This is a genomic window from Variovorax sp. 3319 (assembly GCF_031456585.1).
In the GTDB taxonomy this organism is placed as follows: domain Bacteria; phylum Pseudomonadota; class Gammaproteobacteria; order Burkholderiales; family Burkholderiaceae_C; genus Variovorax; species Variovorax paradoxus_P.
Genome location: NZ_JAVDUZ010000017.1, coordinates 1 through 57,671, shown reverse-complemented (window position 1 = coordinate 57,671; position 57,671 = coordinate 1). Strand labels below are relative to the sequence as shown.

The 57,671-nt window shown below is 64.2% G+C and carries 42 protein-coding genes (1 of these 42 running past the window's edge); 20 read left to right on the top strand and 22 right to left on the bottom strand.

The window, feature by feature from the left end:
* A protein-coding gene (locus J2X67_RS26370; RefSeq protein ID WP_309957901.1) for a hypothetical protein crosses the window boundary here: on the top strand, positions 1 to 251 show its 3' portion. The gene continues 64 nt to the left of window position 1, outside the view; only the last 251 of its 315 coding nucleotides appear in the window; its start codon lies off the left edge, out of view; it ends in the stop codon at positions 249 to 251.
* A 127-nt stretch (positions 252 to 378) separates the two neighbouring features.
* Here J2X67_RS26370 and J2X67_RS26365 read toward each other — a convergent pair whose 3' ends face one another.
* From J2X67_RS26365 to J2X67_RS26355, 3 genes are all read right to left on the bottom strand, one after another.
* Positions 379 to 588, bottom strand: coding sequence for a hypothetical protein (locus J2X67_RS26365; protein ID WP_309957899.1), 210 nt, complete (start codon positions 586 to 588; stop codon positions 379 to 381).
* Between the two features lie 150 nt (positions 589 to 738).
* Positions 739 to 1,845, bottom strand: coding sequence for a relaxase/mobilization nuclease domain-containing protein (locus J2X67_RS26360; RefSeq protein WP_309957898.1), 1,107 nt, complete (start codon positions 1,843 to 1,845; stop codon positions 739 to 741).
* Positions 1,838 to 2,416: a hypothetical protein gene (locus J2X67_RS26355; RefSeq protein ID WP_309957897.1), complete on the bottom strand. Its 579-nt coding sequence runs from the start codon at positions 2,414 to 2,416 to the stop codon at positions 1,838 to 1,840. Before J2X67_RS26355 ends, J2X67_RS26360 begins: the two co-directional genes overlap by 8 nt.
* Positions 2,417 to 2,748: 332 nt before the next feature.
* On the opposite strand from J2X67_RS26355, the gene J2X67_RS26350 reads away from it, so the two are divergent.
* The 3 genes from J2X67_RS26350 to J2X67_RS26340 all read left to right on the top strand — a co-directional run bounded on the left by J2X67_RS26350 (position 2,749) and on the right by J2X67_RS26340 (position 5,572).
* On the top strand, positions 2,749 to 3,015 hold the full coding sequence (locus J2X67_RS26350; RefSeq protein ID WP_309957895.1) for a hypothetical protein: 267 nt from the start codon (positions 2,749 to 2,751) through the stop codon (positions 3,013 to 3,015).
* Positions 3,012 to 4,298, top strand: coding sequence for a phospholipase D-like domain-containing protein (locus J2X67_RS26345; protein WP_309957893.1), 1,287 nt, complete (start codon positions 3,012 to 3,014; stop codon positions 4,296 to 4,298). Before J2X67_RS26350 ends, J2X67_RS26345 begins: the two co-directional genes overlap by 4 nt.
* A gap of 644 nt (positions 4,299 to 4,942) precedes the next feature.
* Positions 4,943 to 5,572, top strand: coding sequence for a hypothetical protein (locus J2X67_RS26340; protein WP_309957891.1), 630 nt, complete (start codon positions 4,943 to 4,945; stop codon positions 5,570 to 5,572).
* Positions 5,573 to 5,736: 164 nt separating this feature from the next.
* Here the strand turns inward: J2X67_RS26340 and J2X67_RS26335 are convergent, their stop codons facing one another.
* The 3 genes from J2X67_RS26335 to J2X67_RS26325 form a co-directional block, all read right to left on the bottom strand.
* On the bottom strand, positions 5,737 to 6,600 hold the full coding sequence (locus J2X67_RS26335) for a hypothetical protein (RefSeq protein WP_309957889.1): 864 nt from the start codon (positions 6,598 to 6,600) through the stop codon (positions 5,737 to 5,739).
* Positions 6,601 to 7,112: 512 nt separating this feature from the next.
* Positions 7,113 to 9,914, bottom strand: a complete 2,802-nt coding sequence (locus J2X67_RS26330; RefSeq protein ID WP_309957888.1) for an ATP-binding protein — start codon at positions 9,912 to 9,914, stop codon at positions 7,113 to 7,115.
* Between the two features lie 908 nt (positions 9,915 to 10,822).
* The gene (locus tag J2X67_RS26325) at positions 10,823 to 11,089 is read right to left on the bottom strand and encodes a hypothetical protein (protein WP_309957886.1); all 267 of its coding nucleotides are present in this window, start codon (positions 11,087 to 11,089) and stop codon (positions 10,823 to 10,825) included.
* Between the two features lie 880 nt (positions 11,090 to 11,969).
* Between J2X67_RS26325 and J2X67_RS26320 the strand changes: the two genes are divergently transcribed.
* From J2X67_RS26320 to J2X67_RS26305, 4 genes are read left to right on the top strand one after another with little or no spacing between them, the layout of a single operon-like run.
* The gene (locus tag J2X67_RS26320; protein ID WP_309957884.1) at positions 11,970 to 20,534 is read left to right on the top strand and encodes a neuraminidase-like domain-containing protein; all 8,565 of its coding nucleotides are present in this window, start codon (positions 11,970 to 11,972) and stop codon (positions 20,532 to 20,534) included.
* A gap of 40 nt (positions 20,535 to 20,574) precedes the next feature.
* Positions 20,575 to 22,284: a hypothetical protein gene (locus tag J2X67_RS26315; protein WP_309957882.1), complete on the top strand. Its 1,710-nt coding sequence runs from the start codon at positions 20,575 to 20,577 to the stop codon at positions 22,282 to 22,284.
* Positions 22,285 to 22,294: 10 nt separating this feature from the next.
* Positions 22,295 to 22,936, top strand: a complete 642-nt coding sequence (locus tag J2X67_RS26310; protein WP_309957880.1) for a hypothetical protein — start codon at positions 22,295 to 22,297, stop codon at positions 22,934 to 22,936.
* 24 nt (positions 22,937 to 22,960) lie between these two features.
* Complete coding sequence (locus tag J2X67_RS26305) at positions 22,961 to 30,178, top strand: SpvB/TcaC N-terminal domain-containing protein (protein ID WP_309957878.1); 7,218 nt, start codon at positions 22,961 to 22,963, stop codon at positions 30,176 to 30,178.
* Positions 30,179 to 30,371: 193 nt separating this feature from the next.
* On the opposite strand, the gene J2X67_RS26300 is transcribed toward J2X67_RS26305, so the two are convergent.
* From J2X67_RS26300 to J2X67_RS26290, 3 genes are all read right to left on the bottom strand, one after another.
* Positions 30,372 to 31,391: a hypothetical protein gene (locus J2X67_RS26300; RefSeq protein WP_309957876.1), complete on the bottom strand. Its 1,020-nt coding sequence runs from the start codon at positions 31,389 to 31,391 to the stop codon at positions 30,372 to 30,374.
* Positions 31,381 to 33,048 (bottom strand): N-6 DNA methylase, encoded by a 1,668-nt coding sequence (locus J2X67_RS26295; RefSeq protein WP_309957874.1) that lies wholly within the window; start codon positions 33,046 to 33,048, stop codon positions 31,381 to 31,383. Before J2X67_RS26295 ends, J2X67_RS26300 begins: the two co-directional genes overlap by 11 nt.
* Positions 33,049 to 33,148: 100 nt before the next feature.
* Complete coding sequence (locus tag J2X67_RS26290; protein ID WP_309957909.1) at positions 33,149 to 33,721, bottom strand: XRE family transcriptional regulator; 573 nt, start codon at positions 33,719 to 33,721, stop codon at positions 33,149 to 33,151.
* Between the two features lie 188 nt (positions 33,722 to 33,909).
* Here J2X67_RS26290 and J2X67_RS26285 point away from each other — a divergent pair, with 188 nt between their 5' ends.
* Together J2X67_RS26285 and J2X67_RS26280 are read left to right on the top strand one after the other, a co-directional pair.
* The gene (locus J2X67_RS26285) at positions 33,910 to 34,152 is read left to right on the top strand and encodes a helix-turn-helix transcriptional regulator (protein WP_309957872.1); all 243 of its coding nucleotides are present in this window, start codon (positions 33,910 to 33,912) and stop codon (positions 34,150 to 34,152) included.
* 639 nt (positions 34,153 to 34,791) lie between these two features.
* Positions 34,792 to 37,434, top strand: a complete 2,643-nt coding sequence (locus tag J2X67_RS26280; RefSeq protein WP_309957870.1) for an AAA family ATPase — start codon at positions 34,792 to 34,794, stop codon at positions 37,432 to 37,434.
* Between the two features lie 356 nt (positions 37,435 to 37,790).
* Here J2X67_RS26280 and J2X67_RS26275 read toward each other — a convergent pair whose 3' ends face one another.
* The 10 genes from J2X67_RS26275 to J2X67_RS26230 all read right to left on the bottom strand — a co-directional run bounded on the left by J2X67_RS26275 (position 37,791) and on the right by J2X67_RS26230 (position 46,798).
* A complete protein-coding gene (locus J2X67_RS26275; protein WP_309957868.1) occupies positions 37,791 to 38,255 on the bottom strand; it encodes a GNAT family N-acetyltransferase in 465 nt (154 codons plus the stop codon).
* Positions 38,256 to 38,517: 262 nt separating this feature from the next.
* On the bottom strand, positions 38,518 to 39,777 hold the full coding sequence (locus tag J2X67_RS26270; protein WP_309957866.1) for an MFS transporter: 1,260 nt from the start codon (positions 39,775 to 39,777) through the stop codon (positions 38,518 to 38,520).
* 180 nt (positions 39,778 to 39,957) lie between these two features.
* Positions 39,958 to 40,320 (bottom strand): DUF4406 domain-containing protein, encoded by a 363-nt coding sequence (locus tag J2X67_RS26265; RefSeq protein ID WP_309957864.1) that lies wholly within the window; start codon positions 40,318 to 40,320, stop codon positions 39,958 to 39,960.
* A 19-nt stretch (positions 40,321 to 40,339) separates the two neighbouring features.
* Complete coding sequence (locus J2X67_RS26260) at positions 40,340 to 41,227, bottom strand: amino acid ABC transporter substrate-binding protein (protein ID WP_309957862.1); 888 nt, start codon at positions 41,225 to 41,227, stop codon at positions 40,340 to 40,342.
* Between the two features lie 35 nt (positions 41,228 to 41,262).
* Complete coding sequence (locus tag J2X67_RS26255; protein ID WP_309957860.1) at positions 41,263 to 42,480, bottom strand: pyridoxal phosphate-dependent aminotransferase; 1,218 nt, start codon at positions 42,478 to 42,480, stop codon at positions 41,263 to 41,265.
* Positions 42,481 to 42,583: 103 nt separating this feature from the next.
* The gene (locus J2X67_RS26250) at positions 42,584 to 43,552 is read right to left on the bottom strand and encodes a hypothetical protein (protein WP_309957859.1); all 969 of its coding nucleotides are present in this window, start codon (positions 43,550 to 43,552) and stop codon (positions 42,584 to 42,586) included.
* Positions 43,549 to 44,349, bottom strand: coding sequence for an aldolase/citrate lyase family protein (locus J2X67_RS26245; protein ID WP_309957857.1), 801 nt, complete (start codon positions 44,347 to 44,349; stop codon positions 43,549 to 43,551). Before J2X67_RS26245 ends, J2X67_RS26250 begins: the two co-directional genes overlap by 4 nt.
* Positions 44,339 to 44,899, bottom strand: coding sequence for an NAD(P)H-dependent oxidoreductase (locus J2X67_RS26240; protein WP_309957855.1), 561 nt, complete (start codon positions 44,897 to 44,899; stop codon positions 44,339 to 44,341). The genes J2X67_RS26245 and J2X67_RS26240 overlap by 11 nt, the downstream gene beginning before the upstream one ends.
* Positions 44,896 to 45,816 (bottom strand): hypothetical protein, encoded by a 921-nt coding sequence (locus J2X67_RS26235; RefSeq protein ID WP_309957854.1) that lies wholly within the window; start codon positions 45,814 to 45,816, stop codon positions 44,896 to 44,898. The genes J2X67_RS26240 and J2X67_RS26235 overlap by 4 nt, the downstream gene beginning before the upstream one ends.
* 28 nt (positions 45,817 to 45,844) lie before the next feature.
* A complete protein-coding gene (locus tag J2X67_RS26230) occupies positions 45,845 to 46,798 on the bottom strand; it encodes a tripartite tricarboxylate transporter substrate binding protein (RefSeq protein WP_309957852.1) in 954 nt (317 codons plus the stop codon).
* A 226-nt stretch (positions 46,799 to 47,024) separates the two neighbouring features.
* Between J2X67_RS26230 and J2X67_RS26225 the strand changes: the two genes are divergently transcribed.
* The 7 genes from J2X67_RS26225 to J2X67_RS26195 all read left to right on the top strand — a co-directional run bounded on the left by J2X67_RS26225 (position 47,025) and on the right by J2X67_RS26195 (position 51,741).
* On the top strand, positions 47,025 to 47,825 hold the full coding sequence (locus J2X67_RS26225) for a helix-turn-helix domain-containing protein (protein ID WP_309957850.1): 801 nt from the start codon (positions 47,025 to 47,027) through the stop codon (positions 47,823 to 47,825).
* A gap of 24 nt (positions 47,826 to 47,849) precedes the next feature.
* Positions 47,850 to 48,212: a tautomerase family protein gene (locus J2X67_RS26220; RefSeq protein WP_309957848.1), complete on the top strand. Its 363-nt coding sequence runs from the start codon at positions 47,850 to 47,852 to the stop codon at positions 48,210 to 48,212.
* A 39-nt stretch (positions 48,213 to 48,251) separates the two neighbouring features.
* Positions 48,252 to 48,842, top strand: a complete 591-nt coding sequence (locus J2X67_RS26215; protein ID WP_309957847.1) for a LysE family transporter — start codon at positions 48,252 to 48,254, stop codon at positions 48,840 to 48,842.
* Between the two features lie 71 nt (positions 48,843 to 48,913).
* Entirely contained in the window at positions 48,914 to 49,519 is a 606-nt protein-coding gene (locus J2X67_RS26210) for a glutathione S-transferase N-terminal domain-containing protein (RefSeq protein WP_309957845.1), read from the top strand.
* Positions 49,519 to 49,992 carry a PaaI family thioesterase gene (locus tag J2X67_RS26205; protein ID WP_309957843.1) on the top strand — a complete coding sequence of 158 codons (474 nt, stop codon included), beginning with the start codon at positions 49,519 to 49,521 and terminating at the stop codon, positions 49,990 to 49,992. Before J2X67_RS26210 ends, J2X67_RS26205 begins: the two co-directional genes overlap by 1 nt.
* A 943-nt stretch (positions 49,993 to 50,935) precedes the next feature.
* The gene (locus J2X67_RS26200) at positions 50,936 to 51,361 is read left to right on the top strand and encodes a hypothetical protein (RefSeq protein WP_309957841.1); all 426 of its coding nucleotides are present in this window, start codon (positions 50,936 to 50,938) and stop codon (positions 51,359 to 51,361) included.
* A complete protein-coding gene (locus J2X67_RS26195; protein WP_309957840.1) occupies positions 51,358 to 51,741 on the top strand; it encodes a hypothetical protein in 384 nt (127 codons plus the stop codon). Before J2X67_RS26200 ends, J2X67_RS26195 begins: the two co-directional genes overlap by 4 nt.
* 639 nt (positions 51,742 to 52,380) lie before the next feature.
* Here J2X67_RS26195 and J2X67_RS26190 read toward each other — a convergent pair.
* From J2X67_RS26190 to J2X67_RS26180, 3 genes are all read right to left on the bottom strand, one after another.
* The gene (locus J2X67_RS26190) at positions 52,381 to 52,929 is read right to left on the bottom strand and encodes a Rossmann fold nucleotide-binding protein (RefSeq protein ID WP_309957838.1); all 549 of its coding nucleotides are present in this window, start codon (positions 52,927 to 52,929) and stop codon (positions 52,381 to 52,383) included.
* Between the two features lie 58 nt (positions 52,930 to 52,987).
* Positions 52,988 to 53,659, bottom strand: coding sequence for a hypothetical protein (locus J2X67_RS26185; RefSeq protein WP_309957837.1), 672 nt, complete (start codon positions 53,657 to 53,659; stop codon positions 52,988 to 52,990).
* 125 nt (positions 53,660 to 53,784) lie between these two features.
* On the bottom strand, positions 53,785 to 54,534 hold the full coding sequence (locus J2X67_RS26180; protein WP_309957835.1) for an SIMPL domain-containing protein: 750 nt from the start codon (positions 54,532 to 54,534) through the stop codon (positions 53,785 to 53,787).
* A 230-nt stretch (positions 54,535 to 54,764) separates the two neighbouring features.
* Between J2X67_RS26180 and J2X67_RS26175 the strand changes: the two genes are divergently transcribed.
* The 3 genes from J2X67_RS26175 to J2X67_RS26165 form a co-directional block, all read left to right on the top strand.
* Positions 54,765 to 56,024, top strand: a complete 1,260-nt coding sequence (locus J2X67_RS26175; RefSeq protein WP_309957833.1) for a cation:proton antiporter — start codon at positions 54,765 to 54,767, stop codon at positions 56,022 to 56,024.
* A gap of 208 nt (positions 56,025 to 56,232) precedes the next feature.
* A complete protein-coding gene (locus tag J2X67_RS26170) occupies positions 56,233 to 57,045 on the top strand; it encodes a YdcF family protein (protein ID WP_309957831.1) in 813 nt (270 codons plus the stop codon).
* A 119-nt stretch (positions 57,046 to 57,164) separates the two neighbouring features.
* The coding region (locus J2X67_RS26165) for a tryptophan 7-halogenase (RefSeq protein ID WP_309957828.1) at positions 57,165 to 57,671 on the top strand (507 nt) is incomplete at its 3' end.

Here is a 57,671-nt window from a genome sequence, read left to right as displayed (position 1 = left end):
CATTGCAGTTCGGCAAATCCGCCGCAGTTCTTTCCTTCTTGTCCGGAGGAGAGAACGAAATGTCGAGCGACGATAGAGATTGGCACAAGGACTGGTGGCGCCGCAAAACAGGCTACGTGGAGCGCAGCGCCTTTCGGATGTCCGCAACGGAAGCGGTTTTGCGGCGGCAACGTGCGACGCAGCGACGCAGGTGGTTTGTCACGGTGCTTGTCGCCGCGTCAGCACTCATCGTGCTCATTGTTTGGCAGTAGATTGCCGTCCCGCGCCGTATAACCCCGTTTCAAGTTCGAACATCGTACGGGCTGCGGGTTCACCCCCCAAGGGTGCCAAGCGGCATGTATACGTCGCGCTGTTTTTCGAGTTTCCTTCCAGGGGAAGCTAGTCGGCCCTCATGTCTGGCAGGTGTGCGATCGAAGGGGAGACATCGACTGCACGGCGGTCATGGCGCGGCGCTTCTCGCATTCCATCGCGCATGCCGTCTCGGACCGCATAGCGCAGCGTCAGGTACAGGAAAAGGAAGAAGAATGCAGTCCCGATGACGGCCGCGACCGTTTGTGCGATGAGGAACTGACTGTCGACGAGATGCATGGGCTGTGGGCCTTGAAGAAGCTCGGGGTGCATGGATGTTTGCTCAGGGAACAGCTGGATGTTCGCGCTTCTTGTCCACCGCCGCCGTCCTGCACTTTGAGGATTGTTAGAACGCAACGGTTCTCGTAGACGTCGAGATTTCCCGTGCGATCACCGGCCTCGGGGTTCTCGCGACGCATCCACGGAACGCTCCGCCGCAGGGTTTCCGACCTGCTTCCTCCAGCGCCCGGCCACGCGTTGTGCTTCGGTTTGTACGTCGGGCATTCGGGCAATCAGATCATTTACGCGCTCGGCAAGATCTGCCTCGTCCTGTCTTCGGAGCACATCCGCTGTTGCGCGCCAATCCGCGACGACCTCCCGCCGGGTGCTCCGCATCTTTTCCTCGCCCTCATCCGAGGTGCGCCGCCCTGAGCGGAGGACCTGGTGCACGCTCTCCAGCTTGGCGCGCATGAAGGTCGAGGTCTTCGGTGCTCGGGGCCCGCTCTGTTCGCGCATGGGCAACTCTTGGAATGCCCTGAGCGCCATCAGCCGACGATGGATGGGGTCCTTGTAGGGCTTGCGGATCTGCCCGCGCAACTGACGCGGCGTCGCGTTAGCCGCCACGCCCTGCTCCCGCATGAGCGCAGCAAACTGCTCGCGCCATTGCCGCAGCGTCTCCTTGCGGATGTAGAGGCGCTTGCCGGGCTCGAACTCGTGCTCGCACTTGACCACCAGGTGCACATGCGGGTGCGGCTGGTCGGTGTGCAGCACCATGGCGTAGCGATGCTGCAGCGAGAAGTTCTCGCGCGCAAAGACACGCGCCGCGGCCAGCACCTTGTCCGGCGGCGTGCCGGCGGGCATGGAGAGCACGACGTTGTGGACCAGCTTCGCACGGGTGTCCTTCTGACCCTGGGCGGGCCTGGGCTTGTACTGGCTTCTGCAAAGTTCCAGCTGCCAGTCCACCGTGATCTCCCTGGCTGCACCCCGGCCCTGCGGCGTCAGCCCCTCATCGGTTTCGATCGGCAGCTTGCCGTGGCGGCCGATGTAGCGCAGGTGCGCCTCGACGCCGCCGATGTCCCGTCCGCCGCCGGAGACCTTCACCATCACCTCGGGCGTGCGCCCCACCGTGCGCTGGATCTGCGCGATCTGATCGGCGCCGAAGCGCAGCTGGCCGGCCGGTCCCCGCCGGCCGTAGCTCACGATGTCCAGCGTCATGTCGCGCGGCGCACCGGTGGCGCCGCGGCTGTTTCGGCCCAAGCGCACCGTCTGGTCAGGCATGGCGGCTCCCTTCGCCGGTTTCCCAGCTGAGGAGGTTGCGGCGCACCAGGGCGGCTGTGGCTGCGCGTGCCACCTCGACTTCCTGCCGGACCCGCGCGATCGTTTCGCTCAGGTCCGAGACCGGCTGAGACAAAGTGTTCGGCATGCCGAACACTCGAAGCTGCCGTTGCAACGCGCCCAGCTGGGTGGCAGTCGCTTTGATTTGGTCGACTTCGTTCGGCGGCAGCACGGCCGCGTCACGGACGTGGTTGTGGATCAGTAAGGTCAGGTAGCTGGCTGTCTTCATCCCACGGGCACGCGCGCGCCTTGCTGCCAGCGCGCGATCGCCTTGGCGAAGCCGCAGCGTGATGCGTTCCGTCACGCCAGCGCCGCTTTCCGGTTCGTTGGGGGACCGCTGTCCGGCCGGGCCCGGCGAGATCTCGCCGTGGGTCTTGAGCACTTCGTCGACCATCTTTGCGAGCAGTCCCGACGCACTGAGGTGATGCCGCGCGGCCAGCGCGGCGAAGCGCGCCTTCTTATCAGGCGACACCCGGGTCCCTATCACGCGGCTGGGTCGAGAGGTGTTGGTCATTGCAACGCCGTGGCCGTAAACAATGTCTGACGTCAGTCTATCCTGCCCTCAACACCGCACAAGGACTTTGACCCAGGAATTCCAGCGTCGAACTCCCCTCGCAGTTAAGCCGCTCCCGGAGCGTTGCGGTCGATCGGCAGTTCGGACCCTCCATCGATGTTCGGCATGCCGAACATCGATGGAGCGAACTGGCACGCTCCAGTGGCAGCGAATTCACGAGCACACCTCCAACTCAGTCTGCGCTCATAGCCGCACAAAGGGCTTCGCCCTCGCAGCTTCGACATCGTCCACAGGCATGACGCGATCCCCGGGCCGGCCTTTAGTATCCAGCCATGACGATCGTCGAACGCCTCGCAGCGCTGGCCCTCGCGCTGGCATCAGTGGCCGCACAGGCCGCCGGAGAAGGAACCTCTTTCTCCCGCTGGGAGGTGCCTGCGCGCGACTTTGAGCATGACGCCACGCGGCGTGTGGGCGCGGAAACGCTAAGGGCAGAATACGGCAACACCAGCCCGTCATTCCCCTTTGACATTCGACTTTCCACGGGATCACCCGCTATGGATATCCCGTTCGTTCGCCTCTTCTCTGCCGCAGAACAATGAATAGACGTTCCGGATCCCGCTTCAAGACTGCTGTCTGGACTTTCCTTCTAACCGTGGTTGCCACGCTGGTGGCGCTCAATTTCACGGCAGGAGAAAAGAAGCTCAACGAGCAGATCAAGCGCGAGTACAGCCTGGACGATGCGCAGTATCAGCGCGCACTCGGAGTGCTGCTCGGTCCGGCCATTCTGGAGGGCAACCGCTTTGAGGCGCTCTACAACGGTGACCGCATTTTTCCACCGATGCTCGAGGCCATCAGGGGCGCGAAGCAGAGCATCACATTCGAGACCTATATCTACTGGTCGGGCGACATCGGAAAGGCCTTCGCCGACGCACTCGCCGAGCGCGCGAAGGCCGGCGTCAGAGTGCATCTGTTGCTCGACTGGGTGGGCAGCGGCAAGATCGACGAGAAGTTCCTTCAAGAAATGGAAGCCTCGGGGGTCCAGATCCGAAAGTTTCACAAGCCGGCCTGGTACGACATTGCGCGCGTAAACAACCGGACCCATCGCAAGCTGCTTGTGATCGACGGCCACACCGGCTTCACAGGGGGAGTGGGTATTGCGCCTAAGTGGACAGGCGACGCGCAAGACGCGGAACACTGGCGCGACTCGCACTTCAAAGTCCAAGGGCCGGTGGTCGCTCAGATGCAGGCGGTCTTCATGGACAACTGGGTCAAGGCGTCGGGCGATGTGCTTCACGGAGAAGCATATTTCCCCGCACTCACGACCGCCGGCAATGGACGCGCACAGGTGTTTAGCAGTTCGCCTTCCGGTGGCAGCGAAGGCGTGCATCTGATGTACCTACTGTCGATCACAGCGGCGGCCAAGAACATTGACCTCGCGAGTGCCTATTTTGTGCCCGACGATCTCACCGTTGGAGCGCTAGTCGCTGCTATGAAGCGCGGCGTGCGCGTCCGCATTATCGTGCCGGGGCCGATCATCGATTCGCAGACCGTACGCGGCGCCTCGCGCGCGAGCTGGGAACCGCTTCTCGAAGCCGGTGCTGAAGTCCACGAGTACCAGCCAACGATGTTCCATGTCAAGGTGTTCACCGTAGACGGTTTGCTTACCTCTGTCGGCTCGACGAACTTCGACAATCGCTCATTTCGGCTCAACGACGAAGCTAACCTCAATATTTACGATGCGGAGTTCACTGCCGCGCAGACGAGGCAGTTTGAAGCCGACCTGCAGCAGTCGAAACGCGTCACCCTCGAAAGTTGGCGCGTCCGGCCACTTTCTGAAAAGATCATGGAGTTTTTTGCTTCCCTGCTAGCGGCTCAGCTGTAGCGAACGTCGGTCTCGAGGCTCGTTTCAAGAGTCCAACGTCGAGGCTTGAGCCAGTCGGCCGTGCAGCCATCCCGCACGTCTTTCTCCGCATGGGAGCCATACGAGTTCGGGTGGCCTCCCCCAGAACAACCTGCCCGCCGTGATGAAGAGGGTGTCGGCACGTAGCAGGCACGCGTGACCGACGTCGAACGTCGGCTATCAAGCAAGACCTAGGACGGATTCCGGCCCGTGGCTACCGGTCTGTTGATTGCCACCGAAATTGGCCCGGCTATGGAGTGAACCCCATTGACTGGACCACCGGGGTCGTCAGAACTCAGCTGGCTGCTGAGCGAGTTGGGATTCGAATTCGCTCGGTGGGAGGTAACCGAGTGCCGAGTGAAGCCGCTTGGCGTTGTAGACCTCTTCGATGAACCGGGGCAGCCGCATTGCAACGTCTGCGAAGGTCTCGTAGCCGGCGCGCTGCGGCCTTGCCCTCGGAGTGGCCAACGTACATGCAATTCACATCGCCAAGGGGCCCCCAACGAACGTTTGGTTTGCCGGTTGCGGCATCGCTCCTACGTATGTAGGTGAGAAACGGAGAGCGCCATATCGGACACTCGGCCGGTTTGTCGAAGGAGTGATATGTCCGTGAAAATAATGTCTTCATGCATGCGAGTAAGTTGCCGACGCCAGAGGCTTGGGCCGAGGCGATTAAGGCAGTAGGTTTTGAGCTCGATATCGATCCTGAATTCAGTTGGAACGAGTTCGAAGGCTTTCTGCCTGCCAAGTACAAGGGCCGAGATGCGGGCTTCGAACTCTACAAAGAAGATTTCGATCTCTCAGAGCTAACGGACAGTGAGCGCGCCGATCCGGGAGATCGCCCGTTGTTGGTAACCCTGATCACTCATTCCGACATGCGCGAATACATGTCGTCCATGATTGCGGCGGCCGTGCTCTGCGTGATTGCTGATGGAAAGCTCGCTGAGGGCGGGGAGCCGCCTTTCATAGCGGCTGAGGCGAATATCGAGTGGGCGCGAAGCTCCATCCCCGCAGTCGAAAAGTTGATGGCCCATGACGGTTTCGGCGAGGAAGGTCAACTTCCGGCCCGGCATCAGAGGTCAAGTGCGAAAGGCGCTGTTGAGGCGATAGCAGTTGGTCAGGCCCATGCCGGGCAGGCGCGGCTTGCAATCGAGGGCGCGGCCCTTGTCGGGGGGCAGACAACCTTTGCTTCAGCAGGACGCGGCGGAAGCCCTGGCAGTCGGAGTCTCGGCACGGTACGTGCGGAGTCATCTTGAGCGGCCGGCCCCTATCCAGGCCGCTAGTCGAAAATCGCTTGTGGGCGCATGCGTTCGCTGCGTCGTGGAATGCGGCAGGCTCGTGCGTGGCTCGCCCAGTGCATCGGTTGGGTGATTGCAAGCCGATGTAGTGCGCCAAATTCGCGCCTGAACTGACTAGACGATCAGTCCCACCACACGTCCCGCATCGGCAGTTTCGCTGCGCAGTGACGCGCAAGCATTCCTTGTGGATATGGAGGCACGTGATCAACCTTGACGGTTTCCAAGACGCTCAGCTGTCGCATTAGCTCTGCGAAAGACGGAGCGTGAAATTCGCCCGCCCATTCGTTCAAGGACGCCTGCATTTCCCCGTCGATCGTCCTGAGCCGTGGGTGAAGCAGAATCAAATCGGTGCTGTGGTCCGTGTACTTGCCCACGATGATGGCTTGGTCATACAGGCCAGTCCGCGGGCCGTTGTCCTGACCGACGCCAAAGGCAAAGAATGGACTGTCGTCGATATAGGGTGCAATTTCTCGCATTTGGGCCCAGTACGCGGGCTCAAGGTCTCTGAAAAACCCCACCTCATCCAGCTCGAGCATCCCAACGGATCCACCCCAATGATGTGGATTGAACCTTTGCGGTGCGACTGGCTGCGTTTTGTACGCGATCCAGAAGTCTTTGTACGACTTCGGCAATTCGACATTCAACCGACTTTCGAGTCGCGCGAGATCGCTTCTAACTTGGATCTCAGGCATGCCTGCGGGGCCGTTGGCGCTCTGCCACCCGAGGACGGTCTCATGATCGCTTTCCACGGCCCCCTCCTCCCTGGCTCTATCGAAAGCAGATCTGCGCCAGCAATCCATAAAAGCCACCCAGTCGGCGGGAGTGCCGGCATAAGCAGAGTGCTTTTTGCGCAGATCGATCGCAGTCATATGGGTTTCAACTTTCGATTTGGCGCCAACTTCATCGCCGCATCCTGATAGAAGCACGATTCCGGAGACGAAGAAAATGCTTTGGACGAAGCTGAAGCGGGCAAAAAATGGCCCCATAGGCAGTTAGCCTTCCAAGGTAGACGAGCGATGCTACTCAGGATGGGTTTCCCGTGAGCCACTGCAGTTGCAGGAGCAGCACACGCCTCGACGGCGCCTGTCGACAAACGGGCGCGAGTGTGCAGGTCGACGGGTACGGCGCCGGAATCGAAATCCCGGCACATGGGCCGTTTGGAGCGGCCGTCGTGTGCAGCCGCATTAGCGCCGCTTTGACGTGCAACTCGCGGGAATGCGTCGGACGCGGATGAAGCGCACAGGAGCACCGAACCCAGACTCGGCCAATGCGACAAGATGGAACGGCGTCACAACGTTGACTTGACGGAGCTCGTCTCCAACCTCAAAAGTGGCTGAGGCGAGGTCTCCCTACGGATTAACTCTACTGAAGCCGGCATTGTTGGCCGCGCCGCCGTTGTAGATGCAGGTGCCGAAGACAAAAGCCAAAGCATATGCACTCCTGTCCGCACGCCCCGGTAAATCTGGCTCGACTTTCCGTCGGCGCCAACAATCCGCGTTCAATGGCCGGCCATCTGGCCGTCTGAGATGGAGCCGAGAAGCTGCTGCAACGTGGCCAGCAGTTTCGAAAGATCGGCTGGCTTCGAAAAATGTCCGTCGAAGCCGGCTTCCCTGGCCTTGGTCCTGTCCCCCTGCTGTCCATAGCCGCTGAGCGCTAGCAGTGCCATTCCGCTCAGGCGATCGTCGGCGCGCACCCGGCTTGCAAGCTCGTAGCCGCTCATTCCGGGGAGGCCAAGATCAAAAATCCCACCATCCACGCTTTCGCGGTCCAGCAACTCCAGCGCGTCCTCCGCGTTGCCGGCCGTCAGCACCTGATGACCCTCAAGGAGGAACCATTCCGCCAGCGATCCGAGGGCATCCGCGTTGTCGTCCACGAGCAGCAGGCGCAGCGTCCTGGCGAACGGCGCATGCTCTGGGGCGGCCACGTCCGGACGGCTCGATGCCGTGGACAGGGGCAATCTCACAGTGAACGTGCTACCTCGGCCCGTGCCGGCGCTTTCCACCTCGATGCTCCCACCGTGCAGCTGCGTCAGGCTTCGCGCGATGGCCAGCCCCAGACCCAGCCCGCCGCCGGCGCGCTGAAGCTGTTGCTCGGCCTGGACAAAACGCTCGAAGACGTGGGGAAGCAGGTCGGGCGCGATGCCGGCGCCTTCGTCTGCCACGACCAGCTCGGCGTCGGTGGCTCCCGTTCGAAGCGTCACCGCGATGCGCTGGGCGGCCGTTGTGAACTTCGCGGCGTTGTTCAGCAGATTGCCGACGATTTGCGCAAGCCGAAGGGGATCCCCGACAACGGGGACGGGCTCCGCAGGCAATGAAATCGAGGGCATCTCTGCCTTGGTCTGCAGGGCGGGCAGCGTGAGTTCAATGGCCTTGGCCACGATGTCGCGCATGTCGAGTGGCTCGGGTCGCAAGACGATCTTTCCTGAGACGATGCGTGAAATGTCCAGCAAGTCGTCCACGAGCCGCGACAAGTGCGTTACCTGCCGCTCGATGATCTGCCGTTCCCGCGGGAAAGCTTGGTCGTCCTTGCGTTTGATCAAGCTCAGCGCCAAGGAGATCGGAGCCAGCGGGTTGCGAAGCTCGTGTCCCAGCATCGCGAGGAATTCGTCCTTGGCCCTGCTGGCCACCTCGGCACGGTTCTGCGCGCTGCGCGCGTCCGCGAGCAAGCGCACGTTGTCGAGCGCCAGCGCGGCACGCTGCGCCAGTTCCCCGATGAGCGCTCCGTCCGCGAGCGTCAACCGGCGTCTGGACGTGTCCTGCAGGACAGCCATGGCGCCGATGGTGCGGCCACGTGCGACCAAAGGAACGACGCATGCGGCTGTGATGCCGAAAGCCTGCGCAAACTCCCGAAACTGCGGATCCAGGTCCTCAACGGCGTTCGGCTCGTCGAAGTTCCGGACGTACGTCCGGCCGGTGGCGATCGCCCACGGAAACGAGCTCTGCGTCGTGGCTGACGCGGTGCGGTTGCTCACCAGGCTGGCAATCTCCGCACTGCGCGCCGGATCGGAGTGGTGCGTGAGCTTGCGCTCGAGCACGCCGTCCTCATTGAGCAGGTCAATGCGGCAAAGGTCGCCTACGCCCGGCACGATGATGTCTGCAATGGCTTCGAGCGTCGAGTCTTCTTCCAGCGAACGAGAGAGGGCCGCGCTTGCGCTGGCGAGACGTTCGAGCCGCTCCTGAGCCGCCTGCGCACTTGTCAGCGCCTTGCGTTCCGCGTCCAGGAGGGCTTCTCGATCGAGTTCGTGCTGCGCTCGATGCTCGGCAGCGGAAACAAGCGCGGTCGCCACCGCATCCACCTCCGCGATGCCGGAAACTTGGGCCATCACGGATTGCCCGAGCCCCAAGGCATCCGCGCTCTGCTGGAGTCGTGCGATGGGACGCGTGATCGACCGCGACATCCACCAGGACCCCAGTCCGCCCACCAACAGCGAGACGAGCAGGCCGAGACCGTAGACGATGACCGTACGCTGCAGCGCGTCGTCCGCCACTGCCCGTGGGGCACCAAGCACTGCCGTCCATGAGGAGAACTCGAGTTTCGCGACGGCTGTCTGCATCCAGATCCCGTCCACGTTGCGGCTGTCGCCCACATACTCTTTGCGATCCTGCATCAGGGCAAGCATCTGCAGCAGCGACTCGCTGGGGGGCACCCCGCGAAATCGCGCATCCTCGCGGGAACGCGCGACGCGGGAATTGCCTGCATCGAATATCGACACGGTCCAGCCCTCCGGGATGCTTTGCCGGACCAGTACGTCGCCGATGGCGTCGGGCCGAACGACGGCTGTGAGAACGTAACGCACCGCGCCGTCGCGAATGACCGGCACTCGCACAGGGAAAGCAAGATTTCCGTCCGGGCCCTTCACCATCAAGCCAACGGCGGGCATTCGCGTTCGAACGGCCGCCGCCAGGCTTTCCGGCTCCATCGCTTGCGCCGCCGATCCCGTGACATTGCCTTCAGTGCTGAACAAGACCTTGCCATCCGGCGCCAGCAGGAGGACGCCGCGCCAGTCGGCGTGCGAGGAACGGAGGGCCTTGGCAAGCAGCATGGCGTCGACCAATCCGGCTTCTTCCGTCGCGCCTAAAGGCTCCGTGAGCGCCAGCGCTTCGAGCGCTGCGACCGTCAATCGGAGTTCGCCGTCCACCGCGGTGGCGAGCGCCCTGGCGACGCCCAGCGTAGTGGTCTGCATCTGGTCCCGCTGCGCTTTGAGCAAACCGTCCAGCGCGAAACCGCAAACGGCCGCTAAAGGAAGCAGCGCCGCGGAAGCGACGAGCAGCAGGCGGGCCGAGAGGTTAGGAGCGCGCATAAGTGCAGGGCAGATTGGGAAGGTCGGTATTGTTGCTTACGCCAATGTGCAGACGGTCGCCGGTCCTGCTAGTGCAGGGGCCGTAGTTGCACATCTCAACAGCCCAGGCAACATTTGGCTTTCGACCCGACCGTCAAGGCATATACGCAGGACTACGCAGGGCCAGCGCCTTGGGGCTGCAGTGGAATGAGCTCAACTCCCCCGGCCTTCTCCTTGTTGCTTCGACCACCTCTACTTACCCCCTTGAACAGAGAGGTGAACAGTCGGAGTAAGGGAGCGAATTCAGCCGTGCAATAGACCGACGGGAGGGACCCGGTGCCTTTGTCTCCGAACTGATAGCCTAGACCGCACGCCCTCTTCGTTTTGCGACCGTGGCGGCCAAGCATCCACATGCCCAGCTGGGCCAGCCGCATCACCCTTGAAATCACAGATTTGAGTGTTGAGCCCCTCAAGGACGTCAGCGGGGCTGATGCGCGCGCCGAAGGCGCCCCGAGTGCGATCCCGCCGGTTGACGCGAAGTGCTGTTTGCTGGCGCCGGCCAGCGCGGCAGTTCCGTGCTGCATTTCCGGGAAACCTGGGAGTACATCGATCGGGCGGCGAGCTCGGACACATAAGCCTCGGTATGGAGCGCTTAGTTCCGGAGGGTAATGCCATGACGACTAGTGGTCGCCACCCCCGCCTACCGGATCCGCATCCTCATCTTCCTGGCTCATTGCTGCTCGCCAGAAGTCCGATCCGGCTTCGAACGCGGCGTGCGGGTTCGGAAAGGAGTATCTGGAAGAGGCGTGCTCTTCGACCTGGTCCCCGCCGCCGGCAGCACGGAGGAGAACCCAGTGATAGGCGCCATCCCATTCAGGATCTTCGATCACTGTCAAAGCAAGGTGCGATAGCTGCATTCCTGTGGCCTTTTAGAACTGGGCCTGCCCGTCTCCGCTGCGGTCATGAACCCAACGCATCGCCTGCTGCTCCGCGTGCCGGGTGGCCTCCGCCTCGGTGCCGTACACCACCTCTTCTGTGTCGTCCGGCACCTGGGTTTCCAGCTCATGCGAAGGTGTGCGGACAAGAACGACGACGGGACGATAGCCGCCGGCCACTGGCTCCGCATGGAGTTCGAAGCGAAAGCCGCGGTATTCAAGGGAGTGGCCGTCGGAAATGGGCGTGCTGCCGTCTGTCATGGTTGTGGACCCGGGAATTCCTTAGATCCTGCGCCACCTTCAAAGTGACGCAGTGCAGGTGCGCAGGGGCACCGCCTGAAGGACGGCACGCCGTGGGAGCACGCGTTTGACCACATCCGGTTTCGGCGCTTTCTCCAGCGAACTGGCGCGAGCAATGGCTCAAGTGCGCAAGCCCCTCACTTCCGCCGCCGCCCAGAAGCGGCGGGGCTCCATCCGTTGCACCCAGACCGGGGGACTTTCTCACCTTCAAACCTTCGGCTGTCCACGGCCGGATTCCTGCCTACTGCACAAGCGCCGCCTGCGTCAGATGGCGCGAATGATCTCTTTCTCACAGCAGCCGCGCCGCCACGTGGTTTCGAACGCCCATCCCAGTTGCCTGCAAGTCAGTTAAGCGGTGATTTCGCTGAAGTCGGGCGAGAGGTTGTTCCTTGACTCCGGTTTGCTCCTCACCCTGAATTCAGCGCATCTTTTGTTTAAATAAAAATGATTAACAGCTCTGGTCGCAAGGTATATCGAACGGAATAATAAGGACAGTTTCCGTTGTAAACGAATACTTAATTCTGGATAGCGGTCACTAATTAAATAGTCGGTCAGTCGCTGGCAAACGAATAAAAAAAGCTCTGCCAATATCCGCCAGCAACAAACTTAACGCTATGTGTAAGGGATTTATTAGACAAACATCCAATGCTCTAAGCTTTTGCCAGCGAAACAGTCCTTCGTCAAAAAATCCTCCCTTAAAAATCCCAACAAAGGATCGTAATATTTCGCAACAAGGTATTACTATCCGCGACGATTGGTCCTCCCAAAGGAAGCGGCAATGACCTCGTCAGAGTTTCCAAGCGTCAGCAAATTTCTGAAAAAACATCCTGAAATAGATGTTTTGCAGTTGGATTTGCACGCCGACCGCCCCCGCCTGGAGGCGCTTCTGGCGGATTCGCTGGCCTTCTGCAGTTGGGCGGAGCTGGCGCGTTACCAGCGATTGCTTCGCTTGGTGACCGGCCCATCGCCGCGGGAGGGGGAGGACGCCGGCGACAGCGAACTCGCCGCCGTCTCGGCGCTGAGCAGCGCGCATTTCAGCTCCGCGCACGACATCGCGGCCGTCGCCCAGGACCGCTTCGTCGAGCGCGTAGGCGACTCGCTTCCCGGCGGCAAGGCGCAGGCGCTGGCAATCCACCGGCGCGCGCGGAACATCCACAACATGCTCACGCAGTTGGCGCTGGCCGTCCGCTCGCTGGTGGGCTCGCCGCATGCGCGCGCGCAACCGAGCCACAACGCGGCTGCGCTCATTGCCTACGTCGAGGCAATCCCGAGCTACCGACAGATGTTCGGCACGCTCGACTACTGCAGCTGCGCGCAGTGCCAGAGCATCTTCGGTGCGGCGGCCTACCTGGTGGACCTGCTGCGCATCGTCGACACCTGCATCGAGCCGGCCAACGTGATCGCGGCCGAATGGAAGCTGCAGGCGCGCCGCCCCGACCTCTACACCACGCCGCTGGATTGCGCCGCGACGCAGACGCCCGTGCCGTTCCTCAGCCTGGTCAACAACATCCTTGGCGGCCAGATCGCGCTGCGCACGGGCCAGGACGCCTTCAAGGTCGTGGCGGCCGCACCCTACCCGTTCAACCTGCCCTTCAGCCTGCCGCAGACGCAGGTGCGCGAGTACCTGTCGCGGCTGTCGAGCACGCTCGACGCGGTGTACGCCGTCTTCGTGGCACCGGCGCCCGCAACGAGCCCGGTCACGCGGGAGGCGGCGGCGCGCGAAGCGCTGCGGATGTCGATCGAACAGTTCGAGATCGTCACCATCCCGCGGGCGACCGAAGCCGAGCTCGCGCCCTGCTTCGGCTACGGCGCCACGATCCCGCTCGCCGAGATCGCGCAGGTCGGAGTGTTCCTTCAGCGCACCGGGCTGGCACGGGACCAGCTGCTCGCGTTGTTGAACCAGGGCCTGAGCAGTGACGAGTTCGCGGCCGGCGGTGCCGACGGCTTCTTCATTAACGACACGGGCGAGGCGCTGCCCGCGATGAAGCTGCAATACCGCACGGTCGGCGCCGACCTGGTGGAGCACATCGCCGACCTGTCGCTGCTGCGGCTGGATCGGCTCAACCGATTCATCCGCCTGCATGCGCACGTGAGCGCGGGCAGCACCGCGGCCGGCGCCAACGCGCAGGCCGCGCTGGATTTCGCGAGCCTGCAATGGGCGCTGGCGGCATCGAACAGCACACCGATCGATGCCGCCACGATCATGAGCCTCTCGGGGCTGCTGCAACTGAGCATCGCCGCAGCGGTGGCCGCGCCCGACCTCACGAGCCTGTGGTTCGACCTGAAGACCGACGGCCGCGGCAACGGCGCGCAGCCGGCCGACCCCTTCGACCGAATCTTCAACGCGCCCTCGCTGCTGGACGGCCGCGATCCCTACACCTCGGCCGTGGCAATCCCCTTCGATCCGGCACGGCCCCTGGACTGGGACATCGACGGCTTGGCTGCCGCCGATGCCGAGATCCGCGCGCGGCTGAGCGCGGCGCTGCAGCTGTCGAACGACGACCTGCACACGCTCGCGCACTACCTGCTCGGCCTGCAGGGCCTCGCGGGCACGCAGCTGAAGACCGACCTGCCCACGCTGTCTTGGCTCTACCGGCTCGCGCGCATGGCGCGGCTGCTGAAGCTCAGCGTCCAGGGGCTGCTGCGGCTGGTGGGGCTGGTGTTCTATCCCGACGCGTCGTGGCGGCAACCGCCGAAGGCGGCCTGGAGCGCCACGCAGTCCGCCATCGCGCAGCTGTTCGTCACCGCGAATTGGCTCAAGGACAGCGCGTTCGACATCTACCAGCTGCAGTACGTGATCACCGGCGAGCTGAGCCCGCAGGTCTCGCCCGGCTACCGCGTCGCCGACCTCCCGATCCTGCTCGACCGCCTGGGCGCGGCCGGCGTCGACGAGCGCGTGGTGGCCGACGACCTGGTGTATGGCGACATCGGCCCCGACATTGCCGAGCTTCTTCGCACCGCGCTCGTTGCGGCCGGCTTCATCGATGCCGCAGGGCTGGTGCTCGCGGTGCCCGCGGGTTTCGCCGAGCTGTCCCCGATGCTGCCGCTCGCGCAGCAAAGCTTCTGGCGCCACGGCGGCGTGCTGACCCAGGCCGAATCGCAGACCGCGTTCGAGGGCCTGATCGCGCAGCAGTTGATCGTCGCGCCGGCGGGCGCCACCACTGGCGCCCTGAGCACGAGCTACACCAGCGCCGCCAAGCTGGACTTCCTGTTCGACGGCGATCCGCAGGCCGCGGCCAAGCGCGACCAGGTGCGCGACGTCCTGTCCGCGCGCAAGTCGGACATCGACCAGCTGGTCGGCGTGATCGGCGCCGCCTCCACCTCGCAGCAGGTGATCGCCGTCGCCGGGCTGGGCGAGCTGTTCAACACGGGCACCGAGCGCATCGCGCTGCTGACGCCGGTGGCCGCCGGCATCGCGTCGCTGCCGGACTGGTGCGCTGCGCTGCTCGCGCCGCGCGCGGCCGGCGCGCTGCCGGTGGGCGTCGAAGCCTTCGTGGCCGCGCTCGCGCGCAACCTGCGCCTGATCGACCTGCTGCCACTGGACCTGACGCAGACCGATGCGCTCGTGCGCTCGCCCGCCAGCTTCGACATCGGTAACCTGCAGCGGCTCGGCGTGGCCGACGTGTACTCGCTTGCCCGCTTCGTTGCGCTCGAAGGGAGCCTGGAGGACCGCAACAACGAGCTGGTGCGCTGCTACTTCGCGATCCTGCCCGACAGTGGTTGCACAGGCACGCCGGTCGAGATCCTGGCGCGCCTTGCCGGCTGGCCGGCCGCGCAGATCGACCAGCTGATCGCGCTGTTCTGGCCCGGCAACACGCGCTCGCCGGCCCCTTGGCAGACCGTCGCAGGCCTCGACCTGCTACAGCGCGTGTTCTCGCTGTGCGCCACCCTCGGCCTGGACGCACAGGCGCTGCTGCAGCTCGCTCAGCTGTCCAGCCTCAACCTGCTCGATGCCGGCGGGCTGGTGCCGGCCCACTGGGCCCAATGGAACGAGCGCGCACAGGCCACGCTGGGCGCCGTCGCCAGCCGCTATGGCGACAGCTACGAGCTGGTCCACGAAAAGATCGAGAGCGCGCTTGTCACGGCCCAGCGCGATGCGCTGCTGGGCTACACCGTCTGGCTGCTGGACGTGGCGGGCCTGCCGGTGCACGACGCCAATGGCCTGTTCGACTACTTCCTGATTGACGTCGAGATGGACGGCACCGACCGTACCTCGTGGGGCGCGCAGGCGATCCAGTCGGTGCAGCTGTACCTGCAGCGCGCGCGGCTGCAGCAGGAGCCGGGCATCACGCAGATTCCGGTGCCGGAGATCTGGTGGCGTTGGCTGTCGGAATACCGCGTCTGGGAAGCCAACCGGCGCATCTTCGTCTACCCCGAAAACTACGCGGATCCCGAGCTGCTGGGCAACAGCTCGCCGATCTTCCGCAGCTTCGCCGAGGACCTGCGCCAGAACGAGATCGACGACAGCACCGTCGCCGCGGCCTACACCCGCTACTTCGACCGGTTCACCGTCGCGGCCAGCCTGGCGCAGGTGTCGGCGCTGCGCGAGCGCAGTGCCGACCTGCACGACGATCGCCCGCGCGATACGCTGTTCATTATCGGCCGCACGCTGACCGAGCCGTACAGTTACCAGTTGCGCACCTTCGTCGACGGCCGGCGCTGGACGCCGTGGCAGCCGATCGACCTGAGCATCGCCGCGAGCTCGGTGGCCGCCGCCTACGCCTTCGGCCGGCTGCTGGTGTTCTGGAGCGAGAGCGAGCGCACCAGCAGCTCGGCCGTTTCCAGCGGCAACGCCAACGCGCAGACCACGCTGAGCGCCTCGCTCAAGTACTCGTTCCAGAACGCCGCGGGCGAATGGGTGCAGCCGCAGGTGCTCTACCAGAACTACGTCGTCGATGCCCAGCCGAACGGCTACGCGCCGATGCAGGACGAGGCGATCTCGGCGCTCTTCTCACAGGAGCGCCCCGGCTGGCAGACGCCGCAGGTGCTGCGCATCGGACGCGGCATCCCTGGCCAGGGGCGCGTCAGCATCGCCAAGGGCGCGCTCACCGTCGTCGGCGACAGCACCAACTTCGCGCACGAGATCAGCGTCGGTGACCGCCTCTGGGTCGCCGGGCAGGAGCGCGTGGTGACATCGCTGCAGACCGCGGCGCTGACCGTCAACGACGCCTGGTCGATGTCGGCGAATTCGGCCGAGTTCAAGATCATTCCGCTCGCGCAGGCGCAGGGATCGTTCCCCACGTTCACGGGCCAGGGCACGGTCAGCATCACGGCGACCTTGCCCCTGGCTTCGGGCAAGGGCACCGACTTCGCGGCACAGATCGAGGTCGGCGACCGCATCAGCGTGATGGGCGAGACGCGCACGGTGCTGCTGATCGACGTGAGCGCCACCGCACAGCAGTTGGTGGTCGATTTCCCATGGACCTTCTCCGGCTTCGGAGCCACCTACACGATCACGCCGATGACGGCCGGCATCGACCGCCTGCTGGTGCTCTACGGCAGCGCGCTGCCCACCGCGCAGCGGGTGCCGGACCCACCGACCCCGACGCCAATCGCGAATTCGGGCCGCGATCCCTTCACCGGCGCGCTCAACGAATTCAACCGCGACCTTTACCAGACGCTGGTGCTGGCCGACCGCATCGATGCCTTCGTCGCACCGGGCACCACCAGCCCCGTCGCCGGCACCGTGACCGCCGGCGTCGCGATCCAGCTGACCGAGGACCTGATCCCCAACGTCGGCCGCGCGCTGCTGCTGGACTACAGCTACGGCGCCGACTACACCCAGCTGCAGAACCTGCAGCCCTACGCGCCGCACCTGGACCGCAACAACAACGTCCTGTCGATCGTCCCGAGCTCGGACATCCTTTCGGATGCCACCTGGGGCAACATCGAGCCCCAGACGCTGCGCTATGCCCCCGGGCTCGAGAAGGCGCTGGCGACCGCGGCCAGCAGCCTGCCGCTGCTCTACAACCTGCCCGACCGCGTCAGTACCTTCCACAACGTCATCAACCAGACCGGCTGGCTGGTCTACGGCAACGGCACCGACGCCTACCTGGTCCAGAGCCAGGAGCCTGGGCTGATCGACACCACCACGCTGACCTTCGTGCGGCCGTACCTGACCTCGGGCGTCTACCGCAACGAACTGGCGATCAGCACCGGGCCGTACACCAACCAGCCGATGGCCTTCGACGACCTGAAGTTCCGCTTCACACGGATTTCGACCTCGGTGGCCAGCCGGCTCAACACCACGCTGATCGCGCGCGGCCTGCCGGGCCTGCTGCGGCTGGAGACGCAGTACCTGCCCGAGGCGCCGTTCAGCCGCTTCTACAGCGACGCCACCCACCAGCCCGCACCGGCCATCGACGCCACTCATCTGCCGCCCGAGCTGATGGACTTCGACGGCGCCTACGGGCAGTACTTCTGGGAGGTGTTCTTCTACGCGCCCTTCCTGATCGCCTCGCGCCTGAACGGCCACCAGCGCTTCGAACAGGCCAAGCAGTGGTACGAGTACCTGTTCAATCCGACGCAGCCGACCGAGGCCGGCATCCCCGATCCCGGCGACCGTTTCTGGCGCTTCCGCCCGTTCCGCCCGCTGGTGGTGCAGTCGCTGGTCGACAGCCTGAGCAACGTGGCGCAGATCGACGTCTACAACGACGACCCCTTCGACCCCGACGCGATCGCAAGGCTGCGCCCGGGCGCCTACCCCAAGGCGATCTTCTCGCGCTACGTGGGCAATCTGCTCGACTGGGGCGACCGGCTGTTCACCGCGGACACTCGCGAGGCCATCGGCGCGGCCACCAACATCTACCTGATGGCCACCGATCTGCTGGGGCCGCGGCCGCTCGCGGTGGGCGACTGCGAGCGGCCGGCGCCGCGCAGCTACGAGCAGATCCGCGCGGCCTACGACACCAGTGGCCTGGCCGCCGGCGCGAGCCCCGACACGCTGGTGCTCGACAGCGCGGCCTCGGCCAAGGACCGCTTCTACAACGGCTTGTTCGTGACCATCACCACCGGCACGGGCAACGGCCAGCGCCGCACCATCGTCGACTACGTCGGCGCCACGCGCACCGCCACCGTCGACCTGGATTGGGACCCGGTGCCCGACACGAGCTCGGGCTACCGCATCAGCTCGGTGCCGCAGTTCCTGATCGACATGGAAAACACGGCCATGAACGCCGCCGCCCTGCCCGGCCTGCGCGAGCTGCCCTACAACATGGTCGACAGCTACTTCTGCGTGCCCGACAACGCCGAGCTGATCGGCCTGTGGGACCGCGTGGAAGACCGGCTCTACAAGATCCGCCACAGCATGAACATCAACGGCGTGGTGCGCATCCTGCCGTTGTTCGCGCCGCCCATCGACCCCAACGCGCTGGCGCGCGCGGCGGCCGGCGACGGCCTGGATGCCAACCGCGAATCCGCGATGGCCGAGCCGCCGGCCTCGCCCTATCGCTTCGAGTTCCTGATCGCGCAGGCGCAGAGCGTGACCGGCACGGTGATGCAATTCGGCCAGTCGCTCCTGCTGGCGCTGGAGAAGCGGGACGCCGAAGCGCTGGCGCAATTGCAGAACACCCAGACCGACACGCTGCTGCAGCTCACCCGCGGCGCCAAGGTCAACGCGCTGACCGAGGCGCAGCAGCAGCTGGAGGCGTTGCGCGTGGGCGAGCAGTCGGCGCTGTGGCGCCAGCAGTTCTACCAGTCGCTGCTGGACGCGGGCCTGACCAGCGGCGAGCGCCAGAACCTGGACGCGCTGGCCGCCGGGCTGGCCATCAACATTCTGGCGACGGCCACCAAGACCGCCGCCTCGATCGCCTATGCCCTGCCCAATGTCGGCTCGCCGTTCGCAATGACCTATGGCGGCGTGCAGGTCGGCAATGCGCTGAACGCCGCCTCGAACGTGCTGGAGATCGGTTCGCTGATCTCCAGCTACATCGCGCAGCGCAGCCTGACCGTGGCCGGCTACGAGCGGCGTGACCAGGACTGGACGCTGCAGCAGACCATCGCCGGCTTCGACGCCGACCAGACCGCGCGCTTGATCGACGCCGCCGTGCTGCGCGTGGAGATGGCGCGGCAGGAGCTGGCCATGCTCGACACCCAGATTGCGCAGAACCAGACGCTGGCCAAGATGCTGCGGCAGAAATTCACCAACCTGCAGCTGTACGAATGGATGTCGCGGCAGCTCTCGGGCCTGTACCTGCAGCTGTTCCAGATCGCCGACGGCCTTGCACAGGCGGCGCAGCGCGCCTACGAATACCGGCTGGGAACGGGCCGCAGCTTCATTCGCGGCAGCACCTGGGACAACCTCTACAAGGGCCTGCTGGCGGGCGAAGGCCTGCAACTGCAGCTGGCGCAACTGGAGCGCGCATACCTGGACGACAACCGCCGGCGCTACGAGATCGTCAAGACCGTCTCGCTGTCGCAGCTGGACCCGGTGCAGCTGCTCGCGCTGCGCGAGACGGGCGAATGCGTGTTCGCGCTGAGCGAGCTGCTGTTCGACCAGGACCATCCTGGCCACTACGCGCGCACCATCGCCAACGTCACCGTGTCGATTCCCGCGGTGCTGGGGCCCTACCAGAACCTGAAGGCCACGCTCACGCAGCTGAGCAACCAGGTGGTGATCGAGCCCAACATCGACGCGATCACTTTCCTGGCCACGGGCACCGGCGCCGGCACCTTTCCGCCGCGCGCGCTGCGCTCGGACTGGCGCGCGCTGCAGCAGGTCGTGCTTTCGCGTGGGCTGGACGACGCAGGCCTGTTCTCGCTCGATCCGGAGGACCCGCGCTTCCTGCCCTTCGAAGGAACGGGCGCGGTGTCGTCGTGGCGCCTGTGGCTGCCGCCGCAGACCAACCGCTTCGACTTCGCGAGCATCGGCGACGTGGTGCTGCAGGTGCGCTACACCGCGCTGGACGGCGGCGAAAAGCTGAGAAAGCAGGTGGTGTCGATCCCTGCGATGAGCGTCTACGACGGCGCCAGCCTGCTGCTGCTGCGCCAGATGTACCCGCAGCCCTGGTACGTGTTCATGGCGGACCATGCGAGCGCCGAACGCCAGACCATGAGGTTTCCGCTGGCCCCCGGCACCGTGCCGGCGCATGTCGGCGATGCACAAGCCACCGGCTTCTACCTGCAGCTGCAGCTGGCCGAGGGCGTCTCGGTACCCATGGGCAGCAGCTTCCTCAAGCTGCGGCTCACGCCCACCGACACCGTCTCCGTCACCCTCGGCGAGAACGCCGCAGCGCTGGTGACGCTGCCGTCACCGGTGGCGATGGACCTGCTGTTCGCGCAGCCCCTGGAACTCGAATTCGATCTGGCGACGACCCCGGCCGGCCTTCTGGCCAACGGCTTCCTCGACCCGGAAAAACTGGAGGGGATCGGACTGATCCTCGACTTCAGCGCAAGCATCGGCTGGTGAACCCAGCCGTCATCGTCAACCCACGTAAAGGAGCTTCGTCATGCCGGACTATCTGCCAGGATGCGTCGAGAAGGTCAAAGCCAAGGGCGGCAAGTTATGCAGCTGGGAAAAAGTCTGCAAGGTCATCCAGGAAGCCACCGACGTCTACTGCAAGAACCGCCTGGACCACGACGGCACGCCCTTCGACGAGCCCGTGCCGGGCGTCGAGGACGGCAAGCAGTGCTTCTGCTGCTGCTCCTGCTTCGCCCAGTACACGCCGATCGAGGTCAGCCAGGGCGAATACGTCGCGGTGCGCGACATCGAGCAGCGCGACTGGGTGCTGTCGGGCTTCCAGAACAACGGGCAGATGGAATGGCAACCGCGCGAGATCGTGCTGAGCAACGGCATCGGCCCGAAGCTGGAGTTCGACTACATGTACTACGTGCAGTACATGTCGGGCGAGTTCAACCAGCAGATGATCGTGACGCTCGACCACCTGTTCCTGCTCGAGAACGGCAAGGTCAAGCCGGTGCAGTACCTGACGCCGCAGGACCGCCTGCGCCGCCCCGACGGCAGCATCGCCGAGGTGCTGTTCGTGATCTCGGCCAAGTACGTCGGCGGCGTGCACCACGTCTCGTTCGCGGGCTTCGACAACACCACGCTCGACGGCCACCTGCTCAGCGCCAACGGCGTGATCACGTCGGACTATGCGGTGCAGCTGGCCTACAGCGCCGGCCAGCTCAACCCCGCCCTGCTGGACCAGCCGCCCAAGACGCCGCTGCGCGTGGGCACCGCCGCCTACGCCGCCGAGTACGACAACCCGGCGCAGCGCGCATTCCTGGCCGACCCCGAGCGCTGGCCGGCCGGGCTGGAGCCGATACCGCGCCCGCTGATCAACGTGCCGGCCACGGCGCGCGCCTTCTTCACCCTGGCGCAGGCCAGGGAACTGCAGGCGGCCGCGCCGGCCTATCCGCCGACCTCGTCGATCAACATGGCGACGATGCGCTGGCTCATGAACACGATCTACGGCAGCTACCGGCCGAAGACCACCTTCCTGCTCGACTGGGAGAACCCGCTGCCGAATGTCTATGCGTGGCAGGGCGACGGCACCACCTACGTGCTGGTCACGGGCGGGTTGGCGCTGATCGAAGGCCTGCAGTACGAAGGGCTGGCGTTCATGCTGGCGCAGGGCATCGCCGCGGGCAACGGCCTGCTCTGCGTCGGCCCCGCCGACTACGACGCGGTGTTCAACGTGCTGCGCCTGAACTGGTCGAACTCGCTGTTCTTCGACATCTACAGCGCCGGCCTGGCGCAGGTCACGGCGCTGTTCGCGCACATCCAGGACAACGACGCCAACCCCGACAACATCTGCGAGCAGCCGGCGCTGCAATGCCGCCTTGACACCTATGCGGCCGCAGCCTCGATGCTCCCGCTGCCGGCCTGCGCGGTGCCGGTCTCGGCCTTCTCGCTGGACAGCGCGAAGGCCGTGCGCAAGCTCGAAGGCGCGGTCGCGAGCTTCAGCCTGCCGGTGGACGTGGTGAGCGCCGAGTCCATCGAGAACTACGCGATCACGCCCGCCGATCCGACGCACCCGGTAGTGCGCGTGGTCAGCGCCGTCGTCAGCGCCAAGGGCGAGGAACGCAGGGTGCGCCTGGGCGTGGCCGGCCTGCAGGCCGCGCAGAGCTACGAACTGGCGGTGACCAAGGTGCAGGCCGGGAACGGTGCGCAGCTCAATCCGCAGAAGCGCACCGCCACGTTCACCACGCCTTGAGGAGCTCGCCATGATGCACAGCCAAGCACCCCAGGTCCTGCTGGAGAACCTGACCGCGGCGGGTTCGATGCCGGAGGTCCGGCAGCGCTTCGCGCAATTCCTGGGACTGGACGACCCCCTGCCCGATCCGGTGATCCACCGGGCCCTGTCGGATCGGCCCTTCCTGCACAACCTGATCGTGTCGCGCGGCTCGCCGCAGTTCCTGCAGATCCTGATCTCGGATCCGAAGAACGCCACGTTTTCCGAACTGCCCGCCAGCGTGGCCGAACTGGAGGCGCCGGCCGACGCCGCGGAAGGCGGCGGCGCGCCCGCCGACCCCGCGGCCGAGGACCTGCCCGGCAGCTTCCGGCTCGCGGCGCGCGCGGCCGGCGCGCTCGCGCGCTGGGGCGCCGCGGGCATCGTGCGGGTCGAGCCCGAGGTGTTCGAGCAGCGCTGGTCCACCTGCCAGGCCTGCCCTCACCTGGTCGAGCCGCCCAGGCGCATGGTCTACAGGATCAGCGAAAGCCTCGCCCCTCGCCAGGCCGATCCGCGGGTGTGCTCGGCCTGCGGCTGCGTGGCGCAGCGCAAGGCCAGGCTGCCGACCGAACGCTGCCCGCGTGCCGATCCGGCGCAGCCGGGGCTCAACCGCTGGGGACAGGCGTTGGCGAACTGATCGCCCGCGAGGAGCCTCGTCACCATGGACCCTTCGAGCAGCCGCGACGCCACCGGCACGTCCGCCCCCGAGGCGCCGCCGCTGCACGGAGCCGCGCCCACGCTCGAGGCCGGCGGCTTCACGGGAACGGCCGAGTTGAGCTTCGCGCTCGCGCTGCCACAGGCCCGCGGGCTGGCGCCGCAGATCGGCCTGGCTTTCTCCTCGCGCGCCGGCAACGGACCGTTCGGACTCGGCATGGGCATCGGCCTGCCCGCGTTCTCGGTGCGCACCGCGCCCGGCGTGCCTGGGTACCTGGGCGACGATCCGCTCGAATACGCCGGCGCCGGGCCCTTGACGCGGCGCACGACCGCGGGGCCGGGCGATGCCGAGGGCGTGGTCTACCTGCCGCAGTTCGAAAGCGACTTCTCGCTGCTGATCCGGCGCCCGAGCAGCGACGGCACGAGCTCGTGGAAGACCGTGGACCGCGAGAACCGCGTCTGGCTCTTCGGCACCGGCGCGGGCACGCGCATCGCAGATCCGCGCGACCCCGCGCGGATCTGCGAATGGCTGCTGGAGGAAACCAGCGACAGCAAGGGCAACTGGGTGCGCTACGGCTACAAGCCGGACGACCGCGCCAACCTGCCGGACGCCGTCTACGAACAGGACCGCGGACCGCCCGCGCAGCGCTATCTGGAGCGCATCCGCTGGGGCAACTACACCGACGACAACGGCGATGAGCAGGCCGCCTTCGAGCTCGTGTTCGACTACGGCGAATACGCGCTGGACCACCTGGACCAGCCCGGCAGCAACCCGTATCTGCCAGTGCGCGAATGGGCCGCGCGGCCCGACGCATGGACGAGCTTTCGCCCTGGCTTCGAGCTGCGCACGCAGCGGCTGTGCCGCAACATCCTGCTGTTCCATCGCTTCGAGGCGCTCGGTTCGCAGCCGGCGCTGGTGCGCTCGTGGACGCTCGACCACGCGCCCAGTCCCGTCTTCGCGACGCTGACCGGCTTGCGCGAAACCGGCTGGCGTCGCCGGCCGGCCGACGGCAGCTACGAGCAACTGGGACTGCCCGGCGTCACGCTGGATTACGCACGCTTCGATCCGCCGGCCGCGCCGGAATACCGGGCGATGCGCGTCGACGGGCGCGGCACGGACTTTCCGGGCACGACCGGCTCGCCGGCGCTGCAGACCGTCGACCTGGACGGCATCGGCCTGCCCGGGCTGCTGAGCTCGGAGGGGCCGGCCGTCTACTACCACCGCCCGCTCGGCGACGGCAACTACGCGGCGGCGCAGCCGCTTGCCGACTTTCCCGACCTCGGCATGCCGCAGCCACCTGCGCTCGAACTCGCCGACCTCGACGGCGACGGCCGCTACGCGCTGGTGGCGAGCACCGACAGGCTGCAGGGCTACTTCGCGCGCGAAGACGAACACTGGCTGCCGTACCGCAGCTTCCCGAACCATCCCACGCCGACCCCGGGCGTCGCGAGCATCGAGGCCGCCCTCAGCGGAACCGGCCGTAGCGATGCACTGCTGCTCGGCGCGGGCCGCGCGACCGTGTTCGAAGGCAGGGGCACCGAAGGCTGGGGCGACCCGCGCAGCACCGCCCTGCCGGCCGGTTTTCCGATGGCCGGCGAAGGCGGCGAGACCGAGCTGCTGACCTTTGCCGATCCCTTCGGCGACGGGCTCGCGCACCGCGTGCGCATCCGCGACGGCAGCTTCGAGGTCTGGCCGTCGCTGGGCCATGGACGCTTCGGCGAGCGCATCGTGCTGGCCAATGCGCCGCGCCTGGACGCCCGCACGCAGGCGACGCGGATCTTCCTGGCCAACCTCAGCGGCAGCGCCGGCGTGGACCTGGTCGTCGCGCGCGACGACGGCATCGACATCCACGTCAACGAGGCGGGCAACGGCTTTTCGGCGCCGAGGCGCATTGCCCTGCCCGGCCCGCTCGGCGACACCGCGCAGCTGGGCTTCTCGGACATCCTGGGCAACGGCTCGACATGCATCGTCTACACGCGGCTGCAGCCCACCATTGCGCACTTCTACTTTCCGCTGGAAGGACAAGCGCCGCCGGGCCTCGCGACCGCGGCCGCGCCGAGGCCCTGGATGCTGCTGCACTGGAACACGCAGCGCGGCACCGAGACCACGCTGGCCTACGCCAGCTCGACCCACTATGCGCTGGCCGCACAGCGCGCCGGCCGGCCCTGGCTCACGCAGGTGCCGTTCGCGGCGCAGGTGGTTGCGAGCGTCTGCGTAACGGACCACATCAATCAGGTGCGCAGCTGGCAGGAGTTCGACTACGCCAATGGTTACTACGACCCCGACTGGCGCGAGTTTCGCGGCTTCGGCTACGTGGAACGGCTGGAACGCGAGGAATCGATCGCCGGCTCCGCGAGCCTGGCCGGCACCTGGCCGGGGTTGACGCGCAGCTGGTATCTCGTGGGCGATCCGCGCGAAGACCAGTCACTGCTGGCGCAGGCGCGCACGCAGTATTTCGCCGACCCGCACGGCTTTGCACTGGCGCCCGCCGTGCTCGATGCCGCCGTCCTCGCGGCCGATGCGGACACCGTCGACCAGGCCTGGCGCGCGCTGGCGGGCCGCCCGGTACACGAGGAGCTCTACGCCACCGCTGGCGACGGCAGCGCGCGGCCGGTGCCGCTGACCGTGAGCGACAACGCATGGTCCGTGCGGCTGGAGCAGGCGGCGGCCGGCGGCAATCCGGCCAGCGTCTATGTGCACCCGCACCAGTCGCTGAACCTGAGCTACGACGAGGTGGCCGACGATCCGTCGACGCAGCACCACTTCGTGCTCGAGGTGGACGCGTTCGGCGGCATTCGGCGCAGCAGCAGCGTGAACTACCCGCGCCGCGGGACGCCGGACCCCGACCGCATCGTCTATCCCGAGCAGGCCATCGTGCGCGGCATCGTCGAACTCGGCAGCCTGAGCGCGGTGACCGAGCCCTTTCGCTTGCTCGGCATCGAATTCGAGAGCCAGGGATTGCAGCTGGGCGGCCTCACGCTGCCGGCCGCCGGCCACTTCGGCTGGAGCGAGATGCAGGCGCTGGTCGATGCGGCCTTGCTGCAGCGCATCGCCTACGGCGAACCTTTCGACCCGGCCCGGCTGCAGTCGCGCCCCTACAACTGGCGCCGCAGCTACTACTGGGACGATGCGCAGGCCAAGGCCCTGCCGCTGGGCCAGGTCAGTGCCCGCGCGCTCGCGCACCACCGCGATGACGCGGTGTGCTCGGACTTCTGGCTGACCGAGGTCTTCGGCGACAAGGCCGATGCGGCACTGCTGCGCGACGAAGGCGGCTACGTGGCCGACACCGCAGGCTGGTGGTGGAACCCGGGCATCGTCACCGACTACGCACTGCCGAGCGCGCCGCAGCACCATTTCATGCCATGGCGCACGCGCTACGAGGCGCCGGCGGGCAGCCAGCCGGTCGACGGGCTCCTGGCGGAAACCGAGTTCGCCTACGACGAGCCCTACCACCTGTTCACCACTGCCAGCAGCGAGCGCGTCGCCGATGCCGTGTGGCTGCGCAGCCGGACCGAGCCGGACTACCAGAGCCTCGCGCCGGCACTGACCGTCGACGCCAACGGCAACCACCAGCAGTATCTCTACGACCCGCTCGCTCGCCTGCTGGCGACCTCGCTCTTCAAGCCTGCCGACGCCGGCGGGCCGCGCGTGGGCGACGGCGACCTGGAGGATCCCGCGCAGTTCGAGCGGCGTGCCGGTGCCACCTTCGCCGATGTGCTCGCACGCAAGGCGCACTACCTGCAGCAGGCCAGCTCGTATTGCAGCTACGACAGCATGGCGTACCTGGAACGCGGTCAGCCGTGCTCGCGCACGACGCTCACGCGGCAGACGCACGTCAGCGACCTGGGCAGCGGCGAGGCCACGCCGATCCTTGCGCAGGTCGACTACGAGGATGCCCAGGGCGGCGCCGTGCAATCGCGGCGCGAGGCCGAGCCCGAAGCGCTCACGGGCCTGCCGCGCTGGCTGGTCGAAGGCAGCAAGCGCTTCAACGCGGCCGACCTCGAGGCCGAGCAGTTCTTTGCCTGGCAGGCCGGCAGCGCGCTGTTCACGGCCGGCGGCGCAGCTTCGGGCGGCTCACCGGTGCCGCCCACGCGCCATTCGTACGATCCGCTGCAGCGCCTGCTGCGCAGCGACGACCCCAAGGGTTTCTTTTCTTGCTCACGCTACACGCCCTGGGAGACGTTGAGCTACGACCGCGACGACACCGTGCGCGAGTCGGCGTACTACCAGCGCTTCATGCGCGACTATCCGGACGACCCCAGCACCGCGCAGCGCGACGAGTGGGAGGCGCTGACGCAGGCCGCGGGCTTCTACAACACGCCGCGCATCGACGTCTTCGACAACGCGGGCGGGCAGATCCGCATCCTGCAAAACAACCTGGGCAACGTGGCGCCCGATGCCTTCGAGGCGATCGTCAGGGGCAGCGGCGTGACGTCGCGCATGCTGTGGGACGACCTGCACCTGCAGGGCTACCTGATCACGCGCAACGACGCGCCGACCGGCACCTGGGTCACCGGAAAGTTCAGGCCCTACTTCGCCGGCTTCGCGCTGCAGCTGGGCCCGGGCTTCGAGCCATTCGCGGCCGCGGTGACCGCGCTGCTCAAGCCCAACGGCCTCACCACCTTTCTGCGCACCGATCCGCAGGGCCGGCGCGCCGTGGCGATCGATCCGAGGCTGTACTACGACAACATCGTCAACGGCAGCGACCACGCCAACTTCCGCTACGCCTACGCGATGCAGAAGACCACGCCTGCGCGCGCGATCGGCGCGGACGCGGGCACCCGCTGGACGCTGGAGAACATCTTCGGCAGCCCGATGCGCCGCTGGGACGCGATGCGCGCGACGCTCGAAAGCTACGACCGCCTGCAGCGGATGCTGCGCACCGAGATCGACGACGGCGTGCGGCGCATCCGCACCGAGCAGGTCACCTGGGGAGAAACCGCCCCTGACGCGGCGCGCCACAACCTGTGCGGCCAAATCCGCGAATACCTGGACGAGGCCGGCCGTCTGTCGAATGCCGACTACTCGCTGCAAGGGCAGCTGATCGCGACCTCGCGGCAATTGCCGCGGGACTACCGCTCGACACCCGACTGGGCGCAGCCGGTCGATCTGGACGCCGCCGTCTACCGCAGCGAGTTCCGCTTCGACGTGCAGAACCGGCCGACCGCGCAGGCCTTTCCCAACGGCGGCGCGGCCACCCTGCGCTACGACCTCACGGGCCGCCTGCAGCAGACCCGGTTGCGCGGCAGCGACGGCGATTGGCGCGAGATCACGACGCGCATCGACTGGAACGCTTCGGGTCAGGTCGAGCGCATCGCATTCGGCGGCGGCGTCGAACAGCAGCGCCGCTACGAAGCCACCACGCGGCGCCTGCTGGCATGGAACAGCAGCGCCCCGCCGCAGGGCAGCAGCGAGCGGGCCCGGCTGCAATCGCTGGACTGCGTGTACGACCCCGTCGGCAACGTCACGCTGGTGCGCGACCGCTGCGCCAGCCTGCTGTTCTGCTACCCCCAGCCCGAGGCCGAGAACCGCCGCCGCTACGACGCGCTCTATCAAATCTGCGGCGCGACGGGACTGGAGCATCCGGGCATCGGGGCCGACACGCACGTCGACGGCTTCAAGCAGTCGATCTTCGCCGCGCTGTGCCCGGCCGATCCGGCGCAGCAGGTCACGCTGCGCGGGTACGAGGAACGCTACGGGTATGACGATGCGCGCAATCTGATCTCCCTCGCCCACCTTGTTGCAAACGTCGGCGGAACCGACTTCGAACGGTTGCAGCCGGTGCAGGCCGACAGCAATCGGCTGGCGGACCAGCGCTACGACGACAATGGCAACCCGCTGCAACTGGAACTCAACGGCGAAGTGAAGCTGGGCTGGAGCGCGCGCAACCTGATGGCGCAGGCCGGCCCCTACGCCAAGTCGGCACCGGGCACGCGCCACGAGTGGTACGGCTACGACCATGCGGGCGCCCGCGTGCGGCGAGTGATCGAGCACTTCGATGCCGGCGGGACACTGGTTCGCGTGCAGCAGCAGGTCTGTCCGAGCGCGGGCTACCAAGTCGACCTGGCGCAGGATGTCGCGACCGGCGGCAGCCTGGCCGCGCAAGCGACGCGCACGCGGCTGTCGAGTGCGCAGCAGATGCTCGCGATCCTGGACGAACACATCGACGGCGCGACGACACCGGCGCAACTGCGCCTGCAACTGGCCGCCACCCAAGGCTCGATCAGCGTGGAGACCGATGCGCAGGGCGCGCCGCTGAGCTACGAGTCCTACTTCCCGTTCGGCGGCACCTCGGTCATCGCCGGCCCCGACGAGGCAAGCGTGGAGCCCAAGCACATCCGCTACAGCGGCAAGACGGCCGACGACGGGCTGGGCCTGTACGACTACGGCGCGCGCTATTTCGCGCCGTGGCAGGGACGCTGGCTCAACCCCGATCCGTCGGGAACGGTCAACGGTCTGAACCTGTACCAGTTCGTGCGCGACGACCCGACGACGCTGGTGGACGGCGACGGTCGCGCGGTCACGGTGCGGCGCATTCCGGGGCGCAACGGCAACCTGCCGACGTTGCGCATCCACGTCACCGGCGTGCTGGTAAACAACACCCCCGCAGGCACCCACACGCCGCTGCAGGTGCGCGCCTTCGCGCGTCGCCTGGAACGGCAGATCGCGCGCAGCTACCGGCGTGCGGGCACGGCGGCAGGGGACACCGTGCGCGTCGTGGCATCCGCGAAGATCCGCGCCTCCGGTCGCATCGATCGCAACGACCATGTGTTCCGGCTGGTGCCGGTGGGTCGATTGCCAACGTTCCAGCAGGGTATCGGGCCGCGCTACCTGCCTGGGCAATACCGCGGCCCGGGCGTCGTCGGCTATGCGCCGGGCCGAAACCTGGGCGGACTCCTGCGCGAGCGACAGCGCGCGATCTTCATCCGCCAGGACATCGCCAACAGGGTGCCCGCCCTGGCGGGCCCGCACGCCGGTACAGGACGCACAGTGGGCGGCCTCGCTTCGTTCGAACGCACCGGCGCACACGAGTTCGGGCACACCCTGGGCCTGGACCACCCACCACTCGGAACCGTGCCCGGCAACCTGATGCACCAGACCCTTGCGGTCGGCGCCGGCCTGGGCATCACCGAAGCACAGGCCATGACCGTGGAGACCGAGTTCAACGCAGGCCGGCTCAACGGCTCCGATCAGGGCGTCGATTCGCAGTTGTTTCCCTTCTGAAGGCACGCGGCGCCGCAGCCGCCACGCGGTGCGTTGCTGACCATCGTGAACCGGCAGGGCGCGTCAGCAGCCTCACGCCCTCTCCTATGGTTTTACCTTCGTGACGCGTTTGTGCTTTTCTCTATGCGTCCTTCTGAGCTTGTCTCATATCGCTCGACTTGCCACCCATTCTCGGAGAGCCAGGGCGTCACGCCTAACGCAGCTGCGGCGAAGCACGCCTTCTTCGGGCTTCCTTGTGCATGTTCACCGGCGTCGCGCCAAGGACGCGCGTGACCATGGCCGCAAGGAAGCGGCCGGGCGCAAGTTCCTCTGGGACCTCCTGCCGGAGGATCGTCACCTTCGGGAGCTTCGCAATGTCTTGGTCGACCACGGCATCGAGGGCGGGCGCGGGCGCGCCGTCGTCTGCCAGTTCGCGCCCCGGCTCCGGCAGCGCCGTCACAGGAGGTTCTTCACCCGTCTCGGCGATCGCGCCGTCGTTGGCATACTCCATCAAGACGAGGCAGGTCGCATGGTAGGCATCGTCCTCGCGGCCGAGCTTGGCCAGCAGATCGAACAGCCACTCGGCGGTTGCGGGCTCCTTCTGGAGGATGTCCGAGCGAAGGCCGAACACGAAGCCCAGCGCAGCGAGCGGGTGCCTCAGCCGCAGGTTCTTCGCGTCCCCGTAGGATTCCTCGATTCGGTTTGGCGCATTCTTCCCATAGGAAGAGTCCATGCGCTTGGTCGAGATCAGCAGCTCGGGCCCGGTGACCCAGTCCGAGATGACCACGTCGACCTGCTTGAGGTAATTCTTGCCGAGGATGATGCCGCTCGATGAGGTCGCGCCGGTGATCGGGCCGTCCTTCTCGATGCGGTCCGCCACGGCTTTTCGGAGCCCGACGGGCAGCGCCTTCATCAGGTTGGCGATCGGCGCCGGCAGGATGCGCGGATGGACCGGCCGCGGCCACGCCTGGTCGGCGTTGAAGCCCGCGCGCCGCAGCTCGTAGCTCAGCCAGACATCGAGGGCCAGCGCCGGCACGCCGGACTGCGTTCCGGCCCTCAGGTGAAGCGGCACCCCGAGCAGCCGGGCGAGGGTGTCGAAATCGGGTTCGAACCGCAGCTGTCCGTCCGTCCCCTTGACCCAGGGATTGCTGTGCCCCCCTTCCGGAGCGGCACATGCGACGATGCGATCGAAGAGGACCCAGGCCCGCGCTTTCGCGCTTGGTTCAGTGGCCACTGGCGCCCCTCACGGTGCGGCGCCTGAAGAAATCCTCACGCGCTTGACGGATCTGCACGATCTGTTCGGCCGACAACCCGTTGCAGCCCACAAGAACGACCTCGTCCACCATCCTGACGGCCTCCAGCAGCCGACCGTCGGCCAACAGGTCGGCGACTTGCGGCTTGACCGCGCGAAGCGCGTCCGCGCGCGCCAGGACCAGTGCGGGCGACGGCATGGCCCAGACATCGGCCTCCTTCGGCTCGATCTTCAGGATGCCTCCTCCATACGCACGTCCCACCATCTCCGCGTGGAACAGCGTGACCGAGTTCAGGCTCGCCAGCGGCAAAAGCTCACGGCCCAATTCGGCGTGTTCGTCATGAAGGTAGACGCCGTGGACCGAGTTGAGATGTCGCGCTCCGGCTTCGTTGGCGGTGAGCCGGGGGGTGTCCGCGTTCATGCAGGTCAACAACAGGTCGGCCGGCGGAACGAGCGGCACCTGATACCAGGTTTTTCGGACGCGGCATTTGTAGGCCGTGTCGACACCAGTCCGATGGCCGTCGGCGATGTACGCCGCCGCCTCGACCGAGGGCGGCGCGCTCGGGTAGAAGAGGTAGGTGGCGCTCCCCTCCTTGCCCAGCCTTGTGAGCATGGTGCTGGTCAGCGCCAGGCCACGCAGGTGGGCGCTTCCGGGCGGCGAGAGGCGCAGCAGCTCCTTGGGACGCAGCCCCAGTTCCTTCGCACGCTCAGGCGAGAGCGTGAAGTACTTGTTGTTCCCGGTAACGATGCCGAGGGTGGTGTCCCCCCACGTCTCGAGGTGGGTGAACAGACCTTGCTGCAGCAGACCGTGCACCGGCTTGACGGCTTCGGGAGCGACCAGGCTGCTGGTCCACTTGCCCGCCGGGTCCGTCGGCGTCCAGGTCAGGCCAGCGCCGAGCGACCCGAGGTCGGCAGCGTTCTTCGCCTGCCGGATCACCGCATGCTGCGCCGGACCTTCCAGATAACCGTCGGCCAGGAGCAGCACGACGTCGGCCTCGGCTTCGGGGAACACCTGTTCGTCGAAGAGCACGAGCTCCACGTCGCGGAAACGGTCGAAGAGGAAACGGCGCACCGGCGCCGCATAGTTCACCGAGAGCAGCTCGGCCGGCAGGACAAGGCCGACCCGCCCCCCCTGTCTCAGGAAAAGCGCCGAGTGGATCGTGAACGCGGCCCAGCTGGAGGCCAGGCCCGTGAGCGAGACGCCGCCGCGCAGGGCGGCCTCCCGGGCACGGAGGCGGGACTCACCCGAGAAATCCTGGTAACGGATGTAGGGCGGGTTGCCGATCACCGTGTCGTAGACCGGCTCGGGCTCGATCAGGAAGAAGTCGCTGTGCCGGATCTGGGCCGTCCCCCCCGCTTCCCGGACACGCTGGGCTGCCACGCGCGCGCTGTGCGCGTGGATCTCGACGCCGTCGACGATCGGCCGCGCGTCCGGGTCGGCAGCGAGCTCGCGCAGGCGGGCCACAGCAGCGACGAGAAAGGCGGCGTCGCCGGCGGAGGGCTCCATCACCAAGTCCTCTGCGTCGCGAATCGCCCATTCACTGACAAACCGGGTGATGTCGTCAGGCGTGAAGAATGCGCCCCGCTCCTTGCGAAGCGCGGGCGTGTCGTTCGGATCAATGGAGCGCAGGGCAGTCACGCCGACATTCTATGTAGCCCGGGCCATCTCCGTTGCCGAACGGAGCCAGCGGGCTCAGGAGCCCGACCCACGACGCGAACAAGTCGGCGCGCGCGCCGCCTCACTCGCGCAATGTGAATACCACCGACAGATAGGAAACCGGCCCACTCTGAATCGCCTCGATACCGTGCAGCGCGGTCGCCTCGAACAGCAGCGAGTCCCCCGCCCCTACGGCAACCGACTTACCGCCGTAGCGGTAGGTGATCTCTCCAGACAGGAAGTACAGGAACTTGAGGCCGGGATGCTGGAAGGTCACGTAGGGATCGGCACCAGGCAGCAACGTGACCAGGTAGGGCTCGACGAACAGGTTGCCCGACAGCAGGTGGCCCAGCAGCTCGTAGCGGTAGTCTGAAACGGCGCCGACGCGATCCACAACCACGCCCTGCCCCGCCCGCACATGGCAGAAGTCCGTGCGCCGTGCCTGATCACCGAAGAAGCGCGAGACCGGAACGTGCAGCCCCTGCGCAAGGCGCTCCAAGGTCTCCACCGAAGGCGAGACCAGACCACGCTCAATGCGCGAAAGCATCGAAGCAGAAATCCCCGAGGTCTTGGCCAGCTCGCCCCCAGACACCTCAGCCGCCATGCGAAGCGCCCTCACCTGCGCGCCGATGCGCGCAGCGGACAGGCTGCGCAGGACAGGTGCGCCTTGCCTCGACCGGGAGCGCGTGATCGACGCCGGCAGCTTCGGCGAGCGCCCGGTGGGAAATGGAGACGGAAGCCGAACATTTCGCATGAACACAGACCCCTCGCAGAAACGGTAGCCCTGTTGATTGTGACTCAAACACGGCTGACGTAAAAGCAGCTTTCTCGAAGACTTCCGCCGTGACAAGTTCTAGGAATTCTTCGAAGCCCCCCGAAGCCTCGGCAAGGGAAGTGCTCGCGTTGAATTTGATCCGGGAGCGCGGACTAAGGGGATGGTCGCAGGAGGCCCTGGCGTTCGAGGCGGGACTGCATCGGACCTTTGTCGCTCACGTCGAACGTCAAGCTCGCAACATTTCACTCGACAATCTTGAGCGTCTCGCGTTGGCGTTGAAGCTCAGGCCGTATCAGCTTCTCGAAGAATAGATACTGTCTCTTTTGCAAGGCGATCATAGAAAATTCGCCTGACGTGAAGCACGCACCAAGGCGCATTGCGCCCACGGAGAACCTGCTAGCACCGCTCACTCCAGGCACGAATAGATGAAAAGACACCAGAGCGTCTCTGTGGCCGCACTCGGCCAGACACCACGCGGTTCGCTCCCACTCTGATTTCGACGCGGATCCCGAGTAAATGCGAACCTGGTCGTAAACTGTTCGCAGCACGGTAGCCGTGTAAGTCAGAGACAGCTAAGCAGCGCTAGCAGTCGCTCGGCTCTATCGATGCGAATGACCGCAAGCTTTCGCCCTGCAGCCACTGCAGCGGTGGCTGGCTCTTGTACTCTTCGCTCAGTTCACTGCGCGCACGAACCTCGGCTCCACAAATGAGGTGGCAGGCATGGCCCTACGGTTTCGTAAGTCAATCAAGCTCGCTCCCATTCATCGGCAACTCGCGTTGAACGCCAAGGCGATGAACGCGCGAAGGGGCTGATACTCGCAACTTCGGCACGACACACATGCGGCGATTCTTGAGTATCCCAGGGATCGCAGCCCGGCACAGGGGCAGCGGGAGGCGTTCGGAAAGATCCATGACTGCGGCGCGCCCTTGAATTAAGGAGTTTAAGCACCATGACACAGCCGACGTTCAACATCTTTGACGCCCTATCTGCCTGGGGCAAGACGCTTCCCACTTGGCAGCATTTCCTGCTCAGCAACTTGGTGGAGGAAGTTGAACTGCCGGACGCGGTGCTCGATGAGGTCTTTTCAGAGTACCTGATTGACCAGAACCTGGCTGACCCCGGCGCGGCTCGCGTGGCTTGGGACCTGGGACTTCCCCAGTTCCAGCCGGGTGCTCCTGCAGTGGTCAGTACCCTGACGACGATGACCGGCGTGTCAGGCGTCAACGCGCTGGCCGCCGGGGAAACGCTGAGCTTTGGCTCCAAGCTCACGGTGATCTACGGACCCAATGGGGCCGGAAAGTCTGGCTACGCACGGGTGCTGAAATCCGCGTGCTTTACGCGATCGAAGGATGTCGGGATCCTAGGCGATGTGAAGCTTGCGAAGAGCAAGCAGCTAAAGCCAACTGCGAAGTTCTCCTTCGACGATGGTTCGGCCGTGGACTTTGTTCACCAGGAACCCTGCCAGCGAATGCGCGATGGCTTCGCGGTCTTCGACTCCACCTGTGTACGCGTGCATCTGGACGGCCGGAACGCTTTCCAGGTCATGCCGTATCTGTTCGATGTCTTCCCGCGCATGGTGGCCGTGTTCACTGAACTGCAGACCAAACTCCGCGACCAGATCACGCTGCGCACGCCTGCCGCCGACAAGTACGCCATCCAGAACAGCACATCCGAAGTCGCAACGGCACTCTCTGCCCTCACTGCACAGACGGATCTGACGCGGCTGCAAGAGCTTGCGGTGTACGGCGAAGCCGAAGCTGTCCGGCTCTCTGCAATCGAACAACAATTGGCCGAGTTGCGCACCACTGACCCGAAAGAGATCGTCACGAGGAACGAACAGCGTATTTCCGACCTGAAGGCCGTTCAGGCGTCCATCGGTGCCCTGGCGCAGGCGATCCAACCGTCGCTCGTGCAAGGCATCGCTGCGGCGGTGTCGCGGACTACCGCGCTGGTGGAGCAAGGCGCGGCGCTGTCATCGGCCCGTTTTGGCGGAGAGCCGGTTCAACCTGTCGGAACCCGCGCGTGGCTGGATCTACTGGCCGCTGCGATTGCCTATGGCGAGGAAGCGTATCCAGGAGTCCCATTTCCGCCCCAGACAGATGGGGCCCGCTGCGTGCTTTGCCAACAGACCCTGGATGCCGCCAGCGCGGACCGGCTGACCAAATTTTACGAGACGGCCACCAGCGGTGTAGAAGCTCAGCTTGCTGCCACCAGGCGCACGCTGAAATTGCACAGCGTTTCGCTTGGCAAGATCGGACTGTCTTTCTTCGGCGAGGAGAGTGCCGCGCGGCGCACCGTGCAAGAACTTGATGCGGCACTGGCGGCGAATATCGTCGGGCACGTCGAGGGCTTTCGAACCGTTGTCGGCGTGTTGATCGATGCGGTAGCGACGGAGACGGATCCGGGGCTGTCATTACTCGCATATGACGCCGTCTTAGACCGAGTGTCCGCGCTGGTAGATCGCCTAGATCAAGACAATGGATTGCTCCGGCAGAGCGATCCTCAGGCATTGATCGACGCGCTGCTTCTGGAGTTGCAATTGCTGAAGGACCGACAGTGGCTGGCCGGCCAGTACGTTGCCGTGGCAGAAACGGTCGAAGACATGAAATGGGTGGTCAAAGCGAATGCATGCCTTCGCAGCCTGCCCACCATCCAGCGCGATGTCACGAGCAAGCAGAAGGTCCTGGCCAAGGAACTCGTCGCACAGGGTTTTATCGCCCGATTCACCGAGAACTGCGCCGCGCTTCGGTTGACACTCCCGGTGCAATTCAAGTTTGCTGGCGAGGCAGGGACCACGGACCGGAAGATCGAAATTGCCAACGCCGGGATGACCGGAGTAGATCCTTCGCAAGTGCTCAGCGAGGGAGAGCAGACGGCCGCTGCGCTGGCGGACTTTCTGACAGAGGTGGAACTCAACGGTGCTTGTGCGGGCGTAATCTTCGACGATCCAGTGACGTCGATGGATCACGTGCGGAAGGAAGCGATCGCGCAGCGGCTGGTGGCCGAAGCCGATCGGAGGCAGGTGGTCGTCTTCACGCACGACATCCTGTTCACCAATTATCTCGCGTCGGCTGCCGAGGATAAAGGCGTGGCGTTCGCCGGGCGCACCGTATGGCGCGATGATGCCAATTCGCCCGGAGTCATTGACCGGCTGGCCTTTCCACATGAGCACTACGAGGGGGCTGCGCATGACCGTGCCAAAGGCCACTACGAGTCGGCGCGGATGTTGGCGGGCGATCCGCAGCGGGACGCATTGGAAAAGGCTTGTGGCAGTTTGCGCACCGCCTATGAGGACTTCATCCAGAAGAGGCTGTTCAACAACGTGGTGCGGCGTTGGCGGGAGAACATCACGTTCACACTGAATCAGGTGTACTTCGACGAAGCAATCGCGGAGCGCATTCATGATCGGATGGCTGCGCTATCGCGCTACATCGATGCCCATTCCCATTCGGAAGACTTCCACGAGGTGCCGCTCACAACCGATTCGGTCAAGAGCGAACTGGGTCTGTTCGACGCAATCAAGTCGGACTACAAAAAGGCCCGTACGGAGTGGGAGAAGGCGAGGCCAAAGGCGGCGGGCGTCTTCAGCTAAATCTCTCCTGGAACACATTTGAACATGTACGACCTGCCCGCCGGATTAGAGGATCGTCACTGTGGCCGGCTGACATCTCGCCGCCAAGGAGCGGTTTGACGGGCAGACCAAGGTGACCGCCTCACTGCGCCGCGAAGGACGGAAAACCTAGGCGACGGAGTCTGCACGCGACTTCGAGACCGCGAGAAAGCGACCTTAATTAAAGTGTCGCGTTCGTAGCGAGTGATGCCGCTGAGCACGGTCCGGCAGGTTGACAAGTTGCCAGCAGTGCCCAAGCAGTCCGCGCCGCGCAATTCGATCAGCCCGACCCGACGGCGGAATCCGCTTTCCAGCCAGACCAGCGAAGGCCAAACCGACTACAGCACCTTGCTATAGACGATAAAGCCGTCGTGAGAGGCAACTTTGTCATAGAGCAGACGTCCGGCCGCATTGCTTGAATGCGTCTGCCAGTACACACGAGGTATACCCTCCCGCCTCGCATGAGCGTAGACCCCTTCGATCAACTGACGTCCCACCCCTTTGCCTCGCTGCGTCTGGAGGGTGAACAGATCTTGCAGGTAGCAAGTCGGTTCGACACGTGTCGTGCTGCGATGGAACAAATAGTGCGTCAACCCCACGATCGCGCCGTCAAGCTCCGCGACGAGCGCGTGCACTGGCTCGTAGACATCGAAAAAGCGCTGCCAGGCAATCAAGGCGACTTCCTCCGCAGGAGCAGTCGGTCCCTCTCGGCCGTAGAACGCGTTGTAGCCATCCCAGAGCGGCTTCCAGCCCGAATAGTCCGCGGCGTTAGGGCGACGAACGCAAAGTGAAGAGATAGTCATGATCGGGTTTGAGATAGGGTGAAAGAATCAGTTTCATGAGCGTTGTCATTTGCTGTCCTCACTATGCCGTTCATGCTTCTTCGCTCAAGTGGACGAGCGCGGTGGAGAGCACTTAAAAGGGCGGCCGGAGACTGACCGGACATGCAGTTCGCAAACAGCCGCGAAACGATTCCAGAGCCACATCGGCGCACGCCCCAGGGGACCGCATCTGAACCACCGATTCGCAGCTACGCAAGATCGCAGAACCATGACAACGGAGCGACTACGGCGTCTTCGCAGGCATGTCATGAGCAGCCTCCACCAAAGAGTCGCGTTTGGTGCAATGCACAAAGAGACCCGCGGAGCCCACCAGCGCGAGCGAGAAATAAACGAACACCGCCTCCATTCCGAAGTACGAAGCGATGAAACCGCTTGCGAGCTGGTGAAAGGCGGTACCGCAAAAGAAGACCAGATTCAGAGCGGCAAGCGCTTTGCCGGAACTTTCCTTCGGCGTGGAAGACTGGCCCATGGCAAACAACAGGGGTTGGGTCGACATGCAGCAACCGAAGGCAAAGAATACCCAGGCATCCGACGTCGCAGAGCCCAAGAGCCCTCCATGCAACCAGCCACCCGGCACAGCCGCGACGACGAGAAGCAGCAGGAAGCCGGCCATGAGGTGACCGCCTGCCAGCAAGACGCGTCGCGCGGACGTGATTCGATCGATGCCTCCAGCCACAAGCGGCCCGACCGCCATTGCGAGGGTCAAGGGGATCAGCGCGTTGCCCGCTTCGATCCTCGACAGTTCTCTGACCTCCATGAACCATGGCCCACCCCACACGCCGCGCACGGCCAGCACCGCAGCCAGGGAGGTGAATGCAAGCAGCACCGGCCCTCGTAGACGGGGGGAAGCGGTGATCGCCAGCACCTCGCGGAGCTCGGATCCCAGGTCACGCGAAGGTGCCTGCGGCGCAGCCTTCTCGGGGCTGCGAACAATCAGAGTGACCAGCGCGCCGAGGATGAGAGCCAGCGCCGCAGACAGCCAGAAGCCGGTGCGCCACCCGTGGCGCTCGATCAGCCACGCCATCGGCGTAGCCGACAGCAGCATGCCGCAATTGCCGATGCTCACGATCAACCCCGACCACATCGAGAAGCGCAAGGGCGGAAGCGTCTTCGCCGCGAGCGCAAACGGGCACAGCAGCATGCCGCAGCAACCGATGCCAAGAAACGCCTGGGCGGCGAAGAAACTTGCCGGCCCATTCGCGAGGGCGCCGGCGACGCAGCCCAATGTCGCCACCGCCAAGAGCGCCAGCGAAACCGCCTTGACTCCAAGCCGGTCGAGCATCACACCCACTGGAATTTGCCCTAGGGCAAAAAAGAGATGGTAGGCGCCAGTGAGCACGCCGAGATAGGCGGTCGTCGTCCCGATATCAGTGGATATGACATCGGTCGCAATGGCCGGCAGCGTCCGCAGCAGGTTGGAAAGGGTATGGCCGAACGCGAGCACGACCAAGGGCAGTGCGATCAGTAATCCGGGCGATGACAAGGGGCGGCTGGAATGTGGCACGGGTGACATGACGTTCGTGCAGACCGCGAGGCTTCCGTGGACGCTCATGGCCGGCGGAGTCCCCTCTCCACGCGTGTCACCGCCGGTCGCTTCAGCAAGAACTTGCCATCAGGATGGTTCAGCTTCGACGCCCGGCATGAGAGCCCATCCACGACGACCTCAGGCCTGCGGAATCTCCTCCAAACGGTAAAAAACTGTCTTGCCGTGAAGAAGTGCCAGCGCGACCATCTCATCCGCACCCTTGGACGGTCCCCCGATGCGCAAGCATGCATCGCAACGAGCAATCAGCCGGCGCGAAATCGGATGGAATATTTCATCGAAGACCTCGTCGCCAATCTTCGTGGAGCCTGCCTGGAGGATCAAGGGCAGAGCCAGCCACTCTCCCATCATGGGCAAATGTCCACGTCGAAACAGCGCAAGTGCAGCGCTCGTCATGGCCGCGACGTTCTCCTCCAGCAGCGCCTTGTCGTCGTTCGTCCCGGATCGGTAGGGTCCGGCCACAAGGATGGTGAGAACGCTCATGCAGTTATCTCCAGCCGCGTCATTGCGCAGCGTCGCTCGGTTCGGCCAGCAGCCGACGAAGATCGTCACTCATCGGCAGATTCAGGGCGACATTCTTTGGCGGAATGGGCTTGACGAACCATCGGTTATAGATCTGTTCCACCTCTCCGCTTTTCATCATCGCTCTCAGCGCGTCATCCACCGCGCGCTTGAATGCCGGGTCGTCGCGACGGAACATCAGGGCAATTCTTTCTGAAGCGAAAGGCTCGCCGACGATCTGGTATTGCGAGGCATTCCGAGAGTTTGAAATCAATCCTGCAAGGACATTGTCATCGATCACAAATGCGTCCGCTCGATCCGATTCCAGCATGAGAAAGCTTTCGGCGTGATCCTTCGCGAGCACCACATCGACTTCCATATTTCGCGCGCGCGCTTCCTTGCGAAGCATCTGCACGGCGGTGGATCCTACGGACGTCACGACCTTCCGTCCCTTGAGGTGATCGATCGTCTGAATGCCCGAGCTCTTCTTGGTTGCGATTCGCACCTGGCTGACGTAAGTCGTCAGCGAAAAAGCGACTTGGCGCTGCCGCACTTCATTGTTCGTGGTCGCTGCGCAACTGATGTCCACCGTCCCGTTGCTCACGAGAGGAACGGTATTTTGGGCGGTGAGCGCCATGTACTCCAGCTTGGCCGAGGGAACGATCTTTTTCAGAATCTGTTCGCACAATTCAACCTGGTAGCCCGCGTACGACGTCGCACTGCCGACCGCGTAAGACATTGGCGGCGAACTCTCCCGCACGCCGAGCACCACCCTCCCACTGGCGTTGATTCGCTGCAGGGTGCCCGGGGCTTCGGTTGGCTGCTGCGCGGTTGCGATCGTCGCTGCGAAAAGCAGCGCCGCTGTGAGGAGACGATTCAGATGGGTCATGGGTGGTTCTCGGAAGTGTTGATGGAAACGTCAATTCAATTGAGCCGCGATGTGGCATTGCCTATCCGCTCGCAGGCACCGTTCAGCAGGCGGCTGTCGGCGGCATACGAAATTCGGAAGTAGCCGGGCATCTCGAAGGCGGCGCCAGGAACGACGACGACCCCTTCGCTTTCCAGGAGGTATGTGACGAACTCCGAGTCGGACGAGATCACCCCGCCATTCGGTGTCGAGCGCCCGATCGCCGACTCGCACGAAGCCAATACATAGAACGCCCCGGCGGGGGTGCCGCATCTGATGTGCGCCGCAGCGTTGAGGCCGCTGACCACCAGGTCCCGTCTTTCCCGGTACGTGGCCTGGTGCGCTGCCAAGAAGTCATGGGGACCGTCCAGTGCGGCGATGGCGGCACTTTGGCTGACCGAGCAGGGACTGGAGATCAATTGGGATTGCACGGTGGTCATCGCTTTGATCAACTCGCGAGGGCCGCCACCGTATCCAATTCTCCAGCCTGTCATGCAATAGGCTTTCGACACGCCGTTCACGGTCAACGTCCGGTCATGCAGCGCCGGGACCGCTGCGGCGATCGTTGCGAATGGTTCTCCACTGAACAGGAGGTGCTCGTAGATGTCGTCCGTCAACACCCAGACATGCGGGTGTTTGCAAAGCACCGCACCGAGTGCGGACAGTTCCGCCTGTGTGTACACGGCTCCTGTCGGATTCGAGGGCGAGCACAGCACGAGCCACTTGGTCCGAGGCGTGATGGCCGCATCCAACTGCTCGGGCCGCAGCTTGAACCCCTGGGAGACGTCGCAGGCGATGCCCACGGGCGTTCCCGCGCACATCCTGACCACTTCTGCGTATGCCGGGTAGGACGGGGTTGGGATGATGACTTCGTCCATCGGGTTCAACGTCGCCGCGAACGCGTTGTAGATCACTTGCTTCGCGCCCACGGAAACGATGATCTGGTCCGTTGAGTAGCTCAGTCGGTTCTCGCGATCAAATTTCCTGGCGATTGCATTGCGCAGCGCCAGCGTGCCTTCGGGTGCCGTGTAGCGGGTCTCGCCGCGGCGGATGGCGGCCACCGCCGCATCCTGTATATGGACAGGGGTTTCGAAATCGGGTTCGCCGGCAGCCAGGCCGATGACGTCCCGCCCCTGCGCTCGGAGCTCTGCGGTTTTGGCGATCAGTGCCAGCATGGGAGAGCCTGCGATGCCATCCAGCCGGCTGGAGAGAAAGTCTTTTCGAATCGTGTTCATTGCATGGACCTGTTCTCGATGGAGTTCTCGTCGGTGGGCAACCTGCGCCGGCAAGACGCCTCTGGCACGCGACGCATGTTGCGAGGAATGAAAGCTTCGATGGCTACTGCTGGTGGCATGCGACGCAAGCAAACTTGGACTGCAGCATCATTGCGGGCTCGTTGCCTGATTTCTTTACCGCTGGCGCAGCGAACCTCTCGACATTGCTTTGAGCGGATTGGATGCGCGCTTCAAGCACCGGTGCGAGTTTCCATTCGGAGTAGGACGCCGAGAGCTTGGCGTTCGCATAAGCGACCTTGGCCGTTCGCCAGTCCCCGGCCTTGACCAGCATGTCGCCGAAGTTCAGAAAGAACCCTTCGAAGTTGTGTGGCGCGATCCAAGAGTTCCAACAGACCCTACGCGGCCCCGAGTCGGTCGCCAGCGCCATGTAGGGCTCGAAATCCGGTGCCTTGCGATCGATTCTGGATCCGGCGCATCGATCCAGCGTGGTCCATTGCCATTCAAGTGCCTCCTTGAAGCGCTCCGAGGTCTTGGGCTGGGCGCTCAGCACGTAGCCCGCCGTGAAGAGATTGAACTCAGGCCACGCCTCGATCGAGTCACGCAGCATGTAGTAGCCGCGGCGTGTCAGTCTCTCGTCTTTGTGAATCGCGCCTTCCGAGAGCAATGCGGTTCCGAGGAAGCCGAGGTACCTGGCGTCGGCAGGATCGAGGGCGACGGCCTCTTCAAGGAATCGGCGGCCAAGGGCTGCGTGATCCACGATGGTTGGTGAGGGCTCCGCGATCCGTGCGCGCTCGGAGAGCCTCCAGACGTGCAGAAATCCGATGTGGGCGGCGGTCTTGGAATCGTTCGGATCGGCCAGATAAGCGCTCATCAACAGCTTCTGCGCATGAGGGATGCCGTCGTAGTCTCCCGAATGCAGGGTTTGCCAGAACACCTCGTCAGCTGCCTGTGCCTGGCTCGAGCGAGCGATGGTCTCCACCTTTCGAGGCGCGGCACTGATGGCCACCAGACTGCATCCGGCAAGCGTCAGGGCGGCTGCGGTCAACGTGCCGAAAAAAATCGGCGGCTTCATGAAGTCGGTCCCGTGTCTGGCGGGGCCATCGCTTCGCGGAAACGAGACAACGACGCGCCGGCAGCTTGCCGCAGAAAACCCTGATCGGAGGCGATCACGAACGCGTGCACGCCGCTCGCAAGCAACTCCTTTGCTTCCATCTCGTGAGCTGCGAGGAGCATCGCGGGCATGTGCTCGCGCCGTGCGGCAGCGAGAATGCGAGCTGTGGCCGTGCGTACCCGGGCCCCGTCGACAGATCGATCGCCCAGAGCGACGCTCAGATCGGCTCTTCCGATGAAGATCGCGTCGAGACCCTCTGTCTGCACAATCCGGTCGATGTCTTCCACCGCCTCGGGATCTTCGATCATCGCGATGACCGTGACCGCAGCGTCCGACGCGTCGATATGCGGCCACTGCGCGATCGCCCCGTAGGCACCGGCCCGGCAGCCATTCGAAAAGCCGCGGCGCTCGTGATACCGGCACGAGGCGACCACCTCCCGTGCGAGCGCGGCCGATTTGACATGAGGAACCATGACGCCGGCGGCCCCGTCGTCCAGTGCCGCAAGCATCGCCTCGGGCTGAGCGTTCGCCACGCGCACGACGGGCGCAACCCCGGCAGCCTTGGCTGCAAGCAGCGCGATGTCGGTGTGGCCGCGATCGAACGGCCCGTGCTCCGCATCGATGATCACGAAATCGAAGCCCAATGCGCCAATGATCTCGATCGGCTGCGGAGCTGGCGTCTTGATGAAGGTTCCGAACAGCGGCCTGTCGCCGGCGCGCAGGAGCTCCCTGAAGCTCAAGGCCGTGCTACTGTGCATCGCGCCTCCTGCAAGGCAGCATCAGATGACGGCAATACGCCCTCGCAGCCACCAGCAGCTGTTCGTCCGACACGGCGCGTACGTCATTGAGATAGAAGCCGGGGAGATAGGACATTCCGACGTGCGTCGCAAGAACCCTGAAGGGCGCCGTCAGATCGTCCATGGTCGCTGCGTAGCGCCCATCCGCCTTGTAGTCTTCCGCCTTCGAGCCTGTGCTGACCGCGACGCCGAACTCTTTCCCGTGCAGCTGGCGTCCGCCCGGGCCATACGCCCAGCCCCTTTCCAGCACGGTGTCGAGCCATTCCTTCACGAGCGGCGGGGTGCTGTACCAATAGAAGGGGAACTGCAGGATGACGCGTTCGTGCGCGAGCAACAGCGCCTGCTCATGAGAGCGATCGATCGTCCCGTGCGTGTAACGCTCGTAGAGCGGGTGGACGGTGGCATCCGTCTCGCTGGTCAACGTGTCGACCCATGCTCTGTGGATGCGCGATCGTTGCAGATCGGGATGCCCGACGACGACAAGGGTTCTGGCAGGGAGGACCGTTTTCATCGCGGTCCGGCGTCGAGTGATGTGGCCGAGGGCATGGGATAGTCCTGCTCGTTCAGCACCCAGCCGCGTTTGAGGGAGAAATCCTCCCTGGGTGGGCTGAACACGTCGACGATCACATGCGGGTCTCCAGGCATTCCTTCGGAGGTGTGGATCACCTTCGGGGGAATGACGGCCAACGATGGCGCGCCGCAATGCTCGTGCTCGTCTTCGCGCCAGGTTGTGCGGTCCACCGACCAGGGCCAGCGCAAGTGGTGCGTGAAACTGCCCTGCAGGACGAGCGAGCCTTGCTCGAACGCGTCGTGGTGATGCGGGGACAACCGTGTCGGGCCGCGCAGCCAGAAGCTCTCAGGGACGATGTTGAGCATCAGCGTCGTGCAGCGCCAGATTCTTCCAAAGCGTCCTTCCTCATCGGGTACGTCGATGGCGTAGGTGCGCAGCTTCCACCCGCCCGTTGGTTGCGGCCAGTCAACCAGCGGAGAAACATGCGCGCTCGATACGCTGTAGGTGTCCGCGTTGCTGCACTTCGCGCACAGATCTGTGCTTCTCGTGGTGAAGACCAGGCAGAAGTTGCCGCCCTGCTCGACGACAATCTCGCTGTCCCCCGGGGGAATGAAACTCAGGGAGCGCGAGTTGATGCGTACGCGCTCACCGTTCCATCGTGCCTCCAGGCTGACGCCTTCATCGAGCACGACGAGCGCGAATTCGTCGATCTGCGCCGACCGCCGGAAGCACTCGCCCGCGCTCGCCTCCACGTGGACGACCAGGAAGTTCTGTCCTCTCGCATACCAGTAGCGGGCCGACGCGGTCGTCTCCTGTGGCGGCTCGGCATAGAAGTGGGCATACGAAGCACTGCCGAGAGCGGTGGCGGAGGCGCCGCCCTGCAACAGGGCGCCGCGGGGATCATTGGGAGTTTTCATAGGTCGCGATTTCTGCGTGGGTTGAGATTCAGCTCTCGGGCTCGAGCTGCAGATCCTTGATGAGCCTGCGCCAAGTTTCGAGATCGGCTTTCAGGAAGCTCTGCATGTCCTTCGGGCCGCCACTTCGAACTTCGAAACCCGCCTGCTCGAGCGTGGCGCGCAGCTGGGTATCCGTCAGCGCCGCCTGGACGGCGGCCGAAAGCTTCGAACTCGCTTCCGGCGGCGTGGCGGCGGGCGCAAACAACGCTTGCCAGCCGAAGTTGGCGGGGAAACCTGCCAATGCGGTTTCGGTCTTTGACGGAACGTCCGGCATGAGCGGGTTGCGCCTTGGCGTCATGACGGCCAGAGGACGCAACTGGCCAGACCGAACGCGCGGCAGAGCCGACACCAGATCGAGAAAGATCATGGAAACCTGCCCTCCCATGACGTCCGTCACCGCGGCGGGTGTCGAGCGGTAGGGGATGGAGGCAAGCCCTGTGTAGTGCATGCGCTTGATGAGTTCGCAATAGACCTTTCCGTTGGCGTTGCCCGATGCGCAAGAACCCATTGACGGCTGAGCCGAGACGACCTTGAGCAATCCCTCGACGTCCTTGACCGGCAATTTGGGATCCACGAGCAAGACATAAGGCGTCATCACGACGCCACCCAGTGGCGCGAGGTCTGTCAAGGGGTCGTAGCGCACCCCTTGGATGAGGCCAGCGGGGCCCGTCGTAAGCCCGGAATTGGCACCGACGAGCAGTGTTCGTCCATCGGGCTTGGCGCGGACGACTGCCTCCGTGGCAAGGGTCGAGAGGGCGCCGGGCCTGTTTTCCACGATCACGGGCTGGCTCAACCGGGTCGCCATCGATGTGCCTACCAATCGGGCCACGTAATCGGTGGTCGAGCCAGCCCCGAACCCGACGACGAGGCGAACCGGCTGGTCGCTGACCTGCCCCAATGCCAGAGCCGGAACGATTGCAAGGGCGGCTATCAGGTGGCGCATGGTTGTCTCCTTGGCTCAACGGCCATTGGTTGCTTTTCGAGTGCTCAAAGTCTAGGCAGCGCGCCGCCGGGTGTCGCGCGGAAATGGCAACTATTCCGCCAGGTGGAATATTGCTGATCCTTGAGGCAAGGTGAGCCGGACTGATCTATAAACGCATCGGATCCGTGTCGAGACGAGCGGGTCTCGAGGCTCAAACTCCAACACGCACGGATTCTGGGAAGTGGCAATGGCAAACGACTGGGCGACCAACCAGGACACGGCGCTCGACGATGCGAACGGCAGTCCCACGCGCTCGGTTCAAAGAGCGCTCTTGGTTCTGCGCGTGATGAACGAACGCGAGATCTGGACCCTGCTTGACCTCCAGAAGAAAACCGGCCTCCCGAAATCCACGCTCCACCGTCTGCTCGCCACCCTGCAGTCCGAGCGCTATGTCTACAGCGGACAGGAAATGCACGGCCGCTACCGCTTGACAAGAAACGTCGAGAACCTCAGTTGCGGTTTTGCGAGCCACAGCAGGTTCGCGGATGTCGCGACCCCGTTGTTGATCGCGGCCACGAAGCGCTACCGATGGCCCATGGCCGCCGGCGTTATCGATGGCGTTTTCATCAGGGCGAACTCCTGCACCATGCCTTACAGCCCTTACTCCATGAAGCCAACGTGCTTCGGGCAGAAATACAACCTTCTTTCGACGGCATTCGGCTCGACATATTTGGCTTTCTGCACATCCGGGGAACGACGCGCGCTCCTGAACGCCCTGCAACTGACCCTCGGCAAGAGCGCCATGCCAAGTCTCACGGCGCTGCGGAAGCTGCTTCGCACGATCAAGGCCCAAGGATATGGGCTTCGTGCCGGATTGACATCCGGCGAAAGCAGCGCGATCGCCGTGCCGGCCTTTTCGTCTTCGGGAGACCTCCTCGGGGTCTTGGCTTGCTCCACGTTCTCGCAGCTGCTCGATAAAACCTGGGTGGAGCGAAGCCACCGCACCCTCGTCGGTGTGGCAACCCAGATTGCGCGCCAGTACCCTTAACTCACAGCGACTCCTATGCCAATCATGCAAGCACATCTGCCCGAACCCGCGGGCCCAGAGTACCCTGAAGCACTTTTCAGCGCCTACAGCGACTGCTTCGTTCAGGTCTTGGAAGCAAACCCCGCACGCGTCCGAATCCAGATTGTTCCTGTTCAGGCAACTCATACGTATGTTGGTGGGAATCGGCCGGCGCGCTTGTCCATCCTGTCGGTATTTCTTCTCGAGGGCCGCACCCACGCGGTCAAGGCCAAGCTCATCGAATCGCTCGCCAAAGCAACCATGGCGCACCTCTGCGTGACGGAGGATGAGGTGCGCGTGATCATTCGCGACGTCGCGCGCGAAGACATCGGCTTCGGAGTGCAGACCGCAGCCATGCTCGGCCTGTGATTTCCAGAATCAAACTTCTTTGGCGACGCTCCATCCCTCATGAACATCAGTCTTTCCATGGCCGCGTTCGCGTTGGCCGCGTCAATTTCGCCTGGGCCTGTCAACGTTGTCGCGCTCGGCTCCGGCGCGAGGCACGGTTTCCTTTCCAGCATGTGGTTTGTCACCGGCGCCACGGTCGGCTTCACCGCGCTGCTGTTGCTCACAGGCTTTGGGCTTCACAGCATCACTTCCGCATGGCCAGCGTTCATGGGCGTGCTGCGCTGGGGAGGCATCGCCTTTCTTGTCTACATGGCTGTGATGCTGGCGATTGACGACGGGTCGCTGTCGACTTCTGGGCGGACAAGCCCGCCTTCCTTGCTGCTCGGGGCAGGAATGCAGTGGATCAACCCGAAGGCGTGGCTCGCGGCCGCGGCGGGCATGGGTGCATTTGCGGCGGGGGGAGAGCTGGGCGCCGTCTGGCACTTCGGCCTGATCTATTTTGTCGTTTGCTATCTCTCGATTGGAGCCTGGTCGGCAGCCGGCGCGCTCCTGAAGACCGCGCTCACCTTCCCGGCACGAGTCCGGCTTTTGAACCGTGCGCTGGCGCTCTCCCTGGTCGCTTCGGCCGCCTACATGACATTTGGGGATTGAAGCTCCGGTTTGCCCCGGCGTGGCTTCGATCGGCCAGTTGTCTCTCACTCAACTCGAACCAAGGATCTCCAATGAAACTCATCTGTTCGCGTCTCTCGCCCTATGCGCGAAAAGTGCTCGTGCTCGCACACGAGTTGGGGATTGTCGAACGCCTCGAACTCGTTCCCGCCACGGTCACGCCGACGACGCACGACCCGGTCGCAAATCTCCACAATCCGCTGGGCAAAGTTCCGGCGCTGGTGCTGGACGATGGCCAGGTCATTTTGGACAGCCGGGTGATCTGCGATTACTTGCTCGACGCCCATGGCCCCGGCCCCTCGTCGCATCCCCCCGAGCTCTGGCGGATGCGAACGCGCGCTGCCGTGGCGGAGGGATTGACGGACGCGGCCATGGTTGTGCGCTACGAGCTCGGGCTGCGGCCGGAAGCCGTCCAATGGACTGAATGGGTCGCGGCTTACGAGAAGAAGATCAACCAGGCCCTGGACTACCTGGAGCAATGCGCGACGGTCGTGGCAGCTCCAATTCCCTCCCTTGCAGACATCGGCACCGCCTGTGCGTTGGGATACCTCGACTTTCGATTTGCCCACCTGAGGTGGCGGGAAGGACGTCCCCAGTTGACATGTGCCTATGAGGCGCTCGCCCGACGCCCTTCTCTGATCGCGACCCAGCCGTCGTGATGGAGGTGTCTACGTGGAATGACCCCGGTGCGCCGCAGGACCCGAACGAAGGGGGCAGCGTCCTGCTCGAGTGGGGGCGGCAAGCCCTCGCCGGTCAGCCATTCAGCGCTCTGCTGGGCGCAGCAATCGACTCGCTGGCGCCGGGCGCGGTGCAACTCCAGTTGCAGATCACGCCAGCGTTGACCCAACAGCACGGATTTGTTCACGGAGGTGTCCTCAGCTACCTCGCCGACAACGCATTAGCTTTTGCGGGGGGCACGGCCATGGGTGCACCGGTTGTCACGTCCGAGTTCAAGATCAATTTTGTTCGGCCGGCCCAGGGCGACCGCTTGGTTGTACGGGCGCGCTGCACGCACGCCGGCAGGACGCAGGCTGTTTGCGTCAGCGAAGTGTTCTCAGTGAGCGAGCATGGCGAGAAGCTGTGCGCGATCGCGCAGGGCACGATTGCCCGTCTGGCCGCGAGCAAGCGCTAGCTGCTTTCCACGCCTCCATGAATACACGAGAAGTTTCGAGGACCGGATCCTTTTCGTGGATGATGAATGTGATGTTGCCCGCGATCCAGAAACAGAAGCCGGTGTTGTTATCGGTCAAGCGTGAGAGGGTTGATCCACTCTTCCGGTAAGCCTCCCGGGTGGCGCGAGGCCCGTTTCTGGGAGCTCTCGTGCTGGGCGAAGACGCAGGCATTCATCAAGTGCGTGCCCCTAAAAATACGGCTTCGAGCGCCCAGCAGATTTTCTGCAGCTTGTCGTCGTAGCCGACTTCCAGCAGTCAGCCATTTTGGCGGCAAAGCCGCCGTTCGGCGCGCTAGAGGCCGGGCAGAGCGGCGATGCCGTTGATGTGGACCCTGAAAGCCGGATAGGCGTGTGCCGCGCCATGACTCATCGATGAATTGCACGTCCTCGGGCCATGAGTACGCTCGCGACTCATTTGGGCGCGTCGAAGCGCAGCTGACATAAGCCGTCGCCCTGTTCCATGCCGACGGCAAAGAACTACAGCCCCCGGTCCGCGGCAACGGGGACTGCGAGGTGGCGATCTCGCAAAACTTGACCTCGCACAGAACCGCCATCGCCTACCCTCGGTCGTGGGTATGCGAGCCACCTTGGAAGATCAGGCCGACCGACCATCCGCGATGCTCCCGAAGTCCCGAAGTCCCGAAGTCCCGAAGTCCCGAAGTCCCCCAATTGTCCAGTGCTAGGTGCTTGACGCGCGTGCCGTAGCAGCGCCCCTGGTAGCGAACACGAAGTTCTTGTACACCCAGACGCTTTGGACTTCAGTGGGTGTCGCCCGGCCGCTGCGCCGGCGGAGTCGCCCTACTCGACTTCAGCCTCCTGCAAATGCGGTGACTCCCCGCCGCATTGAATCGCTAGCATCGCTCGCCAGTACGCGCACAAGAAACCGAAACCCATTTCGATCGTTATGACAGCCCACGACCCCGAAGCGCAGCCCCGGCCGATCACGGCGCAACGCCCACCTCGTCCGAGCAAGACGGACCGCACCGTCGTCGCCGGACTTGTAGTCGCGCAACTGGTCGTGAGCCTCAGCTATGCGAACCTCTACTTCATCCTGCTGCGCTCCGGATTTCTCGCCCTCTGGCATCCGCTCGTGTCCGTGGCCGCCAGTGTCTGCCTTTATGTCGCCGCTGTGCGTCTTGTCGCCAAAGGGAGCGGCAATCTCCTTTTTGCTTTGGCAGCGCTGGGATTTGCGCTCTTGGTGCCAGCATGGGGTGTCGAAACTTCCTGGGCCGTCTTTTCGGTTCTCAGTGCAGGTATCGCGGTCGCAGGCTGGTGGGTGGCAGTTAAAGCGAAGTCTGACCGTTTCCAGAAAAGCCGACGGGCTCCATGAAGTTCTTTTTGATGGGCTTGGCTGGAGCCATCACAGCGATGGCGGGTTTCCTCTTTTTCTATTCACATTACTCCGACCACAGAGCGAGAGCAGAAACGTCCGGCTGGCTTGTTCAACTGCAAACGGTCCAAGACGCGATTGCGCGTGAGGCCATCAAGAAGGGATCGCTCGTAAACATCGGGCTGACCGTCGATGCCGACGCGTTCCACAACTCGAGCGTCACTGGATTCATGATCCTGGATGGCGGCAGCATCGTTGTGAGAGGTGGCAGCGAGGGACAGGTCGTGTTGCTGGTTCCTTCGCTGAGGGGCGCCGCGGTGACATGGCGCTGCATCGGAGGGTCTGTGCAGGCTGTACCGGGCAGGTGCCAGAGAGATTAGGAACGGTCTATTCCTGGTTCAAAAACTTCGAACCAAGCTTGTCAAAATCCGCACCGAGTGCGAGCGGAGCGTCGGCCGCTGCGCCTCAGAGCGGTTCGCGCGCAACCATCGGCACTGCTGTTCGGGTACGCCAAGGGTTCTCCGAAAGACGTGCGTGCCCTCGGGTGGATGTGGCTGGTGCGGGCTTTCAGCATCGCCATCAGAGCCGCCCCGTCCGGGTCGTAAGACATACCTGCCGTGCTTGCGCGATCCTGTTTGTTCGGCATGTCAGACGGCGCCACCATCGCAACGACCGTGCGGTCCAAGGGTCGCGTTCTCCATCGTCTCCCATGATCTCGGCACACGCCTTGGAACAGACTGCGGCCAGAGTGCGTAAGAAAGAGAGGTCCGCTTTCCAGGATGCCACGCGATCATCATCGATGCAGACGCACTAACGCTAAAGACTCGCATGTCGCGATGCCCTCTGGACCAGATGCTTGGGCATCATTGGTGTGCGCGGCACTTGCCGGCTGGGCAGCTGGCATCCGACTTTGAGCAGTGCCAGCGTAATGCCCTCAACCCCCAAAGACCGCGTTCGCTGCGAAACGGAACTTGAAGTTCGCCGGGCAACTTTCCACACGGAGCCCGCTCAGGGGCTTCCTATTCGGGAGTTTGGATTTCTCCAGTTTGTGTTTGAGGTAATCCGAGTTTGCGCAGTTGGTCCTTCAGCTCGGCGGTCGTGGTCCAAGGCAAGATCTCCGAGTTTTCCCGCTCGTCCGGCGGATTTGACGGCAGACTGTCTGACCACCCGCCGTGTCCGACGAGCGGTAGCAACGGACGGCGGTGCAGCCACGCAAGACAGACCTCGGAAATCGTGCCGGCCCTGCCACCAATGACGATGCAGGCATCGCCAGACAAAGCCATGAGCAAGTTGCGCGCGTCGCCCATGCCGCAGGGAACAACGACCGTTGCTGGCCAATCAGCAGGTGGCATGTGGTCGGGCGGCACGATGCTCAACACCAGACCGCCCGCAGCGAGGGCACGCTCGGCAGCAATTCTTGTGGCGGGACTCCCGCAGCCGCTGACCAGGGTCATACCGAGCGAAGCTACAAGGGCACCGGCTTCGCCGGCTCGCTCGAACGCAGGGGAGCCCGGTTCGGCACTGCCAAGAACGCAGATTTGCGGACGCCGGGTGGATGAGATCGTCATGGTCGAAAATGGATGGCTTTTTGTTAGATAGGGTATGGTTTTTCCCCCCGGCACAGCTTCATTTCTCGTTCGCGCCGACAAAGCTCGCAAGGTTGCGTTTCTGTAGTTCCACCATGGCGGGCAACGGCGGCACGCCAGAATACTGTTGGACGTAGTGAACAGAGAACGACATTTGCTTCACAAAGGTTGCGCCCGAGACGCTGACAAGGGTGCGTGGCTTTCCCGCATCGTCAGCTCCTGTCATCAGCGTAGCCACATAGGACGCCGAGGGGTCGACAGCAACCACGCCCAATACCTTTGAATCACCGATCGGGCCTGAATACCGGTTGATGCGATCTGTGCCCGTCTCGAACCCTGCTGCAATGGCAGGTGCACCTTTGCCGCTCATGAAGGCGATGTAATCTGGTCGATTGCCATTCGGGATTGCGGAGACCCGTCCTCCAGGAGTCATCTTCTGGACGCTACCGAATCGACGGAAAGAACCGGTTGTTCCTCGGCGGAAGTCATCAAGTTCCTCGCATGCCGCAAACATCGACAGGATCCGGTTGTTCTTTCCCACCGTGGATTGGGTAGCTTGAACGAAGGCGACATCACGCGGATGCCCACCAAGCTCGCAGTGGCCCGGAGGTACTACGGTGGCAATGCTTACCTCGTTGAGAACAACTGTGCCTGCGGAGGTGGCGATTGAACAGAAAATGGCGCTTGCGGCAAGTAGTTTGGTGATTCGCATGACAAAGGAAGTCGAAGAGATCGCGGGGTTTGGAGGAGGTTCTACGACAAGAGAAGACCCATCTGGATCGCGGATCTCAAGTTGGGTGACACACTGCGTCAAAGGCGGAGGAGGTTGATGTCTCTCTACTCGATTGAGAAGTCAACGTTGATGTGGGCGGTGACACTGATCTGCCCGACTGCCAGAACCTCATCGCCTCCGGCATTCCCGCCCTGCTGCGACGTGGCAATGTTTTGGGTCATCGACCGGTTGGCAAATTGTGAAGAGCCACCCCAGAAAATCGACCCCTGGTTCTCACTGATCCTGATTGCTTTGCCGCGCTTGACGCCGAGTTGCGCAGTAAGCGCGTCAGCCTTTTCGCGAGCCGCGAGGGCGGCCATATCTCGCGCCTTATCGCGGTATTGGCGCAGCGAGGAACTCCGATATTCGAGATTCTCGACTTCATTGATGCCAATGGCGTAGAGGTCGTTCAGCAAGCGCTCGAAGCCAGCCAGGTTTGTCACCTTGATGCCAATACTGCGTCGAGCCGAGAACGAGACAGGCGTTGTGCGTTCAAGGTCGTGGGAATCGTAGTTTGGCTGAACGTGCAAATAATTTACCTGCACGCTTGTTTCCGGAACTCCGTGCTGCTTGAGGACGACGTGAGCCTTGGTGACACGGCTTCCATTTTCTTGCGTGGCTGCTTGAAGACTCTTGTCGCGGCTTTGTATGCCAACAGTAAGATGAACCTCGTCGGGCGTCACCCGAACAGTCGCTGAACCGGACACTTGCACCAACGGCGACCGCTCGCTCATGCTTGTCTGCGATAACGCGACCTGCATCGAAAACAAGGTGGACAGGCCGACAAACGTCGCGAACAGATGGTTGTAAGTCATGGGACTAGAGGTTCCGTCGAGTAAGAGGCGCTTGATCCGGTGCGTCTGTAGCGGCGACGATGTCGCCCGACAATTCTCTGGCCTGGGTAGCGGCTTGAAGCTCCTGCAAAGGCAGGGCCGACGGCAGTCCCAACCAGGTGGCACACCTCGTATCTCGACTGTGCGGCGCGTGACGCCAACGCCCGAACATAACTAAGATCGCGTGCTCCCCGTCACCCGCGTTCCGGCCCATGTCCGCCACCTCTCTCCTGCTGCAACTGATCGTCATCCTGAGCACCGCGCGCATTTGCGGCTGGGTGCTCCGCCATGTGGGCCAGCCGAGCGTGGTCGGCGAAATGGTGGCCGGCCTCATGCTTGGGCCGGTGGTCATGGGGGCGCTGTTCCCCTCGTTGCATGCGCAGCTTTTTTCCAGGAGCCACCTCGAAGGACTCTCGTCGCTTTCGACAGTAGGCCTGGTGCTCTTCATGTTCGTGGTGGGGCTCGAACTGCGCGCAAGCCAGGGCGTGCGCGCGCAATTGAAGGCGGCCGGCTACGTGGGTGCGCTCAGCGTGGCCGTGCCAATGGTGCTCGGCCTTGCAATCTCTCCGGCATTGCATCCGGCGCTGGCGCCCGCAGGCGTGGGCTTCTGGCCCTTTGCGCTCTTCATGGCCGCGGCACTTTCGATTACCGCCTTTCCCGTGATGGCGCGCATCCTGAAAGACCGCGGCCTTACGCGTACGCCGTTCGGCCAGCTTTCGCTGAGCGCGGCGGCCGTGGTCGATGTGTTCGCGTGGGTCTTGCTGGCACTGGTGGTGGCGCTTGCCGGCGCGGGTGAGGGCTACGCAGGCCTGCTGAAGACCACCGCAGGCATGGTCGTGCTGCTGGCTGTGCTGTTCTTTGGAATGAAGCCGGCCTTTGCATGGCTGCTGCGCACGCGCGCGCCCAACGGCGAGCCCTCGACCACCATGATGGCCTCGCTGATGATCGGCCTTCTGGTGTGCGCACTGGCCACCGAATGGCTGCACCTGCACGCCGTGTTCGGCGCCTTCCTGTTCGGCGCATGCCTGCCGCGCGACGACCGTTTGCTGAACTCCCTCACCGAGCGCATCGAGCCAATTTCCATCGTGGTGCTGATGCCGCTGTTCTTTGCGCTGGCGGGGCTGGGTACCACTGCCAATGCCTTTACCGGGGCGAGCGTGGGCGCGATGCTGTTGATCGTCGGCGTGGCCACCGTCGGCAAGCTGGCCGGCGGCGCAATCGGCGCGCGCTTGGCGGGCTACGGCTGGCGCGACAGCCTGGCAACCGGTTCACTCATGAATGCACGCGGGTTGATGGAACTCATCGTGATGAAGATCGGCCTGGACGCCGGCCTGATCGGCCCCGAGCTCTTCACCATGCTGCTGGTAATGGCGCTGGTAACCACCGCAATGACGGGGCCGCTGATCAACCTGATGATGGGCCGAACGAAGGCGCCTGCTGCAGCAGACGAAACGCCCGCGAGCGCATCCTAGTGCCGCGGCCGCGACCGGTTGGCACGTCGGCGTCGTGCAGCAGCTTTCTCAGCAAACAACGGCAACTGCTGGCTGTGATGGAGCGACACGATCAACGCGACTTTCAGAGGCAAAGCTTGCCTCATGCAGAAGCATGGACGCGTGAGGCGCGAGTCCTTTGAAGATCAAGTCACACCGAAGAGGCGGCCTGAGGGGCGGACTACTTCCAATGCGCAATTTGTCCCGTAACCTAGCGACCCTCAAGAAGAGATCGGCATTGACTGCGGCGGCGATCGCAGGTTCGGTGCTGCTTTGCGACGGGATGCTGTTGATGGCTTTTGGCTACACGACCTTTGGGGTGATCGTTCCGACGGTGATGGGCGCCGGACTTGTAAGCCTGAGCTTGCAATGGTCACGCATACATCAGTGGTTCCGCGCATCGAAAGCTCGCTCGATATTCTGGCGCTTGTTTTGGATCGGGGCCCTCTGCTGGACCGTTTCGATGATCATGTTCTGTATCGTCATTGCGCACAGGCGTGTTCCTCTCACGGCTGAGCTGTCACCGACGCGTGCCATCGTTGTGCTCGGATCCGGATCACAGGGAACTGTGCCTTCGTCCACGTTAACTGCACGCCTGGATTTAGCCTTGAAGGATTCCAAGCAAAACGCGCGTGCGCTCGTAGTGGTGTCCGGCGGCAGGAGCTTTCGAACAATCAGTGAAGCGGAAGTCATGGCGGCCTATCTGCGACAACAAGGACTGGCGGCTGAACGTATCCTGCTGGAGGAAGGCAGCACGAGCACTTCGGAGAATTTAGTTTTCTCTGCGAAGGTGCTAGCTGGCGCAGGGATCGCTGTGAGCGGCAACTCTGTCCATTTGATAACGAGCGATTTTCATACGTTCCGCGTCGGCCTGATCGCTCACCGCACCGGCTATACGAACGTTGAGACACTGGGTGTGGAAACACCGCTTCACATTCGATACAACGCGTGGCTTCGTGAATACTTTGCCATGTTGAGCAGTTGGCTGCTTGGTGAATATTAACTTCGGGACTGCAGCGCAGTCATGCTGATGAACCCATCAGGATGTGGCATCTAGTGCGTAAGCATGAGAGCCGCACCGCGCTATCCTCCAGAGTTGTCAACAATGGCGCTTGTCTTCGCATGTCCTTGCCTCAAGCTACTTCTTCTGCTTCTTCCATGCCGCGGGAGGCCGACGAATCCTGCGACGTACTCGTGATCGGCGGCGGGCCCGCGGGTTCGACGATTTCAGCGTTGCTCGCACAGCAGGGCCGCAAGGTGGTGCTGCTCGAGAAGGCGCATCACCCGCGCTTTCATATCGGCGAATCGCTGCTGCCGGCCAACGTGGAGCTTTTCGACAAGCTGGGCGTGCGCGATCAGGTCGAGAAAATCGGCATGCCCAAGTTCGGCATCGAGTTTGTCTCGCCGGACCATGAGCACCGAAGCTATGTCGATTTTGCGGAGGGCTGGGACAAGTCGCTCGACTCGGCCTGGCAGGTGCGCCGCTCGGAGCTCGACGAACTGCTGTTTCGCAATGCCGCCACGCGCGGCGCGCAAACGATCGAGGGCTGCAAGGTGCGCGATGTGGCGTTCGACGCCGATGGCGCCACGGTGCAGGCCGAGATGGACGACGGCGCCAAGCGCAGCTGG

Coding starts and splice junctions, on each gene's coding strand:
- J2X67_RS26365 (WP_309957899.1), bottom strand. CDS start 588: ATGCATCTCGTCGACAGTCAGTTCCTCATCGCACAAACGGTCGCGGCC.
- J2X67_RS26360 (WP_309957898.1), bottom strand. CDS start 1,845: ATGCCTGACCAGACGGTGCGCTTGGGCCGAAACAGCCGCGGCGCCACC.
- J2X67_RS26355 (WP_309957897.1), bottom strand. CDS start 2,416: ATGACCAACACCTCTCGACCCAGCCGCGTGATAGGGACCCGGGTGTCG.
- J2X67_RS26350 (WP_309957895.1), top strand. CDS start 2,749: ATGACGATCGTCGAACGCCTCGCAGCGCTGGCCCTCGCGCTGGCATCA.
- J2X67_RS26345 (WP_309957893.1), top strand. CDS start 3,012: ATGAATAGACGTTCCGGATCCCGCTTCAAGACTGCTGTCTGGACTTTC.
- J2X67_RS26340 (WP_309957891.1), top strand. CDS start 4,943: ATGCATGCGAGTAAGTTGCCGACGCCAGAGGCTTGGGCCGAGGCGATT.
- J2X67_RS26335 (WP_309957889.1), bottom strand. CDS start 6,600: ATGGGGCCATTTTTTGCCCGCTTCAGCTTCGTCCAAAGCATTTTCTTC.
- J2X67_RS26330 (WP_309957888.1), bottom strand. CDS start 9,914: ATGCGCGCTCCTAACCTCTCGGCCCGCCTGCTGCTCGTCGCTTCCGCG.
- J2X67_RS26325 (WP_309957886.1), bottom strand. CDS start 11,089: ATGACAGACGGCAGCACGCCCATTTCCGACGGCCACTCCCTTGAATAC.
- J2X67_RS26315 (WP_309957882.1), top strand. CDS start 20,575: ATGCCGGACTATCTGCCAGGATGCGTCGAGAAGGTCAAAGCCAAGGGC.
- J2X67_RS26310 (WP_309957880.1), top strand. CDS start 22,295: ATGATGCACAGCCAAGCACCCCAGGTCCTGCTGGAGAACCTGACCGCG.
- J2X67_RS26305 (WP_309957878.1), top strand. CDS start 22,961: ATGGACCCTTCGAGCAGCCGCGACGCCACCGGCACGTCCGCCCCCGAG.
- J2X67_RS26280 (WP_309957870.1), top strand. CDS start 34,792: ATGACACAGCCGACGTTCAACATCTTTGACGCCCTATCTGCCTGGGGC.
- J2X67_RS26275 (WP_309957868.1), bottom strand. CDS start 38,255: ATGACTATCTCTTCACTTTGCGTTCGTCGCCCTAACGCCGCGGACTAT.
- J2X67_RS26265 (WP_309957864.1), bottom strand. CDS start 40,320: ATGAGCGTTCTCACCATCCTTGTGGCCGGACCCTACCGATCCGGGACG.
- J2X67_RS26260 (WP_309957862.1), bottom strand. CDS start 41,227: ATGACCCATCTGAATCGTCTCCTCACAGCGGCGCTGCTTTTCGCAGCG.
- J2X67_RS26255 (WP_309957860.1), bottom strand. CDS start 42,480: ATGAACACGATTCGAAAAGACTTTCTCTCCAGCCGGCTGGATGGCATC.
- J2X67_RS26250 (WP_309957859.1), bottom strand. CDS start 43,552: ATGAAGCCGCCGATTTTTTTCGGCACGTTGACCGCAGCCGCCCTGACG.
- J2X67_RS26245 (WP_309957857.1), bottom strand. CDS start 44,349: ATGCACAGTAGCACGGCCTTGAGCTTCAGGGAGCTCCTGCGCGCCGGC.
- J2X67_RS26240 (WP_309957855.1), bottom strand. CDS start 44,899: ATGAAAACGGTCCTCCCTGCCAGAACCCTTGTCGTCGTCGGGCATCCC.
- J2X67_RS26235 (WP_309957854.1), bottom strand. CDS start 45,816: ATGAAAACTCCCAATGATCCCCGCGGCGCCCTGTTGCAGGGCGGCGCC.
- J2X67_RS26230 (WP_309957852.1), bottom strand. CDS start 46,798: ATGCGCCACCTGATAGCCGCCCTTGCAATCGTTCCGGCTCTGGCATTG.
- J2X67_RS26225 (WP_309957850.1), top strand. CDS start 47,025: ATGGCAAACGACTGGGCGACCAACCAGGACACGGCGCTCGACGATGCG.
- J2X67_RS26220 (WP_309957848.1), top strand. CDS start 47,850: ATGCAAGCACATCTGCCCGAACCCGCGGGCCCAGAGTACCCTGAAGCA.
- J2X67_RS26215 (WP_309957847.1), top strand. CDS start 48,252: ATGAACATCAGTCTTTCCATGGCCGCGTTCGCGTTGGCCGCGTCAATT.
- J2X67_RS26210 (WP_309957845.1), top strand. CDS start 48,914: ATGAAACTCATCTGTTCGCGTCTCTCGCCCTATGCGCGAAAAGTGCTC.
- J2X67_RS26205 (WP_309957843.1), top strand. CDS start 49,519: ATGGAGGTGTCTACGTGGAATGACCCCGGTGCGCCGCAGGACCCGAAC.
- J2X67_RS26200 (WP_309957841.1), top strand. CDS start 50,936: ATGACAGCCCACGACCCCGAAGCGCAGCCCCGGCCGATCACGGCGCAA.
- J2X67_RS26195 (WP_309957840.1), top strand. CDS start 51,358: ATGAAGTTCTTTTTGATGGGCTTGGCTGGAGCCATCACAGCGATGGCG.
- J2X67_RS26190 (WP_309957838.1), bottom strand. CDS start 52,929: ATGACGATCTCATCCACCCGGCGTCCGCAAATCTGCGTTCTTGGCAGT.
- J2X67_RS26185 (WP_309957837.1), bottom strand. CDS start 53,659: ATGCGAATCACCAAACTACTTGCCGCAAGCGCCATTTTCTGTTCAATC.
- J2X67_RS26180 (WP_309957835.1), bottom strand. CDS start 54,534: ATGACTTACAACCATCTGTTCGCGACGTTTGTCGGCCTGTCCACCTTG.
- J2X67_RS26175 (WP_309957833.1), top strand. CDS start 54,765: ATGTCCGCCACCTCTCTCCTGCTGCAACTGATCGTCATCCTGAGCACC.
- J2X67_RS26170 (WP_309957831.1), top strand. CDS start 56,233: ATGCGCAATTTGTCCCGTAACCTAGCGACCCTCAAGAAGAGATCGGCA.